Origin of the sequence: Dactylosporangium sp. NPDC051485 (assembly GCF_040682015.1) — a bacterium.
In the GTDB taxonomy this organism is placed as follows: Bacteria; Actinomycetota; Actinomycetes; order Mycobacteriales; family Micromonosporaceae; genus Dactylosporangium.
The window spans coordinates 1-57,671 of record NZ_JBFAZW010000050.1 but is presented as its reverse complement, the minus strand read 5'-3'; the positions used below and the strand labels follow the sequence as shown (position 1 = coordinate 57,671).

Below are 57,671 nucleotides of genomic sequence, written 5' to 3'. Positions count from 1 at the left end.
CAGCGCGGGAGTGAACGTCCGGCAGGCGCCTCAGCGGCACCTACGCCACACTTGAAGCATGCCTCGGTTGCGACTCGCCCTGGCCCAGACCGGGCCCTCGCCCGACGTGGAGACCTGGGCCGCCCGGGCCGCCGCCCAGGGCGCCGAGCTACTCGTCTTTCCCCGGCTCGACCTGGCGATCGACGCGGTCGCCGAACGCCTGGCGGGCCGCGAACCGGCCGTGCTGGTCGGGGACCGGGCGGGGTCGCTCGCCCTGCTGCGCCGCGGCGGCAGGGTGCCGTGCGACGTGGATGGAAGTTTCGCGGCCGTGGCGGACGGGCTGCTCGTGCACGTGGGCGCGGAGCCCTTCGAGGTGCGCGCCGACGACGCCCGCCTCGACCGGCTCTCCCGGGCGGCCGCGGAGTCCGGCGCCGTCGTGGCCGGGGTGAACCTGGTGGGCGGCCGCGACGGGCTGGTCTTCGACGGTGACTCCCTGGTGGTACGGCCCGACGGCGCCCTGATCGCCCGGGCGCCCCAGTTCGTGGAGCGCCTGCTGGTCCTCGACCTGCCCGGCTCCGGGGAGATCGCGCCCCGGCTGTCCGACGAGGCGGCCGCCTGGCAGGCGCTGGAGGTGGGCCTGCGGGACCGGGCCCGGGCCCACGGCAGCGTGGTGCTCCCCCTGACCGGCCGGCTGGACTCGGCCGTGGCCGCCGTCGTGGCCTGCGACGCGCTCGGGCCGGCGAACGTGGTCGGGGTCGCGGCCAGGGCCGGCGACGGGCGGGAGCTGGCGCTGCGCACCGGGCTGGACTTCCGGGTCGAGCGGATCCAGCCGATGCTCGACTCGTTCCTGGCCAACCTGACGCTCGGCGGGGCCGCGCTCGAGCGCCTCCCCGACCGGGTGCGCGGGGTGGTCATGGCGTCGCTGGCCGATCAGGAGGGGCGCCTGAGCGGGCACGACCCGCTCGGCGGCGTGCCGTCCGCCCTGGTGGCCCGCCTGGCCCGCTGGCGCAACGAGGAGGCCGGGCGCCGAGGGGAAGAGGCGCCGATTCCGCCGTACCTCATGTGAAAACCGCATCCGGGTGGCTCCTTTCGCCGCCACCGGTGCGACCATCGGGGAATAGCCCGGGGACCCCGAATGGGGCCTCGAGGAGCCAATGAGGAGGACGCTGATGTCCGAGATCCCGTCCCTGTACGGTGGCGCCGTCAATCGCCGGGTACGCACCAGGGACCTCATCTCCGCCAAGGAGCGCGGCGAGCGCTGGCCGATGCTCACCTCGTACGACCAGTACACCGCCGCGATCTTCGACGAGGCCGGCATCCCCGTCCTGCTGGTGGGCGACTCGGCGGCGAACAACGTGTACGGGTACGAGTCCACCGTCTCCGTCCGCGAGGAGGAGCTCCTGCCCCTCGTGCGCGGCGTGGTCCGCTCCACGAAGCGCGCGCTGGTGGTGGGCGACCTGCCCTTCGGCTCGTACGAGGAGGGCCCCGCCCAGGCGCTGCGCACCGCCGTGCGGTTCATGAAGGATGGCGGCTGTCACGCCGTGAAGCTGGAGGGCGGCCGCCGCGTGGCGCCCCAGATCTCGGCGCTGACCAGCGCGGGCATCCCGGTCATGGCCCACATCGGCTTCACGCCGCAGAGCGAGCACGCGATCGGCGGCTACCGGGTGCAGGGCCGCGGCGACGCCGCCGAGGACGTGGTGGAGGACGCGCACGCGGTGGCCGAGGCGGGCGCGTTCGCGGTGGTCCTGGAGATGGTCCCGGGCGAGGTCGCCAAGCGGATCACGCACGAGCTGCACATCCCGACGATCGGCATCGGGGCGGGCGCGGACACCGACGCGCAGGTGCTGGTGTGGCAGGACATGGCGGGGCTGCGCACGGGGCGGACGCCGCGCTTCGTGAAGCGCTACGCGGATCTCGCCGGGGTGCTGGGCGAGGCCACCCGGGCGTATGCGGAGGAGGTGCGCTCGGGCGTCTTCCCGGCGCAGGAGCACACCTTCGACTGACGCGTTCACGGCGGGGCGGATAAGTCGCGCGCTGGCGCGCGACTTATCCCTTTCGCCGGATTCACGCGGTTTGAACGATGCGCTACACGGACACCTCGAGACCCTGCAGGCCCCGGATGACGTAGTTCGGCTTGTACTGCGGCTCCCGCGCCAGCCGCAGGTTCGGCGCCTTGGCCAGCAGCGCCCCGAAGGACGCGGCGAGCTCGATGCGGGCCAGCGGGGCGCCCAGGCAGTAGTGGATGCCGGCGCCGAAGGAGATGTGCGGGTTGTCCCGGCGGGTCACGTCCAGCCGCTCGGGGTCGGCGAAGGCGCCCGGGTCGTGGTTGGCCGAGCCGAACAGCAGCGCGACCTCGCTGCCCCGCGGGATCGGCACGCCGCGCACCTCGATGTCCTCCAGGACCCACCGCTCGAACATCTGCAGCGGGGTGTCGAAGCGCATCAGCTCCTCGATCGCCGGGCCGAGCAGGTCCGGGTCGGCCCGCACCAGCGCCAGCTGGTCGGGATGCTGCAGCAGGGCGCGCCACCCGTTGCCGGTGACGTTGACCGTCGCCTCGTGCCCGGCGTTGAGCAGCAGCACGCACGTGCCGATGAGCTCGTCCTCGCTGAGGCCCTCGACCGCGGCAAGGGCGCTGACCAGGTCGTCGCGCGGGTCCTGCCGGCGCCGGCGGGCCAGCACCCGCAGATATTCCGAGAACTCCTCCGACGCCCGCACGGCCGCCTCGGCCGTCTCGCGGGAGGGGTTGAGCTCGTACATCCCGCAGATCGCCGCCGACCAGGGCCGCAACAGATGCCGGTCGGCCTCGGGCACGCCGAGCAGCTCGGCGATGACGGTGACCGGCAGCGGCTCGGCGACCCGCGCGATGAGGTCGCCGCCGCCCTCGGCCACGAACGCGTCGACCAGCTCGTTCGCCAGCCGCTCCACCACTGGGCGCAGCGCCTCGACCCGCCGCGGGGTGAACGCCTGCGAGACGAGCCGGCGCAGCCGCGTGTGGTCGGGCGGCTCCCGGTCGAGCATGCCGTTGTCGTTGAGGGTCCAGAAGGGCTCCTGGTACGCCGGCGGAGCCGTCCGGCCCATCTCCTCGTGCGTCGCCACGTGCAGGTAGCTGCGGCCCAGGCGGCGGTCGCGCAGCAGCGCGTTGACGTCCTCGTGGCGGGAGATGAGGTACTGCCGGCTCGGCTCGAACCAGAGCACCGGCGACTCCTCGCGCAGCCGCGCATAGGCCGGGTAGGGCGCCGCGACGAACGCCTCGGACCAGGGATCGAACACTTCGCTCACTGGGCCACGCTCACAGGTCCGTCACCCGGATCCCGGCGTGCGCCTTGTACCGCTTGTTGATGGCGATCAGGTTCGCCGTGAACGCCTCGATCTGCCCCGCGTTGCGCAGCCGCCCCGCGAACACGCCCCGCATCCCGCTGATCCGCGCGGCGAGGGCCTGCACCTGCAGGGCCGCGTCCCGGTCGTCGCCCAGCACGAGCACGTCGAGGTCCACCGCGTCCACCTCGGGATCGGCCAGCAGCACCGCGCTGACGTGATGGAACGCCGCGCACACCCGGGCCTCGGGCAGCAGGGCGGCGGCCTGCTCGGCGGCGCTGCCCTCCGTGACGCGCAGCGGGTAAGGCCCCTGCTTGTCGAAGCCGAGCGGGTTGACGCAGTCCACGACGATCTTGCCCCCGATGAGCAGCGGCGCCAGCTCGGCCACGATCCCCGCGTGCCCCTCCCACGGCACCGCCACGATGACGACGTCGGCCCCGGCCGCGAACGCGTTGTCCCCGCCGTCCACGACGTCCGGCCCGACCCCGGGCATCTCCCGCAGCTCCTGGGCCGCGTGCCGGCCGCGCTCGGTGGACCGGGACCCGACGAGGACCCGCTGGCCGGCCCGGGCGAAACGGTATGCGAGGCCGCGCCCCTGCGGGCCGGTGCCGCCGATGATGCCGACGGACAGGCCCGTGACGTCGGGCAGCGCGCTCTGGTCGTAGGTCATGCCTACTGTTGTACCCCCTGGAACACCACCCGCCGCCTGGCCGGGTCGGCTTCCGTGAGCCGAACCTCGGTCCGCTCACCCAGCGGGAGCCCGTCACCCTCGCAGCGCGCCCGGACCGGCGGGTCGTCGATCGCGATGTCCGCCCGGTGCTTGGCCGGGTCGACGTCGAGCACGGCGGCCTCGAACGTCTCGCCGATCCGGTGCTGCAGCAGGACCGCCTCGACGAAGTCGACCGCGCCCCGCTCGGCCGCGCCCGCCACCCGGCCGGTGCGGGTCATCACCTCGGGCAGCCGGGGCAGCGCGGCCCGCGCCCACGAGGGCACCTCCACGCCGGCGTGCAGGGCCAGGCAGACCTCGGTGACGTACCGGTCGGCCAGGCGGCGCAGCGGGGCGGTGACGTGCGCGTACGGCGCCGCGACGGCGGCGTGCAGCGGCTGCTCGGGCGGGCCGCCGTCGAAGGGCGTGTAGCCGGCCCCCCGCATCATCTCGGCCGCCCGGTCGAGCAACGCCGCCGCCCGCGGCTGGCCGGGGTCGAGCGACGCGATGACCTGCCCCGGCGTGGCATTGTCCGGCCACGGTACGCCGAGAGCCTTCGCCGCCACCCGCAGCGCCGCGACGGTCTCGGGCGCCGGCGGCGGCATCGTGCGCAGCAGCCCGACCCCGCCACCGAGCATGATGCGCGCCGCCGCCATGCCGGTGAGCAGCGAGATCTGCGCGTTGTACTCCTCGACGGCGACCGGCCCGCGCAGGGTGAGCTTCCACTCGTCCCCGTCCGGCTCCACGTCCTGCTCGGGCATCGGCAGGTTCACCGCCCCGCGCGCCAGCCCCAGGTCGACCAGCAGCTTGCCCACCTCGGGCAGCAGCGCGACCGACGGGTGCAGCCTTCCCTGCTCGGCGTCCTGCTGCACCGCCTCGTAGTTGAGCTTGGCCCGGCTGCGCACCAGCGCCCGGCCCACCGCGGCCCCGGTGGTCGCCCCCTGCGCGTCGAGGTCGATCGTCCACAGCACGGCGGGGCGGGTGCGGTCGGGCAGGAGGCTGGCCGCGCCCTCGCTCAGCACCTGGGGGTGCAGCGGCACCTTGCCGTCGGGCAGGTACACCGTCTGCCCCCGCTCCCACGTCGCCTTCTCCAGCGCCCCGCCCGGCACCACGAAGGCCGCGACGTCGGCGATCGCATAGTGGACGCGGTACCCGCCGTCGCGCCGCTGCAGCAACAGCGCCTGGTCGAGGTCCTTGGACGTCGGCGGGTCGATGGTGACGAACTCGAGGTCGGTCCGGTCCTCCCGGTCGCCGAACGAGTTGCCGGCTGCCGCCTCGGCCTCCTTCTGGGCCTCGTCGGGGAACCGGTCGGGCAGTTGGAGCTCGTGGCGCAGCGCACTGAAGTCGATGCGCGGGGCGAGAACACGGCGTGCGGTCACGGCTCAGTCTTACCAGCCCGCCTCACCTTCGCCCTCCGGCGAACGGCCTGTCCTCTCCCCCGAGGGTGGTCGCGCAACGGCCGGCCGCCCCGTTGTGGGACGGCCGGCCGCTGGTTCGCTCGATTCGGTCGGGCTTGCTCGGTGTTACGGACGGGCCAGGGTCGCCCAGTCCTCCGGGGTCATGCTCGCGGCTTCCTCCACGTTGTTGCCGTTCTCGCGGCCCGGGATGGCCTCCGTGGCCTGACCCGACGGGGTGGCGGACGCGGACTCCTCGACCGCCGTGCCGGCGTCCAGGCCGCCCTCGGCGACGACCGCGGCGGGCGTGGCCGGCTCGGCCGACTCCGCCGCCGGCGGGGTCACGGCCGCCGTCTCCACCGTCTCCGGCGTCTGCGCCGTCTCCGGGGTGACGGCCGGGGTCGTGGTCTCGGCGACCGTGGCCTCGGCCGCCGTGGACTTGGCGGCCGTCTTCCTCGCCGCCGTCCTCTTGGCCGCCGTGGACTTCGCGGCGGTGGACTTCGTCGCGGCCTTGGCCGGGGCTGCGGTCTTGGCCGGGGTGACGGCCTTGGTGGCCGTCTTGGCCGGGGCGGACTTGGCCGCGGTCGCCTTCGCGGCGGACTTCGCCGGCGTGGCCTTCGTGGCCGCCGTCTTCGTCGCCGCCGTCTTCGTCGCGGTGGCCTTCGTCGCGGTGGCCGTGGTCGCGGCCGTCTTGGTCGCCGCTGCCTTGGTCGCTGCCTTGGTCGCGGTGGCCTTCGTCGCCGTGGTCTTCGCGGCGGTGGCCTTGGTCGCGGTGGCCTTGGTCGCCGCCGTCCTGGCCGCGGTGGCCCTGGTGCCGGTGGCCTTGGTCGCGGCGGTCTTGGCCGGGGTGGCGGCCTTGGTGGCCGTCTTCGCCGGGGTCGCCTTGGCCGTGGCCTTGGTGGCCGTCTTCGCCGCGGCGGCCTTCGTCGCGGTGGCCTTGGCGGTCTTGGCCGGGGTGGCCTTGGCCGTGGTCGCCGTCTTCTTGGCCGCCGTGGACTTGGCGGCGGTCTTGGCGGGGGCCGCCTTCGCCGCCGTCTTCGCCGCGGTCGCCTTCGTGGCCGCCGCCCTGGTGGCCGTCGCCTTCGCGGCGGCCGCCTTCGTGGCCGTCGCCTTGGTGGCGGTCTTGGCCGGGGCCGCCTTAGCCGCGGCCGTCTTCGCGGCGGCCTTGGTGGCCGTCTTCGCCGGAGCGGACTTCGCGGCGGTCTTGGCGGCGGTAGCCTTGGTGGCGGTGGCCTTCGAGGCGGTGACCTTCGACGGAGCGGCCTTGGCGGTCTTGGCCGCGGTGGCCTTGGTCGTGGTCGTCTTCTTCGCCGCCGTCGCCTTCGCCGCCGTGGACTTGGCAGCCGTCGCCTTGGTGGCCGTGGACTTCGCCGCGGTGGACTTCGCCGCGGTCTTGGCGGGGGCCGCCTTGGTGACCTTGGCCGCCGCCTTCGTGGCGGTCGCCTTGGCCGGGGTGGCCTTGGCCGTCGCGGTCTTCTTGGCCGCCGACGCCTTGGCCGGGGTGGCCTTCGCCGTCGCCGTCTTCTTGGCCGCGGACGCCTTGGCCGGGGTGGCCTTGGCCGTCGCGGTCTTCTTGGCGGCCGCGGTCTTCGTCGCCGGGGTGGCCGCGGTCTTCTTGGCCGCCGCCGTGGTGGTCGACTTCGCCGCGGTGGTCTTCGCGGCGGCGGTCTTCTTCGCCGCCGCCTTGACCGCCGTGCTCTTCGCCGCCGGGGTGCTCTTCGCCGCGGCGGTCTTCTTCGCCGCCGTCGACTTCGCCGCGGTGGACTTCGCCGCAGTCGACTTGGCCGCCGGGGTCGCCGGCTTGGTGGTGGACTTCGCGGCCGGGGTGGCCGCCTTCGTCGCCGCGGCCGTGGTCCGCTTCGCCGCCGGGGTGGCGGTCTTCGCCGCGGCCGCCGTCTTCTTGGCGGCGGGGGTCGCCGTGGTGGCCGACTTCGCCGCCGTCTTACGTGCCGCCGGGCGGGCCGCCTTCGACGCCGTCGTGGTCTCGGCCGCCGCCGGAGTGGCCGACTTCGTCGCCGTCTTGCGGGCCGCCGGGCGGGCCGCCTTCGACGCCGTCGCGGTCTCGGCCGCCGCCGGAGTGGCCGACTTCGCCGCCGTCTTACGCGCGGCCGGGCGGGCCGCCTTCGACGCCGTCGCGGTCTCGGCCGCCGCCGGGGTAGCCGACTTCGCCGCCGTCTTACGCGCCGCCGGACGGGCCGCCTTCGACGCCGTCGCGGTCTCGGCCGCCGCCGGGGTGGCCGCGGCCGTCGCCGTCTTACGGGCGGCGGGGCGGGCCGACTTGGCGGCCGGGGTGGTCTTCGCGGCGGTCGTCTTGCGGGCCGCCGGCTTGGCGGCGGTCGTCTTGCCGGCGGTGTCCGTGGCGGCCGTGGTGTCGGCCGGGGTCACGGTGGCGGTCGCCGTGCGGCGGGGGGTGCCGGCCGCGACCGTCCTGCGGGCCTTGGCGGGGGCCCGGTCGGTCGTCACGGGGGTCGAGACCTCCGCGGTCGTCGCGGCCGCGCGCGCTGCGGCCGATCTCGTGGTGGCCTTCTTAGCTGCGGCCATCGTGGTCCTCCTGGAGGAGTTCTCCCGCATCCTGCGGGATATTCGCGGTTGGGTTGTGCGGGTGGACGGGTTCCGGGCTTTTCGGGCCGGGGCCGGGGCGGTTCGCGGTCGCCCTGGCTCTGGCGTTCTTGCTAGTGCTCGCCTTCCCACCGTTCGTCTTCGGCGTCCCACGCCTCGTTGCGTTCCTGGACTTTGGCTAGTGCCTGCTCGGCTTCCGCCGCCGAATCATAGGGTCCGAGGCGATCTCTCCCCGGGCACATGTTGGCCTCGGACTCGACCCTTTGGTGAGAAAGGCACCAGTAGTACCGCTCAGCACCGCTGCTGCTCATGACATCACTGTGCACCGCAAATGAAACACGCGCCACCGAAACCGGCAAATAGCTGGTCCCGATTCCACAGTAGACGCAATCGGCCGACACCGGTCGCCGACACCCGCCGTCGCCGCTGCGGGGGCGCCCAGTGCCGGTTGGCGGGCGTCGATTCCGTTGTACGGCAAGGCATCGCGCGATCATGGGCGAATCGTCAGTGCCTTGTCCGGGGTGGGAATGTCGTGGCGGCCTGTGGTCACCATCACCCGAGGGTGAGCCGAACGGAGGAAACACATTCGAGTCGTCCGGTCGACCCCACCTCGCCCTCGTTCAGCGGCGAACGAGCATCGTCCACGGTGGACAACTCCGGCCGCCGGAGCCTCGGCCGGACCGGATCCGCGCCCGTCCCGCAGAGCGCCCTCGCGACGCACGCGGGGTTCGCCGGCCCGGGCGACATCGCCGGACACCTGACCGGAGGCCGGCGCACCGAGGTGGCCGCCGGGGAGGTCGCCGGACATCCGCGACGGCACGCACCGGCCCTCGTGCTGGCCGGCCCGTCGTCAACCTCGCCGGGCCGCACGCGCGATCGGTTCACGGCCGCCGCCACGCTGCTCATGTCCCGCCGGACCCGCCCGGCCGCACGCGCGACGGGCTCACGACCGGCCCGTGCCGGGGTGGTCGAGCCCCGGTACGGGACGTGGTTCTGGAAGGTGTGCGGTCAGCCCGCCGCACGAAGTACCGATGGCGGCCCTGCCGAAACGGCGGCGCCGGGCCCTCGTGCGGGGTGGGCGGCGACCCGCGGGACAATTGAACGGTGAGCCTCCATGCCGATGACCTGCCCGACGTCCTCGCCGTCACGCCGCCGGCGATGCCGCCCGATGCCACCCTGCGACCCCCCGGCTCGAAGAGCATCACCAACCGGGCGCTGATCGTCGCCGCCATGGCGCCCGGGCGCAGCACGCTGACGGGCGTGCTGTTCGCCGACGACACCTACGCGATGCTCGACACCGTGCGGGCGCTCGGCGCGACGCTGACGGTCGACGAGGCCGCCCGGACGGTGCTCGTGGACGGCGTCGACCCGCGCACCGCGACCGGCGAGGTGCGCATCGACGCCCGCAAGTCCGGCGCGACGTCGCGGTTCGTGCTCCCGGCGGCGGCGCTGCGCCCGGCCCGGGGCATCGTCGACGGCAGCCCGCAGCTGCGCGCCCGGCCGTTCGGGCCGCTCATCGACGCCGTGCGCGAGCTGGGTGCGGCGGTCGAGGACCTGGGCCAGCCCGGGTACCTGCCGGTGGCCGTGACCGGGCCGGTGGCCGGCGGGAAGGTGGCCCTGCCGGGACACATCTCCAGCCAGTACCTCTCGGGGTTGCTGATGGCCGGGCCGCTGATGGCCGACGGGCTCAGCGTCGAGCTCACCTCGCCACTGGTCTCGGTGCCCTACGTCGAGATGACCGCCGCCGTGATGGCCGCGTTCGGCGTGACCGTCGAGGGCCTGTCGGTGCGGCCGCAGTCGTACCGCGCCACTGCCTACGACATCGAACCCGACGCGAGCGCCGCCTCGTACCCGCTCGCCGCGGCGGCCATCACCGGCGGCCGGGTGACGGTCGAGGGGCTGGGCACCCACAGCCTGCAGGGCGACGTGCGCTTCGCCGACCTGCTGGAGCAGATGGGCGCGCGGGTGGAGCGGACGGCGCAGCGCATCACCGTCACCGGCACCGGCCAGTTGCACGGCATCGACGTCGACATGGCCGACATCTCCGACACCGCGCAGACGCTCGCCGCCGTGGCCGTGTTCGCCGACTCCCCCACCCGGGTCACCGGCATCGGCTTCATCCGCCGCAAGGAGACCGACCGCCTCGCCGCGGTCGTCACCGAGCTGCGCCGGGCCGGCATCGACGCGGTCGAGGACGAGGACGGCTTCACCATCCACCCGGGGACGCCGGCGCCGACGGCGTTCGACACCTACGAGGACCACCGCATGGCGATGAGCCTCGCGCTGCTGGGGCTGCGCGCGCCCGGCATCGAGATCCGCGACCCGGGGTGCGTGGCGAAGACCTACCCGGCGTACTTCGAGGACCTCGCCCGCCTGACCGGGCAGCGGTAGCTCGGCACCGGCGTCTCGGGCGGGCCGCCCACCCGGCCCGCCCAGCACTGCACCGGGGACGCCCGGTCCCGAGCCCGGTGATGTGACCCGCCCGCACGGCCAGCGCGTCCACGACGCCCCTGCGACGGCTCGGCGACGACGTGGACGCAGCCGGCAGGGAGACCCCGTGACCGGCTCCTGGCGCACCGGTGTCGCTCCTGCCCGGCGAATGCCCGCAGCGCGAGGAGCGCCCGGTCCGGCTCGACGATGCTTCGCGCCGATCCCGCTGACGGGAGCAACGGCCGGCGAGGGACGCGAACCTGAGCAACATTCATGAAAAGCCGGAGTCAACTACCGTAACGGCCTGGAGCCGCTCGCCGCTCAGGCTCGAAGTTGATCTATAGAGTAGATCAACTTCACTTTATGAGTAAGTACCCTCGCCATCCTTGAGTACTTCATTCGAATTACTAGGGTCGACCCAGGGCCATCGCGTCGCTACTTTGGGCACCGGCATGAATTCTGCACGTGAAAATTTGCGGTGAAAGAGCCAGTAGTGATGAACCCGACGCAGTCAGGCAGCAGCGCGCCAGGTGGCGCGGCGGCTCGCCGTGGCCATGGGGCCCGCCCCGATGGCGTCGAGCATGAGCGCCTGCACCGCGTAGGGCTCGGCCGGGCGCCAGTTGTGCGCCTCCGGGGGCAGCTCCCACCGTATCCGCCCGCCGAACTGCGGGCTCGGGGGCGCCGCGACCCACGAGTCCTGGCCGTGCAGCAGGACGCCCGGGTGGGCGGCCAGCTCGGGCAGCACGCCGTGGCCGGGCAGCACCAGGAACATCCAGCGCTCGCCGGGGGCCACGGCGACCGGGCCGCGGGCGGCCACGAAGCCGTCGCCGAGCAGCGCGGCGCGGCCCAGGGCGGCGGGGACCTCCAGCACGTCGAAGGCGTAACCCGTGGGCAGCAGGACCGTGTACGGCCGCTCCTGCCATCGCTCGGACGCCGCAGCCTCGGAGAAGGCGATCGGCAGCGGGGCCGGGTGGCACGCCACGGTGCGGCAGCCGGGCGTGCCGCAGTCGAAGCGCCGCAGCCGCGAACGGCGCCCGGCGCGCCCGCCGACCAGGAAGGCGCCCGGCCGCACCGGCCAGCCATGAGCGGCGTATCGGGCCGCCGCCTTGCGGAGTCGCGACCGTTCCCACGAGAGCATGACCGTCTCCTGCCAGGTGAGATCACTCGAAAGTGCGCACGAAACCACGTCGCGTCACCGGACGCGTTGTGCGTCGTTGGCCATGGCGACGGGGGATGCAACTTGCACTTCAGAACGTACGAGCAAGCGACTGGGGTGGACCGCACAAATCGTGCGATTTCTCCCGGTCGGGTGACCTCCGGAGGTGACCGGCGTGGATGAGTTGCCCATCGGCCGGCGGGTGGCGTACTGGCGCAACCGTCGCAAGATGTCGCAGCAGGTGTTCGCTGACCGGCTCGGCAAGTCCAAGAGCTGGGTGGACAAGGTCGAGCGCGGCGTCCGGCGGCTGGACAAGTTCTCCGTCGTGTACGAGATCGCCGACGTGCTGCAGCTCGACGTACAGATCCTGCTCGGCCGCGACCCTGAGCGCCGGCCCGACAGCGTCAACTGCGTCGACCAGGTCGAGGTCGAGGAGATCCGCGCCGCGCTGGAGCGCTACGACCAGATCAGCGCGTTCTTCTACGCCCCGCCGGAGCCGCCGCCGCTGCCGGAGATGCGCAAGGCCGTCACGCACGCATGGCTGAGCTACCAGCACGCGAAGTACGGCATGCTGGCCCGCACGCTGCCCCGCCTGCTGCGCGAGGCCCAGGCCGCCGACACCGCCTACAGCGACGGCCCCCACGCCCAGGAGGCCGCCCACCTGCTCGGGCAGGTCTACCAGATCGCCTCGTCGTCGCTGCGCAAGCTCGGCGAGCACGAGCTGTCCTGGCTCGCCGCCGACCGCTCCATCGCCGTGTCCCAGCGGGCCGGCGACCAGCTGCTGGCCGGCACCGCGACCACCCGGGTGGCCTGCGCCCTGCTCTCGCTCGGGCGGGCCCGGCCGGCGCTGGAGATCAACGTCAACATCGCCAACCGGCTCGCCCCCGGCACCAACGGCAACGACTCCACCCCCGAGCGCCTCTCCGTGTACGGGCAGCTGCTGCTGCAGGGCGCGATGGCCGCGGCTCGCATCGGCGACAGCGCGACCGTGCGCGACCTGCTGGCCGGGGCCGATGAGGCGGCCCAGGGGCTGGACGGCGACGCCAACTACTACTGGTCGTGCTTCGGCCCGACCAACGTGCAGCTGCACCGGGCGGCCGCCGCGGTCGAGCTGGGCGAGGGCCGGCTGGCCGTCGAGATGCACGAGACCCTCGACATGACCGGGTTCCAGGCCCTGCTGCCCGAGCGGCGGGCCCACCACTTCCTCGACCAGGCCCGCGCCCGGGCGCTCATCGGCGACATCGACGGGGCAAGCGACATGCTGCTGGAGGGCGACCGGCTGGCCCCGTCGGAGATTCGCTGCCGGCCGCTGGCCCGCGAGGTGCTCAGCGACGTCCTGCGGCGCACCCGGGGCGCGCCGTCGGCCCCGGTGGTGGAGCTCGCCGAGCACATGAGTGTGGGGGTCTGAATCACCGGGCACATGGCGACAGGACGCGGTGCCACAATGCCCGCATGGCCGGACCTGTCCTCTATGCCCTCGTGTGTGGCTCCCCAGCCACCCAGAGCGTCGGCAAGCTCGTCTCGCTCGCGAAGGAGCGGGGCTGGGACGTCTGCGTGGTCGCCACGCCGGACGCCCTCAAGTGGCTCGACATCCCGACCCTCGTCAAGCAGACGGGTCATCCCGTGCGGCACCGGTACAAGTACCCGGGCGAACCCGACGTGCTGCCCTCCGCCGACGCGATGATCATCGCTCCCGCCACCGTCAACACCGTCAACAAGTGGGCGGCCGGCATCGCCGACACGCTCGCCCTCGGCCTGCTCGTCGAGGGGCTGGGGCTCGGCCTGCCGATCGTGGCGGTGCCGTACACCAATCGCGCGATGGCCGCCCATCCCGCCTTCGGCGAATCGATCGAGAAGCTACGCGGCTGGGGCGTCACCGTCCTCTACGGCGACGACGTCCTCGAGCTGCACCCGCCGGGGGTGGGTGAGACCCGCAGCGAGTTCCCGTGGCACCTTCCGCTGGACGTCCTCGACCAGCACCCGTCCGTGCAGGCCCAGCGCATCGCGGGCGACGGGGCGGTGGACTAACGTTACGCCGTGCGCGTCGCCGAACTCGTGAAGTTGCTGGAGCAGCGGTACCCCCCGGCGTGGGCCGAGGACTGGGACCGCGTCGGGTTCGTCCTCGGCGAGCCGGACGCGGAGGTCGACAAGGTGCTGCTCGCCATCGACTGCGATCCGGCGGTCGTCGACGAGGCGGAGGCGGCCGGCGCCCAGTTCCTCTTCACCCACCACCCGCTGCTGCTGCGCGGGGTGTCCAGCGTCGCGCCCACGACCTACAAGGGCCGGATCGTGCACCGCCTGATCCGGGCCGGGATCGCGCTGTACACCGCGCACACCAACGGCGACGTGGCCAACCCGGGCGTGTCCGACGTCCTGGCCGAGACCCTCGGCCTGCTCGACGTGCGCCCGCTGCAGCCCGACCCGCGCGCCCCGGAGCGCGGGCACGGCCGCATCGGGCGGCTCGCCGAGCCGATGACCCTGGCCGCGTTCGCCGCGCACGCCGCGGACCGGCTGCCCCGCACCGCCACCGGGGTGCGGGCGGCCGGCGACCCGGACGCCCTGGTCGCCACGGTCGCGGTCTCCGGCGGGGCCGGCGACGCGTTCCTGGCCGACGCCACGCGGGCCGGCGTTGACGCATACTTGACCGCGGATCTGCGCCACCATCCGGCGCAGGAGCACCTGGCCGGCGGCGGCCCGGCGCTGGTCGACGTCACGCACTGGGCGTCGGAGCGGCCGTGGCTCGACGACGTGGCGGCGTTCCTGCGCGCCGAGGCCGGCGTGCAGACCATCGTGTCCGATGTGGACACGTCACCCTGGGTTCTGTTGGAGGGTAAGCACTCGTGAAGGCCGATCCGGAAGCTCAGCGCCGGCTGCTCGACCTGCAGGCGATCGACATCGCCCTGACCCAGCTCGCACACAAGCGCAAGGCCCTCCCCGAGCACGCCGAGCTCGACAAGCTGGCCCGGGAGCTCTCCGCGATGGAGGACAACCGGGTCCGGGCCCAGGTGGCGGTGGACGACCTCGACCGCGACATCGAGCGGCTCGAGCGCGACGCCGAGCAGGTCCGCGCCCGCAAGGACAAGGACCAGGCCCGCCTCGACGCCGGCACCGGCCCGTCGCGCGAGCTGGAGGCCCTCCAGCACGAGATCGCCACCCTGACCCGGCGCCAGTCGGAGCTCGAGGACGCCGAGCTGGAGTTCATGGAGCAGCGCGAGACCGCCCAGACCGCCCTCGACGAGGTGGTCACCGCCCTGGAGTCCCGCCGGACCACCCGGGCCGAGGCCGAGCTCCGCCGCGAGGAGGCCCTGGCCGCGATCGCCAAGGACGAGGAGTTCCGCCGGTCCGGCCGCCGTCCCCTCGCCGCCGACCTGCCGGCCGACCTCGTCGGCCTCTACGACAAGATCCGCGAGTCCAGCGGCGGCATCGGCGCGGCCATGCTGCGCCACGGCCGCTGCGAGGGCTGCCGCATCGAGCTGTCCGGCGGCGAGCGGGCCCGGGTCAAGGCGGCCGCCCCGGACGAGGTCGTGCGCTGCGAGGAGTGCCGGCGCATCCTGGTCCGCACCGCCGAGTCGGGGCTGTAGCCGCATGCGGGTGAGCGTCGAGGCCGACGGCGGTTCGCGCGGCAACCCCGGCCCGGCCGGCTACGGCGCCGTCGTGCGCGACGAGGCCGGCGCCGTGCTCGCCGAGCGCCGCGGCGCGCTGGGCGTGACCACCAACAACGTCGCCGAGTACTCGGGGCTCATCGCCGGGCTCAAGGCCGCGGGCGAGCTGGGGGCCGACGAGGTCGAGGTCCGGATGGACTCCAAGCTCGTCGTCGAGCAGATGTCGGGCCGCTGGCAGATCAAGCACCCGGGCCTGCGCCCGCTGGCCGAGGAGGCCCGGGCGCTGGCCAAGGACTTCAACCGGATCCGGTACTCCTGGATCCCCCGCGAGCAGAACAAGCACGCCGACCGGCTGGCCAACGAGGCGATGGACGGCAAGGTCGCCGCCGCCGAGGAGCCCGTGCGTTCGTGGAGCCCGCCGGCCACCGGTTCCCCGCTGCGGATGGTGGTGCTGCGCCACGGCGAGACCCAGTACACGGCGGAGAAGCGCTACTCCGGCCGCGGCGACGTTGCCCTCTCGGCCACCGGGCACGAGCAGGCGGCGCGGGCGGCGCTACGGGTCCGCCAGGTGGCCCCCAAACTGGCCGCCGTCGTCAGCTCCCCGCTGAAGCGCTGCCTGGAGACCGCGGCCGCGCTCGGCGGCAACGTGCCACTGGTCGTTGACGACGACCTCATCGAGTGCGACTTCGGGGACTGGGAGGGCCTCACGTACAGCGAGGTCCGCGAGCGCTACGCCGCCGAGCAGGACCGCTGGCTCGCCTCGACGGCCGTGGCCCCGCCCGGCGGCGAGTCGTTCCAGCAGGTCGCCATGCGGGTGCGGCGGGCCGTGCGGCGCCTGCAGGAGTCGTACGCCGGCCAGGAGATCGCCGTCGTCAGCCACGTGACGCCGATCAAGCTGCTCCTGCGCGATGCGTTGGGGGCGAGCGACTCGTTGCTGTTCCGGCTGTACCTCGACCCCGCCGGCGTTTCCGTGGTGGACTCCTGGCCGGACGGCGGGGTGGCGGTGCGCTCGGTGAACGAGACGGCGCACCTGCTGCCTTAGCTGAAGGCCCGGTACAGCAGGACCAGCCCCACGACGGTGCCGAAGACGACGATGAGCGCCTTGAGCACCGAGCTGGGCAGGCGGCGGGCCAGCCTTGCCCCGACGTACCCACCGACCACCGCCGCCGGCGCCACGATCGCCACGTCGGCCCAGTCGACCGGCCCGAAGATCCCGAACGCCAGCACGCCGACCATGCCGCCGATCGCCGAGATGACGTTCTTGAGCGCGTTGACCCGGGCCATGGAGTGGTCGAGCACCAGCCCGAGCGCCGCGACGAGCATGACGCCGAGGGCGGCGCCGAAGTATCCGCCGTACAGGGATCCGAAGAACACCATCGCGTGCAGGCCGAGCGCCTGCCGCCGGGGCGAGATCTCCCGGGGATTGCCGACGAGGCGCCGCAGCCGGTCCTGGAAGCCCAGCACCGCGGCCGCCCCCAGCACCAGGAACGGCACCACGAAGTCGAACGCCCTGGCCGGCGTGAGCAACAGCAGCGCGCACCCGAGCGCGGCCGCCACGATCGACGTCGGCGCCAGGCTGACCAGCAGGCGCCGCGACCCGTCCCGGGCCAGCTCGGCGAGATCGGTGCGGCTGCCGTAGACGGACGAGGCATACCCGGGGAACACCGCGGTGGTGTTCGTCACGTTGGCCGCCACCGGCGGCAGCCCCGTCGCGATCAGGGCCGGAAACGTGATCAGCGACCCACCCCCGGCGATCGCGTTGACGGTCCCAGCAGCCAGCCCGGCCGTGGTCAGCAGTGCGATGTCGGTGGGGTTCATGGTTTGACTACCATAGTCAGGCGACGGACGAGTCGACCGGGCGGCCGCGTCGGCACCCTGCTGGGTGTCGCCGAGGAACGTCCGGGCTCCACAGGGCAGGGTGGTTGTTAACGGCAACCCGGGGCGACCCGCGGGACAGTGCCACAGAAAGCAGACCGCCCGGGACACACGTCCCGGGTAAGGGTGAAACGGTGGGGTAAGAGCCCACCAGCGCCCCGGGCGACCGGGGCGGCTCGGTAAACCCCACCCGGAGCAAGGTCAAAAGGGTCCGCCTTCGGGCAGACCTGCGCAGGCGATCGAGGGCGGCCCGCCCGATGCCTGCGGGTAGACCGCTAGAGCCTGCCGGCAACGACAGGCCGAGATGGATGGCCGCCCCTTGCCGCAAGGCAGGGACAGAACCCGGCGTACAGGTCGACTCGTCCGTCGTCCGCCTGCCCGGCGTACCGATCATCGTCTCGTCGTGCGTGAGGTCGTCGTCCAGGCGGTACAGCCTTCCCGAACCCTTGACCCCCAACAGCCCGCAGCGCGGGGGCCGATCTCCTCACGCAGCATGCTTCTGTAGACATCCTGAGCAGTCGACACCCGCTGCGCTTTAGGTAAGAAAACGTACCAACGCGGACATGCCATGACGAGCGCGAGGGTTGCCTGAGCTTCCTGGCAACTCCGAGTTGACACGCCGCGCCGGGCAACGAGTCATGCATCCGAACAATGCCCGTGGCACGCAATAGGCCGAGCCCAGCCTTTCCAGATCTCGCCGGCTTGTTCAGCCGGCCGGCGTGGCTGAAGGGCTGGTGATCAGCCCCAGGATGAACAGCGCGATCAGCAGGGCGGCCGGGACGACGACGCCGATGATGGCCCTCGGGCGTGCGAACAGGGGTTTGCCGACATCCATTGATCGGCGCGGTTCAGCACCGGGCGCCGGGCCGGGCGCCGCCAAACCGGTTACCTTGTCCATGCGGATGAGGTTGAGCAGCAGGACGGTCGCTGCAAATGGGGCGAGGATGCCGTACCAGCCCAGGGTCAGGGTCTTCTGCTGGAGGTGGCGGAAGACCGCCGTTCCGCAGTCTCTGCAGAACGGGCCTTGCACGGTGGTGATACGGAACCAGACAGCGACGTTCTGAATGGCCTGGTATCCGGCCTGGACCGCCGGAACGGACGTGCAGAAGCGGCATTGCAGCAGCGGGTGCTGAACGTGAAGGGTCTGGGGTCCGATCGCCTCGGTCATGCGGTTTCCTCGTCCATACGGGCGCGCCGTCATAGCAGGGCGGGAGCATACGGCAACGGCGCAGACACCCACGCATGACACAGCCCCTGGACCGGCCGCGATCGGCAGCCGACCGCATTCGTACCCTGACGGCCCGACACCGGTGTCCTTGTCGATCGAAGCCCACGATCCAGCGACAGCAGCGGCGGATCGGACACACACTCAATTCGGCACGACAGGCTTGCTACTCACAGTAACTAAGGCTGACCGGCCGCCGCGCACCAACGGCGGCATGAGCGTGCACCATTTGACATTGTCGTTACCGTCCGGGGCGGCGATTCTGGGCGGGCGCTGGGATAATCAATCGTATGGGGCAGCTGTCATTCTTTAGTCGCACGGAATTGGCTGCCATGCGTGACCGAACCAGGTCTCGGCGGTATTGTCCGGCAACGGAGCAGTTCCGTCGGGAACATGAGCGGCATCGAGCGTGGGGCCTTGCTCGGAGGCACGCCCAGAAGCTACGCCGCATCCATGGTGGCGCCCCGCCGGTGACCGCGGCCGACGATCAGCGGCCCGACCCGGCCCCCGCGCCGGTCCCGCCGACGCTACCGCCCGAACAGGCCGAACACCCCGCCGACCGGGTCGTCGCCGGCCACGCCGATCCCGCACCGCCGGAGCGGAAGGACGGCGCCGCAGCGTCCGGGCGCGCCCGCACGGGCCGTCGCACACCAACACCACCGCCGCCGTCACGCCAGCCCGCCAGTGCGGCAACGCGTCGCGCAATCGGCCGCCGTCCGCGCTCATCGGCAGCGTATCGCAGCCGGTTCTTGAAGCTGCCACGTCCGGCCGGCGGTCAATTCCGCCGAAGCCCGAGAAAGGTCGCGCACCATCCCAACGCGCCACCGGCGGAGCATTTCAGTGAATACGCGCTCATCGGCATGTGAATGCGCCGGCGCGGGCGCCCAGGCATCAGGATGACCGGCAACCACGGCTGTCGTGCATGTGCCTCGGCGGCCGGAGGGGGCATACGCGGCGCAGCTGGGGTTTGACGAATTGGTCCGCCAGAGCGACGAGGTGCTCGACGGGTTCGAGGCAGATGGTGCCGGGCTGGTGGGGCATCGGTGGGAGCCGTCCGTCGTGGGCCTTTTGTCGTCGGGGGGCGACGCGGGGGCGTCGGGGTTGCTTTCATGGTCGGCATGGCGAAGCCGTTGGTGTGGCGGATCGGCGTTGCGGCGATTGGCCTTGCGGTCGCAGTGGCGGTCGGGTGGCGGCTGTCGTCCGATGTCACGGTGCTCGTCGTGGCCTGCGCGTGGGTGCCGTTGGCCGCGTGGTGCCTGTTTGCGCCGCGCAGCGCGGCGGCGTTGCCGGTCGCGCTCGTCTTGCTCGCCGCGATTGGGACGATCTGGTGGGCGCTGCCCGGGCAGCCGGGTGACCGGACCCTGTCGGTCGCCTGGTCGGTCCTGGTGTGGTACCCCCTGGCCGGCGGGCTGGCGCTGCTGACGGCGACCTGGTGGTCCCGGGGGCGTCGCACCCGCCCGCTGTGGATGGTGATCGGCGGGCCTTCCCGGCCGCCCGGGGACCCGGCGGCCGGGGACGCCCGCCCGCTGTGGCTGCGCCTGACCGCGACCCTGGTCGCCACTGGGGTACTGGTGTTCGGTTGCTGCCTCGGTGGCCTCGGGCCGGGCATGCCGTCGCCGGACGAACTGTTCCCGCTGCCCGTCGGCATGGACGCGACCCGCGACAGCGGCCCGGACGGCCCGGACGGCTGCGATCAGACGGGGCACGCCTGCTGGACGTACTACCGGATCACCGGCGCCGCGGGCGAGTCCGCCGCCGTGCTCACCGAGCGCCTGCGGCGGCACCTGCGCGAGGCCAAGGGGTGGAGCGGGTCCGAGGAGTGCCGGCCGGTGCGCGGGTTCGTCCTGCTGGCCGCGACGGAGCTCTGCATCACGGTGATCAGCGATCCGGCCGACAGCGTCGACCACCCGGCCATTGGCGTGGAGCTGTCCATGTCGGACATCAGGAGCACGGCGTGAAGATGTGCAAAGGGGGGCCGCGGCGCGGCCCCCCTTTGCTTGCGAACAGCTACTACGAGTCGCCGCCGGTCTCGCCGACCGGGGCGGCGTTCACGTCGTCGATGGCGTACTTCTTGAAGGCCTCGGCCGGGGCCGAGGACTGGACCTCGCCGCGGCGGGCGAGCTGGCGCAGCGTGGCCACGACGATCGACTCGGCGTCGACGTGGAAGTGGCGGCGCAGGGCGTGGCGGGTGTCGGAGAGGCCGAAGCCGTCCGTGCCGAGCGAGGTGTAGTCGTTCGGCACCCACTGGGCGATGAGGTCCGGGACCGCCCGCATGAAGTCGCTCACGGCGACGACCGGGCCCGTGGTGTCCTGCAGGGCGCGGGTCACGAACGGGACCTGGGGCTCGTCGGCCGGGTTCAGCAGGTTGTGCTCCTCGCAGCGGACCGCGTCGCGGCGCAGCTCGATCCAGGAGGTGGCCGACCAGACGTCGGCGGCCACGCCCCACTCCTCGGCGAGGAGCTTCTGGGCCTTGAGCGCCCACTGCATGCCCGTGCCCGAGGCCAGGATCTGGGCCTTCGGGCCGTCGGCGATCGGGGCCGGGGAGTACCGGTACAGGCCCCGCAGCAGGCCGTCGACGTCGAGGTTCTCGGGCTCGGCCGGCTGGAAGATCGGCTCGTTGTAGACCGTCAGGTAGTAGATGAGGTCCTCGGGGGCCTCGCCGTACATGCGGTTGACGGCGTTCTCGGTGATGTGCGCGATCTCGAAGGCGAAGGCCGGGTCGTAGGCCACGACGGCCGGGTTGGTCGCGGCGATGAGCAGCGAGTGGCCGTCCTCGTGCTGCAGGCCCTCGCCGTTGAGCGTGGTCCGCCCCGCGGTGGCGCCGAGCAGGAAGCCGCGGGCCATCTGGTCGGCGGCCGCCCAGATGCCGTCGGCCGTGCGCTGGAAGCCGAACATCGAGTAGAAGATGTACACCGGGATGATCGGTTGCCCGTGCGTCGCGTAGCTGGTCGCGGCGGCGGTGAACGACGCGACCGAGCCGGCCTCGTTGATGCCCTCGTGCAGGATCTGGCCCGAGGTCGACTCCCGGTACGACAGGAACAGCTCGCGGTCGACCGGCGTGTAGTTCTGGCCGTGCGGCGAGTAGATCTTCGCCGTCGGGAACAGCGAGTCCATGCCGAAGGTGCGGGCCTCGTCGGGGATGACCGGCACCCAGCGGTTGCCCATGCCCTTGTGCCGCATGAGGTCCTTGAGCATGCGCACGAAGGCCATCGTGGTGGCGACCTTCTGCTTGCCCGAGCCGCGCTTGATGTCGCCGTAGACCGAGCTCTCCGGCAGCTGCAGCGGGATGTGGGTGGTGCGGCGGTTGGGCACCGAGCCGCCGAGGGCGCGCCGGCGCTCGTGCATGTACTCCATCTCCTCGGACTTGTCGTCCGGGCGGTAGTACGGCACCGCGTAGGGGTTGTCGCCGATCGCGCTGTCGGGGATGTCGAGGTACAGCCGGTCCCGGAAGTCCTTGACGTCCTGCAGGGTCAGCTTCTTCATCTGGTGGGTCGCGTTGCGGCCCTCGAAGTGGGAGCCCAGCGTCCAGCCCTTGATGGTCTTGGCCAGGATGACCGTCGGCTGGCCGGTGTGCTCGGTGGCCGCCTTGTAGGCCGCATACAGCTTCCGGTAGTCGTGCCCGCCGCGCTTGAGGTTCCAGATCTCGTCGTCGGAGAGGTGCTCGACCATCTTGCGGGTGCGGGGGTCGCGGCCGAAGAAGTGCTCACGGACGTAGGCGCCGGACTCGGCCTTGTACGTCTGGTAGTCACCGTCGGGCGTGACGTTCATGAGGTTGACCAGCGCGCCGTCGGTGTCGGCGGCCAGCAGCGGGTCCCACTCGCGGCCCCACACGACCTTGATCACGTTCCAGCCGGCGCCCCGGAAGAAGGCCTCCAGCTCCTGCATGACCTTGCCGTTGCCGCGCACCGGGCCGTCGAGGCGCTGCAGGTTGCAGTTGATCACGAAGGTGAGGTTGTCGAGCTCCTCGCGGGCCGCGAGGCCGATGGCGCCGATCGACTCGGGCTCGTCCATCTCGCCGTCGCCGAGGAACGCCCATACGTGCTGGTCGCTGGTGTCCTTGAGGCCCCGGTTGTGCAGGTACCGGTTGAAGCGGGCCTGGTAGATGGCGTTGATGCCGCCGAGGCCCATCGAGACCGTCGGGAACTCCCAGAAGCCGGGCATGAGCCGCGGGTGCGGGTAGCTGGGCAGGCCGCCGCCGAGGCCCCGGTGCGACAGCTCCTGGCGGAAGCCGTCGAGCTGCTGCTCGCTGAGCCGGCCCTCCATGAAGGCGCGGGCGTACATGCCCGGGGAGGCGTGACCCTGGAAGAACACCTGGTCGCCGCCACCGGCGTGGTCCTTGCCCCGGAAGAAGTGGTTGAAGCCGACCTCGTACAGGCTCGCGGCGCTGGCGAAGGTCGAGATGTGGCCGCCGACGCCCACGTCGGGACGCTGCGCGCGCTGCACGAGCATGGCGGCGTTCCACCGGATGTACGCCCGGATCCGCCGCTCGATGTGCTCGTTACCCGGGAACCAGGGCTCGCGCTCCGGCGGGATGGTGTTGATGTAGTCGGTGGTGGTGAGTGGCGGGACCCCGACCTGTCGCTCCCGCGCCCGCTCCAGCAGACGCAGCATGACGTAGCGCGCACGCTTCGCGCCGCGCTCGTCGATCACACCGTCCAGCGACTCGACCCACTCGGTGGTCTCCTCAGGGTCGATGTCGGGCAGCTGGCTCGGTAGGCCGTCGCTGATCACCGGGCGCTTGCGTTCGGTGGACACAGGCGTTCCTTCTGGGTTGCTAGCGACCGGGGGGTGCTCGGCGGAGACGTCGGGCTCGGCGACCGGTCTGGGTGGCCTAGGGTCTGGCTCGATGGTTCATGGCCAATGCTGAGCCAATGTCCATCCTGCCTGGCTTCGGTGCCGTCCGTCACGCCTACGGGACGTCAACTGCGACGCGCGACACGATACCGGCCGGTAACTTCTGTGGCGTTCCGCTATTGACTGACGGCAACACCGCGAGTATCCCAGGCGCGCGGTCGCGTCACGAGCGCGCCTGCGACACTGACCCGATGCGTACCGAGGTGATTACTGTCCGGACCGGCTCGCGGCCGGTTGTGCGCGACATCACCGAGAGGCGGCCCGGTTCGTGGCCGGGCAGGGCGACGGGCTGCTGCACGTCTTCGTCCCGCACGCCACCGCCGGCGTGGCGATCATCGAGACCGGCGCCGGCAGCGACGACGACCTGCTGCGCGCCCTCGACGACGTGCTGCCGGCCGACGACCGCTGGGCCCACCGGCACGGCTCCCCCGGGCACGGCCGCGACCACGTGATGCCGGCCTTCGTGGCGCCCTACGCCACCCTGCCGGTCATCGGCGGCAAGATCGCGCTGGGCACCTGGCAGTCGATCTGCCTGGTCGACCCGAACGGCGACAATTCCACACGCCAGGTCCGGCTGAGTTTCGTCCAGGGGTGAGAAGCTACATGGTGTGAGGTTCGAATCGTGATCGAGCGCCGCGTTGCCGTCGTGTTCCTCGTCGACCCCCAGGGCCGCATCCTGATGCAGCACCGTGACCGGCACGCCAAGGTGTCGCCCAACCAGTGGGCGTTCCCGGGCGGCAAGATCGAGGACGGCGAGTCGCCGCAGGAGGCGGCCCGGCGCGAGGTCCTCGAGGAGACCGGCCTGCACGCCGGGGCGCTGCGGCCGTTCACCGTCGCCACCCGGCAGTCGGTCACCACCGTCGAGGGCGAGGTCGAGATGCACGCCTTCTACGGGCCGACCGACGCCACCCAGGACGACGTGGTGCTCGGCGAGGGGCAGGCCATGGTGTTCCTCACACCGGACGAGGCACTCGCCCGCGACCTGGGGGTGACCGCCGAGCTACTGCTGCCGCGGTTCCTCGGCTCCCCGGAGTACCGTGCCCTGGCCGAACGGTCGAAGCCGTAGCGCCGCCGGGCTCTCGGGTGGCATCACCTGACCGTTTTCGGCCATGCTGTCGAGCGTGACCACTCCTCAGGATCTCGACGAGCGGTTCCGCGCCGAACTCGCCGGGCTCGTGGCCGCGCCGGCCGCGCGGGAGCTCGACGAGCCCGTCCGCGAGGACACCGCGCTCACCGGACAGCAGGCCCGCGCGCTCTACGACGCCCAGTCGACGAGTCGCCACCTGGATCTGGCCGCGCGATGGCTGCGCAGCTTCGACACCGGGTACTACACCATCGGCTCGTCGGGCCACGAGGGGAACGCCGCCGTCGCCGCCGCGCTGCGCCCGACCGACCCGGCCCTGCTGCACTACCGCTCCGGCGGGTTCTACTGCATGCGCGCGGCCCAGGTGGCCGGCAGCGACCCGATCCGCGACGTGCTGCGCGGGGTGGTCGCCTCGGCCCGCGAGCCGATCGCCGGCGGCCGGCACAAGGTCTTCGGCCACGCCGACCTGCACGTGATCCCGACCACCTCGACCATCGCCTCGCACCTGCCCCGGTCCGTCGGGGTCGCCTACGCCCTGGGCCGCGGCAAGCGGCTCAACCCGCCCGGCGGCGGCCACGGCTGGCCCCCGGACGCGCTGGCCGTGTGCTCCTTCGGCGACGCGTCCATCAACCACGCGGCGGCCACCGCCGCCTTCAACACCGCCGGCTGGTGCGACCACATCGGGCTCAAGCTGCCGCTGCTGTTCGTCTGCGAGGACAACGGGCTGGGCATCAGCGTGCGCACGCCCGAGGGCTGGGCCGCGGCCGCCCTGTCGAGCCGGCCGGGCCTGCGCTACTACGCCGCCGACGGCTGCGACGCGGCCGCCACCTACGACCGCGCGGCGGAGGCGGCCGCCTGGGTCCGGCGGTACCGCCGCCCGGCCGTGCTGCACCTGAGCACCGTGCGGCTCATGGGCCACGCCGGCGCGGACGCCGAGATGGCCTACCGCTCGCCCGCCGAGATCGCGAACGACCTGGCCCGCGACCCGTTGGTGCGCACCGCCCGGCTGCTCGTGGAGGCCGGCGTGGCCACCCCGGCCGAGCTCATGACCCGCTACGACGAGATCGGCTGGGAAGTGCGCCGGGTCGCCGAGGAGGTGCTCGGCGAGCCCAAGCTGGCCAGCGCCTCCGAGGTCACCGCGCCGCTCGCCCCGCGCCGGCCGGTGCGGGTGTCCCGGGCCGTCGGGGACGCGGCCGCCCACCTGGCCGAGGACGACCTGGCGCCGGAGCTCGAGGGCGAGCTGGACGACAACCTGGAGTTCACGTCCCAGCAGGAGCCCGAGCCCGCGATCCGGCCAGTCTCCGGCACGCCCCGCAACCACGGCGACGGCGGCCCGGCCAGCCGCGCGGCGGCGTTCAGCGGCAAGCTGCCCGAGCAGGCGGGCCCGCTGACCCTCGCCCAGACCATCAACGCCACGCTGACGGACGCGATGCTGGCGTACCCCCAGATGCTCGTCTTCGGCGAGGACGTCGCGGCGAAGGGCGGCGTCTACGGGGTGACCAAGGGCCTGCGGGACCGCTTCGGCGCCACCCGGGTGTTCGACACCCTCCTCGACGAGACCAGCATCCTCGGCATGGGGCTCGGCGCCGGCCTGGCCGGGATGCTGCCGGTGCCGGAGATCCAGTACCTCGCCTACCTGCACAACGCCGAGGACCAGCTGCGCGGCGAGGCCGCCACCATGCAGTTCTTCTCGCAGGGGGCCTTCCACAACCCGATGGTGGTGCGGGTGGCCGGCCTGGCCTACCAGCTGGGCTTCGGCGGGCACTTCCACAACGACAACGCGCTGGGCGTCCTGCGCGACATCCCGGGCCTGGTGGTGGCCGCCCCGAGCCGGGCCGAGGACGCCGCGCCGATGCTGCGCACGTGCCTGGCCAGCGCGATCGTGGACGGGTCGGTCTGCGTCTTCGTCGAGCCGATCGCGCTGTACCACACCCGCGACCTGCACACCGAGGACGACAACTGGTGGCTGTCGGACTACGCGCCCCCGAGCGAGTGGCCGGCCATCCACGTGCCGATCGGCCGGGCCCGCGCCTACAGCAACGGCCCGAACGACGACCTGACCATCATCACCTTCGGCAACGGGGTGCGGCTGTCGCTGCGCGCGGCCGCCCGCCTGGCCGAGGAGGGCGTGCACTGCCGGGTGGTCGACCTGCGCTGGCTGTCTCCGCTCCCGGTCGGTGACATCATCAAGAACGCCTCGGACACCGGCCGGGTGCTCATCGTCGACGAGACCCGCCGATCGGGTGGCGTCGGCGAGGGGGTGATCGCCGCCCTGGTCGACGCCGGCTACGTCGGCGTCGCCCGCCGGGTGGCCGCCGTGGACTCGTTCGTGCCGCTCGGGCCGGCCGCGAACCACGTTCTCGTCTCCGAGGAGCAGGTCGTTCAGGGGGCACGATCGCTGCTCGCCCGGTAACTTGGAGCGATACTTTTTCGATCGCATCGGTGCGCCACTTGCGTTGACGGCCCGTACTGTGTGGACTACGCGCTAACAGTGGTTGTTGCGACAGGAGGCAGTGGACAGTGAACGCGACCGCGGGTCAGGCCGAGGTGAAGAGCCTGGCGGACCGGTTCGGAGTCGAACCGGGCATGGTCGTTATGGAGATGGGGTACGACGACGACGTCGACCAGGATCTCCGCGACGTCCTGATCGACCGGTGCGGGGACCTGGTTGACGAGGAGACCGACGAGGTCGTCGACGTGGTGCTGCTCTGGTGGCGCGACGAGGACGGCGACCTGGTCGAGACCCTCATCGACGCCCTCGGGCCGCTGGCGGACAACGGCGTGGTGTGGCTGCTGACCCCCAAGGCCGGCCGCCCCGGGCATGTCGAGCCGAGCGAGATCAACGAGTCGGCGCCCACCGCCGGGTTGCAGCAGACCTCGACGGTCAACGCGGGCAAGGACTGGACCGCGGCGCGACTGGTCGCGCCCCGCGCCGCCCGCTCGCGCCGCTAGCTTCTCGTAACGGCCGCGCCCAACGCCTGCGGCGCGGCCAGCACGTCGGGGTTCACGCCGTGGGCAGCGGCGTGGGCTTCTTCGACGTGGGCGCCGCCGACGGGGAGCCCGACCCCCAGCCCGAGCTCGACGAGGTCGTCGGGGTGGGCTTCTTCGTGGTCGTGCTGCCCGCGTTCCCGGGCTGCCAGTCCCCCGGCATGAACAGCCGGACCTGCGTGAAGCTCGCGTCGGCGGTCTGGTCGGTCAGGCTGAACGCACCGAGGTCGACCTTGCCGGTGGGGATGACCGAGTCCTGCACCGGGCCGAGGTGCACGCCGTTGACGTAGACGTCGAGCTGGTCGCCCTGGACCTTGAACGCGACGTACGGATCCCCGCTGGCCTGGATCGTCCAGTCCTTCAGCAGGGAGTCCGGCCCCGGCGCCTTGTTGGCCAGCCGGTAGAGCCGCACGTGGCCGTCGGCGCAGTAGCCCAGCGTGTAGCCCTTGTCCCCGGTGCGCAGCCACAGGCCCGCACAGCCGGTCGCCGCATGGACCTTGGCCTCGATGCTGCCGTCCTGCATGTACACGTCCAGCGGCGGCTTCAGGGTGCAGCCGGTCAGCGCCGGGGCGACGTCGGTGGTGACCCGCAGGCGGCCGTTGTTCGTGTCACAGCGCCCGCCCTCGGACTCGGCCTGCGACTTCCAGAGCTGCTCGACGCCGCCCAGGTCCGGCTGGCGCCAGCCGTTGGGCACCCACGCCGGTTCCTCTTCGCGGTTGTACTGCTGCGGGATGACCTTCGGGCCGTCGCCGGCCGGCGCGCTGGCGGCGCTCGTCGGCTGGTCGAGGGCCTCCTGCCCGCCGTGGTCGCGGTACTGGAACACCACGTAGCCGGCCAGGGCCAGCGCCAGCACCAGGATGCCGATGAGCAGCGGCACGGCGACGTTGCTCCTGCGCGGGGGCTCGGGGGCCTCCTCGCGCGGGGCCGGGGCGTAGACGGTGGGCTGGGCGGCCGGGGAGACGTAGACCGGCTGGGGCGGCGGGGGCGGGACCGTGCGCGGGGTCATGGGGCGGATCGGCTGGGTGACTTCCGCGGGGGTACCTCCCGGGGCCCGACCGGCCTGATAGGTCGACGGGGCCACGGGGCTGACCGGGACGGCGCTGACGGGGCGCTGGGCGCCCGGGGGCGCGCTCACCGGGTACGCGCCCTGCTGGAACGCGGCCGGGCTGACCGGGACCCCGCTGACCGGCGCCTGCGGCCGCTGTTGCTGCTGGGGCTGGTGTTGCTGGGGCTGGTGTTGCTGGGGCTGGTGTTGCTGGGGCTGGTGCTGTTGGGGCTGCGTGGGCTGCGGGTTTTGTGCGGTTGGTGCCGATTGGAAGGCTTGAGGGGCCTGGGCGGCTTGGGGCGGCTGCTGGATCGGGGCCGCGACCTGCTGGGCGTTTTGGGCGTTCTGGGGGGTCACCTGGGGGTTCGGGCGGGTGACGCTCACCCAGGCGCGCAGGCTGCCCTCGGCCACGACGAGCTCGGGCTGCTCGATGATGGTCGGGGCGACGCCGAGCTCCCGCTGCAGCAGCGTGGCCACGAGCGGCACCCGGCTGGACCCGCCGACCAGGAAGAGCCCGGCCAGCTTGTCCTTGTCGAGGCCACCCCAGCGCACGACCGCCGAGGTGGTCCGCACGGTCTGCTCGAGCAGCGGCCGGGCCTTGTCCTCGAACTGCTCCCGCGTGATGCTGACGTCGGCCGCCGCGATCGGCACGTGCAGCGCCGTCGCCGGGGTGCGCGACAGCATCTCCTTGGCGATGCGCGCGTCGTCCCAGAGCATCCGGCGGTGCCGCCGGTCCTCGGTGCTCTGCGGCCCGTCGAGGCGGGCCCAGACCTCCGCGTTGTCGATCTGCGTGCGGGCCTGCTCGACGATCAGCGCGTCGAGGTCGAGGCCGCCGAGGTCGTCGATCCCGTCGACGGCCCGCACGTCGAACCCGTCCCCGGACCGGCTCACCAGGCTGGCGTCGAAGGTGCCGCCGCCGAAGTCGTAGACCAGGAGGCCCTGGTCGGCGGTGAGAGGCTTTTGCAGTACACCCGCGAAATAGTGCGCGGCGGCGACCGGCTCGGGCATGAGCGCCGGCTGCGGCAGCCCCGCCAGTTTGGCCCCCTCTACGAGGGTGAGCTTGCGCGACACTCCCCACGCGGCCGGGTGCGTCAGCGTGAGCTCCGCCACTGGCCCGCCGGCGACCCGCACGGCCTCCCGCGCGACGTGGGTGAGCACGGCCCCGATGAGCGCGGGCACGGTGACCTCGCGGTCGCCGAGCAGCACCGTGCCGTCGTCGATGCGCCGCTTGGGGCTACCCTCGAAGCGCGAGGGGTCGATCCGCGCGGCGTGCACGGCGTCCCGCCCGACCAGCAACGTGCCGTCGGCCTGGGCGAACACGGCCGACGGCAGCAGCGGCGAACCGTCGAACAGCAACGGGCGCACCCTCCCGTCCGGCCACGCCAGAAGCGCAACGGTGTGGGATGTCCCGAAATCGATGCCGAGCCGCGGCCCTGCTGCCATGCGGGCGAGTGTAAAGCCCCGCCGGAACCCCTGGCATATTCGATGCCATGACGTTGGATGTCGGAGATCCGGCACCGGACTTCCTGCTGCGCAACGAGAACAATCAGGAGATATCCCTGTCCTCGTACCGCGGCACGAAGGCCGTCCTGCTGGTGTTCTACCCGCTGGCCTTCACCGGCACCTGCCAGGGCGAGCTGACCGCCCTGCAGCAGTCCCTGCCGGACTTCCAGAACGACCGGGTCCAGGTCCTGACGGTGAGCGTCGACTCGCCGTACGCCCACAAGATCTGGTCCGACCGCGAGTCCTACACCTTCCCCCTTCTGTCGGATTTCTGGCCGCACGGCGCCGTCGCCTCGGCGTACGGCGTCCTGAACGAGGCCAAGGGCTACGCCAACCGCGGCACCTTCCTCATCGACCGCTCCGGCGTGGTTCGCTTCCGCGAGGTGCTGCCGGCCAGCCAATCGCGGGACATCGCCACCTGGCGGGAGGCGATCGCCACCCTGTGACCCGCCCGAATACGGCGACTCGTGAGCGGCCGGGACGGCACAGTCGTCGCGCCCGGCTGGGTCGTGGGGGCGACCTTCGGTACCATCTGGGTACCCGGCCCTCGCGAGAGGGCTCAGGGGCGCGTAGCTCAGCGGAAGAGCACCCGCCTTACAAGCGGGGGGTCGTTGGTTCGAACCCAACCGTGCCCACAGGTTATCGATCTGGTTTTACCCAGCTCAGGGCACGTTTCGGCGTTCCCCTTGCTCGGGTCGGTCCTGCGCCGTTGACGCCCCTCGTTGACCGTGGTCGACCGTGCCTTGGGGCACGCGAGGGGCACGCAATATCACATCCTTGTTGTGTCGTAGCTACGCTGCGCTGGTGCGGTACCTGACGCGGTCGTTCGCCCTCGGCGCCCTTCGGCGCGGGAACACAATCGAGCAGTTCCTCGGCCCGGTGGAGGTCAATGGCATGGCCGGTGTCCGCTGGGTCGCGGTGAACCCGTCGGCCGGAAGTACAGCGTCACGGTGCACACGGTCCAGGACCTGGATGACGACGAGTTCCTCGACATGGCCAACTTCCCGTCGCTAGACCCCCCCAGGAGTACGCCGGCCAGGGTCGAGAACTTGGCCGCCATGAAGACCCGGATGCGGCGGTCCAACTCGCGGAGCGCCTCACCGGCGCCGTCCCGGAACGGTGGGTCAACTTCGGCCTGGTGGGCGAGGAGTACGCGGACTTCGTACGGTCCAGGCGCCAGCAGCCTTGAGCCGACGCCGCGCCGGCCGATGCCGGCGCTTGCGCCGCCAGCAGGCCGAGCGCGAGCGCCGTAAGAATGGGGAACGCCCACTCCCCCAGTCCCGTAGCGGAGTCTCCCCGTATGCCGTCGGCCACCCCACGGGGAGCTGGGCGGCGCCGGCCGCGCCAGGCTCGCCGAAGGCGACCGCGAAGCGGCTTGGCCTGGCGCGGGCGGTGCCGGTCTGCTCGGCTCGACCTGGCCGACGGTGCGGGGAGCGGAGCGACCTCCCCGTAGCCTGAGGTCCCGCCGGAGGCTAAGAGCGCGACTACACGCGGAGGGCGAGGCTGCGGGAGCTGCGGTCCGGACCAAGACGGACATCGCGGTAGCCCAAAGAATCCACCGCGTACCACGGCAAGGCGACCAGCCGGCCAACGAAGCGGGCCAGCGGCGCGCGCAGCGCGCGCCCGGGGCGCGCTAGCTCAGGCTGGACACGCCGAAGGCCGGACGCGCGCGTTGGAAGCACCGTGGGCACATGCGGTCACACCACGGCGGCTAACGAGCTGTGTGTGAAGATTCAGTGCACGCCCTCGATCCGAGCCTGATCGGGTCGGCAGGATGTCACCATGTCGGACACCGCAACAAGCGACGACGCTGCGCCGAACGCTGGGCCTGACCGGCGGCGGATCTGGGCATTCCACCTGGTCGTTGTTGCGGTGGCAGGCGGCACGTTATGGTCCGTGAGCTACCCGGGCAGCCACTTCTCCCTGTTCGCAGCCAGCGGCTGTGCGTCCATACTCGTTGGCTGTTTCTGGCTCGGTTGGACCATCTACGTCGCCAGGACCACCGGCGGGTGGAGGAGATGGTTCCTAATCGGACCAGTCATCGGCGTCCTCACCTTGGTTCTGCTCTGCACCGGCGCGCCGTTCAAGATGCGGTGGGCGGCCAGCCAGGGCGCGTTCGCCGCCGTCGTCGCTGGACACCCAATTCCACCACCTGGCAGCGCGTGGGAAAGCTTCACCGTGCCCCGCCGGTTGGGCCTCTACAGCATCACAAGAGCCGGTTGGATGCCCGGTGGTGCGGTCTTTTACGAAGCTCACGGCGACGTTTTCTACGACGCCGGCTTCGCCTATCTCCCCGGCGGGCCGACTGCGGTCGACACCGCCTTGTTCGAGTCGTCACAGTTCCGACACATCGGCGGCAACTGGTACCGCTGGACCGGCACGTCATAGCGGACACTCGACTCTTTCCGGACTCCGAGATCTTCAGCCTGGGCGCGTGCTGTGGCGCCTCGCCGTCGACAGTCCGGCGATCCGGGTCGTGCTGCGACTCAAAGCGCCCTTGACCCCCAGGACGGCTGGTGACGCGTTTCTACACGTCAATCGCGATGCGGCTGGAGGGGGCAGGTGTCTAGGAGCGGCCGATGTGCATGGGCGCGCAGTACGTGTGGTCCCAGTCTGGTCCCATGGTCGTCCGCTGACGGGTAGGCATGTATGCCTGTCTCCGGATGCCATACTCCGCCACGTGGACGACAATCGACGGCTCGACCCTCCGACACGACCACTGGTGGCTGGCGTCACCGTACTCCGCTACGCCCTTCTGTCCCTGGTTGCTGTTGCCCTCTGCTGCGGGCCACCTACTGGCTAATTCTCAAGTTGTTCGCGCGACTCGATGGCGACTGAACCGCGTCGGCCAGCGACATCGCGCAGCTCTGCGCGGTCGGCGTGCGGCACTGTATGCATATCGCCTCCGGAGGGCGCATAGCTCTCGTGCGGCCGCGGTGCTGTGACCTGCGCGAACGTGACGGCCGGGTGCAGTCGGGCAGGAACTTCGGCGCCCATTCGGCGTCGCTACGGCGCTGGGCCTCGATCCGTTGATGCGAACTACCCGCCGTACAGACCAGAGCGGCCCGGTCGTCTTCCTATACGTTGTCCTCAGATTGCGCGGCTGCGGCCGTGCGGGAGGGACGATAGGGGAAACAGCTTTGTAGCGCTGGTAAGTAGCCTGTCGGTATACGATCTTCGAACCCACTTCTTGGCATATACGGAGTTCCGAAGGCTTCTTGCGGGAAGCGGCATCGACATCTTCAATAAGGAGAGTCTCGATGCGGCCAAGATTCTCGTTCCGTTTGACTTATACAAGTCTGTGATGGACTTCTCCGAGGACGAGGAATGTAATGTAATCTTCGGAAGTTGCGCGTACTCCCTGAAGAAGGAAGAACTCCTCGATTGGTGGTGGGCCGCCGAAGAGGAAGATTATGTTTTGAAGAAGACCGGCCGCCTGGTGCGCGGCGGGGCAATGCTGATTTGGCCTACTGTTATAGGTATTCAGTTGTATATGTGGACTATGGGACGCGGTCGCGACAATGCCGAGACATTTCTAGACGTTGATCTATATCCGTTCCGCATCGAAGGCATGGACGTACCACCTCTATCGATTACTTGGAGCGGCTTCCAGGCGTTGCCGACCGACGATGAGCGGTACCCGGTAGTCTCCTCGGCTTCGTAGCGAGTCCAGTGCCAACGTCACCTTGACGGCGTCCGCCGAGGGGCGCGGTGCGGCGGCGCGCGCGAACTCGTCGGGCAGGCCACCGGCCTGCCCGCGCCTCCAACCTGACAGGGCTGCAGAGGCTCCGAGGTCAAGGGCGGCCCGCAGGGCCGTCGCTTGCGACGCGAAGCGCCCTTGACCTCGGAGGAGCGGCCCGCCACACTCGCGCGCCGCCGCGCCCGCCACCGTCGTATTTGGCGGCCCGATGAACCGCGATCCGCGCCAGCAGCCGGGCGTGGGCCTGGTCGCCGGCGGCGAGCTTCAGCCGCCGGTCGGCCAGGCGCCCAGGCGGCGGCGCGTGCGGCCCGTTTCGGACCGCCTTGAAGATGCACAGAAACTCTTCTGGCAACGTCATTGGTAGGTAACTGCCGTCAGAGCACCAGAGGCCAACTTCGTCCGGTGATGACCACCGATGTCTGAGATAGTTGGTAGATGGTGTCGTTCGGGAATGGCACGCGGCGGCGCTGCGCGGTACCGGCGGTCGGACGTCGATCGCCCAGTCGTACCGCTTCCTCCGAGCGGTGATGAACGCGGCGGTCCGGGGAGGGCGCGGTCCCTCGCAACCCCTGCCAGATCCCGGGCGCCGGCTCGGACCGGGCGAAGGAGCGTCCGGTCGCGTCGCCGGCGGAGGTGGCCGCGCTCGTCGACGCCATCACGCCCCGATACCGTGCGGCGGTCCTCCTGGCGGCTTGGTGCGGTCTACGCCGCGGCGAGCTGGTCGGCCTGCGCGTCGAGGATGTCGACCTGTCGGCGGCAACGGTGAGGGTCCGACGGAACCGCGTCGAGCTCGACGGCGGTGAGGCGTTCGACGCGGACACGAAGACGGATGCCGGCAAGCGCACGGTCGCCGTGCCCCCGCACGTGTTGCCGTTCCTCAAGGAGCACGTCACCGACTGGGCCGGCCAGAACCGCCTGTTCGTCGGCCGGACGGGCGCCCCTATGCGCGGCAACTCGGTGAGCAAAGCGTTCGGCAGAGCGCGGGCGAAGGTCGGCATGGAGCACTTCACCTTCCACGACATGCGCCACACCGGTCAGACCTTGGCTGCGGCGACCGGCGCGACGCTTAAGGACCTGACGAAGCGCATGGGCCACGCCTCGACGGTCGCGGCGTACCGCTACATGCACGCCGTCGACGGCCGCGATACCGAGATCGCTACCGCCCTGTCCGAGATCGCGAGACACGGGTCCTCGGCACGACTGCCCAGACGCATCCTGACCTAGACATTCGTCCCGCGGCGACGACGTCCCAGAGTCGTGACGTCGCAAGCAGGAGATTCGGCGAGTGGCCATCAGGTGGTGCCATTGAGGTATGAACACCGATTGGCTTGGCCCGGCTGCTACCGCCATCGCCGGGCTCGCTGGCATGACGGGCGTGATGATCACAGGCTTCAAAGCGCACAAGGTCCAGCTACGAACCGTCCGACGACACTGCGAACGTTCAGCTCAAAAATGCTCTGCTGCTGGAGAAACGCATGATCTATTCCAAGGCGGTCCGGTTGTGTCATGAGGCGCTGCTGGCTGCTGATGCCGCACGGCGGGCGCGGGTAGCAGCGAGCGACAAGTCATCCGACAGGGGCATCGCCGTCGCACGCATGTCGGAGGCATTGGCATCGGCAAGACGATCCCACGAGGCGCTCAACGAAGCGGCCAGCGAGGTGTCGATCATCGGAAGCCCTGAGTTCGGAGCCATCCTGCTCCGTTTCGCATCGACCTGTTCAGCGTATACAACCGGCGTTCACGACCGGATGCCAGCGGCGCGACTTCCGAGCGAGCTAACTAACTTGCTGTACACGGACGTACGCAAAGAGTTCGCCTGGGACGACTCGGCGGAGATGTTGAGGTTGCGTGCCATTGAGATCCTCGACCAACATGATCCCGATGCGTCGACCGACGAGACTCACTCGGACTAAAGCAAGCTCCAGCCGAAAGGAACCGCCCCCGCATGCTGGGGCACGCTTGGGGCATGCGCGGCGGATACACCGGCTCTGAGCTGGGAAAATCCAACCGCCTTACAAGCGGGGGGGTCGCAGGTTCGAAACCTGCCGTGCCATGTGGAATGCTGGTGAGGTCAACCGGGATCCTGGCGACCATATTGAAACCCTCAGTGACGGCTGGACCTTCCTCTATGAAGGTAACGATGGCCGCGAGCAGTGGGGCATCATCGAGGAGCTCTCTTTCCAATACCTGGTTAGACAGCAGGCATGGCTCGGGCAGTACCGACCGCAGGATTGTAGAGGATTGATCGATCATCTTGAGGGTGAGATCTTCGTTCCAAGCTATATCAGCTTTGAGGATTTGCCGATCAAGCGGGACGAATCGTGTGTGGCTATCTCGGATCCCGAACGCGTCATCCTTGACGCGAAGGGGCTCTTTATAACAGCGGAGAATTTCAACGTAGATGCAGGCACGTATCTAAGTGCAACCGTTAGTGACGAAGGTCCAGTTGCCAAATGGCCGCTGGCGCCCGCCTGAACGTGATCCGAGAGGAATGTGGCGGGTTGCGCCATTGGCTTGATGCAAGCAAGTACGCGTCTGCGGGCCCGGTGGAGCGGGCCCGCAGCCGAGCCCGCCGAGCCGAGGCCGAGGTCATCGATGTGACCTCCCGGCTACTCGCCGACGTTGCCCGCCGTGACCCGCAACTGCTACGAGAGGTACTGCCGAACGCGTTGCCGTGGGCCGAAGCGGAGGCCGAGGTGATCGATGTGACCTCACGGCTGCTTGCGGGGGTCGCGCACCGCGACCCGGATCTCCTCCGCGAGGTACTCCCGGACGCGCTGCCCTGGGTTCGCTTCCTGCCTGCGACCGACATCGACGCCATGGCGGCCGAACTCGTTTCGACCACAGAGGCAGCTGCGGCAATCGGCAACACCGCGGCAGTGTCGCAGTGTCTCGTCGAGTGGCGACACACGGCCGAAATTCATGCCGACCCTGACCTGTACCAAGCGCTGACGACACAGCCACTCGACGACTTCGGACCGGTGACCCGACCGGAGGAGCAGTGAGCGCCAAACGCGGCGACCGAGCAGCTCCGCCACCACGCCCTGAAGGCTACGCCCTCATCAGCACAAACACGCCCCACGTGAGCTGGCCCTTACGGCAACCGTACGACAACGACTTGACTCAGCCGGCGCGGGTCGGGTGCGTCCGGTTAGGGCCGGCACCGGGGTGGCGCCGATAGGATGGCCGCCATGAGCGCAGGAAGCGTCGGTCGGCACATGCCCTCCGTCATCACGCTCGACGACCTTGCCGCGATGATCGCCGAGGACCCGCACGGGCATCGGTATGAGATCAGCCCCGAGGGAGCGCTGTCGGTCATGCCGCCGCCCGACTCTGAGCACGCCGCGATCGCCAGCCGTTTGCTGGTCTGGCTCGCCGTCGCTGGTTGGCCTGCCGAGCAGGTCCTTCAGGCGGCCGGCATCCGCATCAGCGGGCCCACCGGCGAAGGCGCCCGCATTCCGGACCTGACCCTCTGGTCGAAGCCGCAACCGCGCAGCGTCTGGCTTACCCTCACCGATCTGTTGCTGGTCGTCGAGATCGTGTCTCCGGGCTCGGAGGCGATGGACGAGATGGTCAAACGGCACGAGTACGCGGCGGCCGGCATCCCTCGGTACTGGGTAGTCGATCGGGATGCCGCGCTGACCGTCACGCTGCACCAGCTCGGCCGGTCAGGCGAGTACGAGGTGGCCACCAAGATGCCGCTGGCCTGGCTGCTGAACACGGCACCGGCGGATCACCTGGGCTGAATCCGCCCACGTCGCCGCGACCAAGTCCGCCCGACACCGGCAACACGTCGACTGCCTCCACATCCTCCGCTAGTACGGCAACCGCCGCGACCTGCCGAGGACGGCCCAGACCACCGACGAATCGTCTCCGCACATGACGGACCCGAACGGACCGCGACGGACGGAACGGGCAGAACTTACCAGCGGGGGGTCGTTGGTTCGAACCCAACCGTGCCCACAGGTTCATTGCGGCCTCGCCGCGGCGGGGGGTTCCCACCCCGCACCCCCCATGGCCGCTGCGCGACCACTGACCAGCGCTGCGCGCGGTCAGCTCACCAGGTCCTCAACCGGCATCGCCGTGCTCTGCGCCGAGGCTGGACGGACCACTACCTCGCCGTCCGCACGGGCCTCGCCCCGGTCCGCCGTGGTCGATCCCCCGCCGCGGCTCGACGTGTGGCCGTTCGGATGGGCCCCGGGAAGGCCACCTCAGCCCCCGAGTTCGCCACCGCGCCGGCAGCTGCTCGTACTCGGCGATGAGTTCGTCGCGACTGCGCCCGCCTCCGTAGGCCGATCCGGGTACCAGATCTTGGAAGCGAAGGAAGTCCCGATCCATCGAAAGCGCACCACCGCGCTCAAGGATGAGCATCGGTACGGACGACCCTCGCGGTATCGGCGACGTGATTACCGACGCAGCAGGATTCCGATCTTCGTTGAGGTTGCCGCGCACGTCGAAGCAGCCGTTCGCGCCCTGTATGAGAAGCAGGTGACGTCTGACAGGTGAGGCGGACGGCAACAGCAATACCGCCTCACCGGCCAAACGCGACACCAACCCCCGGGCATTTTCCGTGCAGTACCTTGTCCGTGGGCCCGTTCCCTAAGACGAGGAGAGCGCCAGCGCCGGGCCTGTCAATCGGTCAATCGGCTACCGAGCGCACTTCAGTGCACGCGTAGGGCGCGCCTCGTTGCGCGCTATTGCGTGCTGCTCTCGTTTCCTGCATCCCCCGCCACGAAGGTGGGTCGATCCCGCCTGCTCAGTTTTCTTCCGCATGTCTCGAAACAGACCCGCCACAAGAGCTCGACACACAGGGAGGCCGACATGAAAAAGTACATCAAACGCGCTGCCATCGTCCTCGGCACCGCAGGAATGATCATCGCGGTCGGCGGGGCGGCGGCCATCGCCACCGGCGCCAAACACACCAGGATCCACTTTCAAATGGTCCGGTCCGCGAACTCGGTGAATACGGGCTGCCTGCCCAAGGCCAAGGCCGAGGTCACCGTACAGTCGAGAGGGCAGGTCGAGGTGATGACGATCGCAGCGAGCGGCTTGCCGAAGAACACCGACTTCGATCTGTTCGTCATCCAGGTGCCGAACGCGCCGTTCGGCTTGTCCTGGTACCAGGGCGACCTCAACACGAACCAATGGGGCGTAGCCGCCGGCACGTTCGTCGGCCGGTTCAGCATCGAGACGTTCAGCGTGGCACCTGGCACCGCCCCGGCACCGGTGGTACACACCTCGCCGATCGCGGACGCCTCGTCGAACCCGACGACGGCCCCAGTCCACCAGTACCACCTCGGGCTGTGGTTCAACTCGCCGGAGGATGCGGTCGCCGCCGGCTGCTCGAAAGACCCGAAGGCTGTGACGCCGTTCAACGGCGACCACACCGCGGGCCCGCAGGTGTTGAGCACAAGGAACTTCTCAGACGCTGAGGGCCCGCTGCGCAGCCTGCAGCCGTAACCCACGGCAGACGGCGAACGGCGGTCCAGGCGCGGCGACATGATCCCCGCCTGGCCGCCGTCGCGACAGGTCGAACGCCGGCACGAACGGGCCGAGCGGAGTCGGCCTTGCGGCGGCCGTACGGCAGCGGCGTGCATTCCGGCACCGGCGGCAAGGCCGGGGCGGCGGCTCCTGTGCAGAAGTCGGCGGTCCCCGGCCTCGCCGAGCGGGTTGAAGATCTAGCGGCTCCTACTGTGGCCGGACGTTGTGGTTGCCGGCGAACAGGTTTTCGGGGTCGTACTGGCGCTTGAGCGCCGCCAGACGCTGGTACGTTGCCGGTGGATAGATGGCGGCGACGTCCTGTTCGGTGGCCGAGGCGAGGAAGTTCGCGTAGGCGCCGCTGACGTGCGGCGCGAGCCGCGCCCAGATCGCCTCCAGGGCCGGGCCGGCCGCCTCGACGACCGCCTCCGGGCCCCCGGTGGTGGTCACGATCATCAGCTCCGCCTGCCGGTGCGCGTAGGCGGTGGCGTCCGCGGGCACCCGGGCCACCGCGCCGCCGACCCCGCGGACGGAGATGAGCGGCGAGCGCGGCGATGCCCCGACCTCGGCCAGGATCCGCAGGACTTCGGCCACCGACTCCCTGTCCACGAACGCGCCTCGGGTCACCAGTCGCATGCCCGGTGGCGGGGTCAGGCCCTCGACGAGGATGTCCGCGTAGGGCAGCCGCGCGACGTCGTCCCCGATCACCGTGCCGAGCGCCCGGATCGGGTCGATCGCCCGTGCGGCAGCCGCCGGGTCGTCGCCGTCGAAGGCGACCTGGATCTCGACCGGCGCCTCGGGCCCACCGGCGAACGGGTTGGCGAAGTTCACGATGGACGTGAGTTCCTCGGGCGCGGTGCGCAGGTAGTCCGCCCACCCCTGCAGCACGGCGCCCGCCGCTGCCGCGGGGAAGCTGACCTTGCCGAAGTACACGTCGGTCGTCTTGTGGGCCGCGAACTCGAACGCCGTCACGATCCCGAAGTTGCCGCCTCCACCGCGGATCGCCCAGAACAGCTCCGGGTTCTCCTCGGCGCTGGCCCGCACGACCGCCCCGCCGGCCGTGACCACCTCGGCGGCGACCACGCTGTCCAGCGCCAAACCGTACTTGCGCACCTTCCAGCCCATGCCACCGGTCAACGTCAGCCCGCCGACGCCGACGCTTCTGGTGTCGCCCGAGGAGATGGCCAGGCCGTATGGCGCCAGCGCGTCCGCGACCGCGCCCCAGGAGGCGCCGCCGCCGATCCGCACGATGTGCCGCTCGCCGTCGAAGACCTCCACGTCCGCGAGCCCGCCGAGGTCGATCACGACGCCGCCGTCGTTGGTGCCGAATCCCGCAAACCCGTGCCCGCCGCCACGCACGGCCAGCGCAAGCCGCGACGCGGCCGCGAACCGGACGCCGGCGCTGACGTCCCCGACGGCTTTGGGCCGCAGCACGTACGCCGGACTGCCCGACACCAGCACCGAGCGGCGGGCCGATTCGTAGTCCGTCCCGCCCGGCTCGACGATGTCACCCCCGAACTCCCGCCGAAGCCCTTCCAGCGCTGCGCTCATGTCGCTACCCCCTCCGCATAGCCACCCTTGATCCGTACGAAGGTCCGACGAACACCGCGGCAAGGTTGTGAGACCCCACAGGTATGACCTGCGTCTCCCACCCGGGGCGGCGGCGGACGACCGGGCCGGGCAGCGGCCTTCACGGAATGCGGGGTGATGGCCGTCGAGGAGTGCCCGCAAGGGCCCAGCAGGGCTCGCTCGAGCCCGTGCTGGGTCATGGTGCCGGTGGTGGGTCAGGCCGTGGGCAGCTTGGCGAGGATCGCCTTGACCTCGTCGACCGCCTTCGGCTTGAGTTGGTCCTTGGGCACGAAGCTGGTCCCGAAGGTCACCAGGCTCACGGAGAGATAGAGATTGCTGTCGAGCACCCGGATCGTGTAGTCGCTGGTCTTCGAGCCGATGTCCCAGTCCCGGTTGGTGCCGTACGCCCGCTCGCCCATACCGCTGAGTTCGCCGTCGAAGAACCGCTTCTTGTCCATCTCGTAGCCGGAGTCGTAGTACTCCTTCGCGTCCTTTGCGGACGGGTACACCTGCGTCTTGATGCCGAAGGTCACCTTCATCCCGGAGGACGTGCGCAGATCGAGGTCGCAGTCGGAGCGGGCGACATCGCCGGTCTTGCGCACGTTCGGCGTGGACTTTTCCTTCTTGGCGGCGTAGGGGCCGAGCGCGCTCAGGTCGATCGAGCAGAGGTCACCGGGGGCGGTGTACTTCGCCGGGGCCGCGGCCTGGGAGCTCGACTTCAACGGATGGTCGGTCGGCAGGCCGGGAGCGGTGGGCACGCCCGCGGTCACGGCCGGCTGACCGCCCGCGTCCGGTGTGGACGGATCGCTGTTGCCGACCAGTTTGGAGACCACGAACGCACCCCCGGCCACGGCGAGGACCAGGATCCCCGCGATCACGCCGATCGGCACCCAGGGCATCGAACTGCGGGGGGCGGCGGGCGGGGGTCCGGCCGGCGGCTGCCAGGCCTGGGTCGTCGGGGCCTGCTGCCAGCCCTGGGTCGCCGGAGCCTGAGGCGCCGGAGCCTGCTGCCAGCCCTGGGTCGCCGGGGCCTGGGTTGCCGGAGCCTGCTGCCAGGCCTGGGTGGGCGGCGGCTGCGGCGGGTAGCCGGCGGGCTGCTGCGGCGGATATTGCGGCGCCGCGTACTGCGGCGGATAACCAGGGGCGGCCGGCTGGCCCTGGCCGGGCTGAGCCGGGAAAGCGCCGGTCGGTGATGGCCCAGACGGCGCAGGATAGCCGCCGAAGTATTGACTCTCGTTGGGTTCACCGGTCGGTGGATATGTCACGGGCTCCGACCCTAGTCGACGCTTGCGGCTCATAGGGCCCCGTCAAGGGCACGCGACGGTAACGGGCCGGGACGGCGACGGTGCGTACAGCAGGCCCGGGAAGGAATTCTGGTGGGCGATCAGCGCCCGTTTGCGCCGCGCCTGCGAGCGTGGCCGAGGCACGCTGGGCATATGTCCCACGAGGCCGGTACGGCGGCTTATGAGCATTTGCGCGCGGCGCACTTGAGTGCGGTACGGGCCTCGCTCGAGGACCATGTGGCGCGGCTGGACTGGCCGCGGCCTCGCATCGAGCGCTACCGGACCGAACGGCTGCGCTCGCTGCTCGCCTACGCTCGCGCGCGCTCGCCGTTTCATGCGGCCCGGATGGCCGGCGTCGACCCGGCCACGGCGACCGTCGAAGACCTTGTGCGGCTGCCGCCCATGGTGAAGCGGGAGGCCCAGGACGAGTGGGACGCGATCGTCACCACGCCCGGCATCGACCGGGCCGGCGCCGAGCGGGTGCTGGCTCAGCAGCGCTGGTTCTCCTACACGCCCGCGGGGCACCAGGTGTTCAGCTCGGGCGGCTCGAGTGGCGTGCGCGGCGTGTACGTCTGGGATTGGGAGCAGTTCGTGACCCTCGCCTGTCTGGCCTGGCGGTGGCAGGCGCGTGCCGAGCGTGCTGCCGGGCCGGGCATCCGCGGGGCCCGGCTGGCCGTGCTGGAGGCCGGCGAGCCGCCGCACGCCAGCACGCCGTTGTTCGACGTCGCGACGGGGCCGCTGATGGAGACCATCGTGATCCCGGCGGCGGCGCCGTTCGACCAGGTGCTGCGGGCGGTGTCGGACGCTCGGCCGACCCATCTCGTGGGCTATGCCTCGGTGATCGGGCGCCTCGCCCGCGCCGCGGTCGCGGGTGAGCTCGACATCCGGCCGGTTCGGGTGAGTACGAACTCCGAGCCGCTCGGCGCGGAGGACCGCGACGCGATCGGCGCCGCCTGGGGCGCGCCGGTCCACAACCTCTGGGGCTCGACCGAGATCGGCGTCCAGGCGGTCGGCTGCGGCCACGGCGACGGGCTTCACCTCTGCGAGGACGAGGTGATCGTCGAGCGGGTCGATTCCTCCGGGCGCCCGGTACGTCCCGATGAGCCGGCCGCGCGCACGCTCGCCACCGGGCTGGCCGGCCGCACGTTCCCGTTCATCCGCTACGACCTCGGCGACGAGGTGACGGTGCTGCCCGGGGAGTGCGCTTGTGGGAGCTCGATGCTGCGCGTCGCCGACATCGCCGGGCGGCGCGACGACGACTTCCGCTACGGCGGGCGAACGGTCCCGGCAAGCGCGTTCCGGCACGTGCTGGGCACCGATCCGCTGATCTCGGAGTACCAGGTGCATCAGACTGCGGGCGGAGCGGACGTGCTGGTGGTCGGGTCGCCCGACGTCTCCGCGGTGGCGGCGGCGCTGGTCGCCTCGCTGTCGCCGTACGGCCTGGCCGATCCCGAGATCAGCGTCCGCACCGTCGAACGGCTCCCGCGTCACGCCTCGACCGGCAAGCTCACGCGGTTCATCCCGCTGCTGTGACGAGGCGGCGCGGCACGGACATCGGCCGATGCAGGAATTGGCCGGAAGATGAAAACTGTGCGGCTTCGCGGGAGGCGCCGGGTGAACGCCGCGGATAGTGTCACGGCATGGATCGATGGGTGGCCTGGCATGAGGCGTATGACGTGGCGGGGTCGGCGCTCGGGATGCGGCTGTCCCTGGTGGCCGGTCACATCCGGCGGGCCGTCGAGGCGCTCCCCCCGGGAGAGGTACGGCTGGTCAGCCTCTGCGCCGGGCAGGGGCACGACGTGGTCCGGGCGCTGGCCGGACATCCGCGGCGGGGTGACGTGCGCGGCGGGCTGGTCGAGCTGAACCCCACGAATGCCGGGATCGCCCGGGAGCGGGTCGCGGGGGCGGGGCTCGACGGGCTGCGCGTGGTCGAGGCGGACGCCGGGGACACCGGCAGCTTCGTCGAGTTCGTGCCGGCCGACGTCGTGCTCGTCTGCGGGGTGTTCGGCAACATCGGCGACGAGGACATCCGGCGCACCGTGCTGGCGCTGCCCGAGCTGGCCGCGCCGGGCGGGACCGTCGTCTGGACCCGGCATCGGCGGGAGCCCGATGTCCCGGAGCGGATCCGCGGGTGGTTCGCCGAGGGTGGGTTCCGGGAGGTGGCGTTCGACGCTCCCCCGGAGCTCGGGATCGGGGTGGGCGTACACCAGCTGGTGGGGGCGCCCCGGCCGCTCACCACTCGGCGGTTGTTCAGCTTCAAGCAGTGAAGCGCCACCGGGACGACAACATGTCAGGGCTTGTGCGGGCAGCGGTGGACGGGCCGGCGGGGGATCCGGGCCGGCCGGCGGATGGAGACCAGGCGGGACGGGCGGACCGCCGGCTGCTTGGCCGACGCCGGGGCCATCGAGGAGCCCGTGGCGGCGGCCACCGCGGCGAAGTGTGACGAGAGGGCGGCGTGCAGCAGGGTCGGCGACGGCGGCTGCGGCGCGGCCGTCAACGGGTTGGCCCGGCGGTTCAGCGGCTGGTAGGTCCGCTGCTGGGGGATGAACCTCGGGGCGGCGGGCAGCGCGCGGCGCTCCGGGAGCCCGGGCGGCACGGTGGGAGTGGCCGCCTCCGGCTCCTGGTCCTGCTCGGGGCGGGTCACGATGAAGGCGACCACCGCGGCCACCACGACCGGGACCAGGTAGAGGAGGGCTTCCGCGTATTGCTCGGTCACGACGACGAACTCCCAACGGCTGCGCACGACTGACCTGCGCAACGCTACGGATTCCGCCGCACTCACCGTGTCATCCGGTCGGGTCGCCCTGCAAGTCCGGGCGGGGTGCAGCTGCGGTGCAAAGCTCCCGGTACCACTCGAAGGAGCGGCGCGGGGTGCGCTGCTGGGTGTCGAAGTCGACGTGGACGAGGCCGAAGCGCTGCTCGTAGCCCTCGGCCCACTCGAAGTTGTCCAGCAGCGACCACGTGCAGTAGCCGTGCACCTCCACGCCGGCGTCCATCGCGGCGCGGACCGCCTGCAGGTCGCCGGCGATGTAGTCGATGCGGAACTGGTCGTCCAGGCCGGGGTAGGAGCAGCCGCTCTCGGTGATCCAGATCGGGGGCAGGCGGTCCGCGTAGCGCTCCTTGAGGGCAACCAGCTGCGCGCGCAGGCCGTCGGGGATCACCGGCCAGCCGAAGGCGGTCTTGGGGTACCCCTCGATGTCCAGGCGGACGAAGGGCAGCGGGTCGCCCTCGGGCGGGGCCGCGATCAGGCTCGGGTTGTAGTAGTTCACGCCCAGGGCCTGGATCGGCTGGGAGATGACCTCCAGGTCGCCCTCCATGACGATCGAGTCGACGTCGGCACTGGTCAGAAACTCGTAGCCGGGCGGGTACTCGCCGAGCAGGATCGGGTCGGTGAACAGGTGGTTCTGCACCATGTCGTACATCGCGGCGGCCAGCTGGTCCTCGTCCGACTCCGACTTCGGCCACACCGGGGAGTAGTTGTTGGCCAGCGTCACCGGGGCGCCCGACGCGCGGCGCAGCGCCGAGACGCCGAGGCCATGGGCCAGGAGCAGGTGGTGTACCACGGGCAGCTGGTCGTTGAGCATGGTCAGGCCGGGGGCGTGCACACCCTGGACGTGACCCAGCGCGAAGTGGATGTACGGCTCGTTCAGGGTGATCCACAGCTTGACCCGGTCGCCCAGGCGCTCGGCGACCAGCTCCGCGTATTCGCCGAACCGCATCGCGGTGTCGCGGTTGGCCCAGCCGCCCTCGTCCTGCAGGGCCTGCGGCAGGTCCCAGTGGAACAGGGTGACCAGCGGGTCGATGCCGCGGGCGGCCAGGCCGTCAACCAGGCGGTCGTAGAAGTCCAGGCCGGCCGGGTTGGCCGGGCCGCTGCCGGTGGGCTGGATGCGGGGCCACGCGATGGAGAACCGGTAGGCGCCGGCGCCCAGCCGGGCCATCAGGTCCAGGTCGGACTCCCAGCGGTGGTAGTGGTCGCAGGCCACGTCGCCGGTGTCGCCGCCCCGGGTGCGGCCCGGCGTGTGGGCGAAGGTGTCCCAGATGGATGGCCCGCGGCCGCCCTCGGCGACGGCGCCCTCGATCTGGTACGCGGCGGTGGACACGCCGAAGCGGAAGCCCGGCGGGAACTGGAGGTCCGGCATGAACGCACGCTACCGCCTCGGGGCAACATCGGGCACCGCGAGGCGCGTAGGCTCGTGACGTACGAGTGCCGGGTCTTGTTTTTCATCCACAGTGGACCGCGGAGGCTTTCGGGCACTATTGGGGCATGGCACTTGAGATTCCAGCCGTCGAGCTGGCGCCGGGCGTGAGCCTGCCGACCATCGGGTTCGGCACGTGGCAGATCACGGGCCGGTCGGCCTACGAGTCGACCCGGGCCGCGCTGGACGCCGGCTACCGGCACATCGACACGGCCACCATGTATGGCAACGAGGAGGAGATCGGCCGGGCGCTGCGCGACAGCGGGCTGGACCGCTCCGAGGTCTTCATCACCACCAAACTGCCGCCGTCGCACGCGGGGCGGGAGCGCCAGACGCTCGAGGCCAGCCTGAAGGCGCTCGGCGTGGACTTCGTCGACCTGTGGCTCATCCACTGGCCGCCGGCCCGCGGCAAGTCGCTGCCGACCTGGATCGCCCTGCTCGAGCAGCGCGACGCCGGGCGGATTCGCAGCGCCGGGGTGAGCAACTACGACACCCAGCTCGTCGACGAGCTGGTCCGCGAGACGGGCGAGACGCCGGTCGTCAACCAGGTCGCCTGGAGCCCGGCCGAGCACGACCCGAAGTTCCTGGCCGACATGCGGGACCGGCGGGTGGTCGTGGAGGGCTACAGCTCACTGAAGAACACTCCCCTGGACGACCCGCGACTGCTCGCGATCGCGTCCTCGCACGGGGTGACGGTGCCCCAGGTCGTACTGCGCTGGCAGCTGCATCACGACATCGTCATCATCCCGAAGTCGACGCGTCCCGAGCGGATGCGGGAGAACCTCTCGGTGCTCGGCTTCTCGCTGTCGGACGACGAGATCGAGACCGTCAACTCCGTCTGACCGACCGGTCGATCCGGGCCCGCCAGCCCCGCTCCCGGGGCTTGCGGCGCAGCCGGGCCAGCGCGGCCACCGCGCCGGCGGTGAGCTCCTCGAAGTCGAACTCCGTGCGGTGCGTACCCTTCTGGATCACGAACGCGAGGCCGGCCGAGTTGCTCACCGCCCAGCCCCGGCGGGTGCCGACGCGGTGGGCGGCGTTGGCGCCGTAGGCGGTGACGAGCTGGATGTCGAACGGGTACCGCACCTCGCCGCCCTCCCGGGTCACCACGATCCGGGCCTGGGCGAGCTTGTCGTCCCGGTTGAACAGCGCCTTCCACCACTTGGTCCGCGGCGCCTCGACGACCACCTCGACCCCGTGCCCGTGCTCGCCCGGATCGCGCGCCTCGGCCACCCGCCGGACCAGGTCGACGACCCGGTCCGGCCTCGATCGGCGGAACGACACCCACTTCTCCACGGCGACATCCTTGCGCACCGTTTTCCTCATCCGTGGCGCCCACCGGCCGTTTGGATTGCCAGAAGCGTCCGAACGGAGCAATTCATGCGCCGCTGGCTGGGTTCCCGCCGCGTGTCCACCAAGATCCTTATCGTCGCCGCCGTCGCCATCGCCGGCACCGCCGCCACCGGCATCCTCGCGCTGGCCGGCATCGCCGACCTGAACAGCACGCGCGACACCGAGGTCGGCAGAGCGGTGCCGTACATCGCGGCGCTGAACCGGGCGGCCCTGGCCGCCAGGGCGGCGGCCAACGATGAGCGCGGTTACCTGGTCGGCGGCGACACACGGTTCCGCGACGAGGCGCTGGGCCGGCAGGCGGCCGTGAGCGCGGCGATGCAGGATGCGGCGAAGACCGCCGGCGCGGCCGAAAAGGCCAGCCTCGCCAAGATCCAATCCGGGGTGGACGCCTGGTTCGACGCGCTCAGGGCCGAGTTCGCGACATACCCGACGGACAAAGCCAAGGCCACCGCCGACGCGTTCGGGACCAACCGCGACCTGCGCAAGGCGTACGAGGACCTGATCGACGCCGAGATCACCCGGGCCGACAAGGCACTGGTGGCCGGGCAGTCGTTCGACGACACGGTGTACTCGACGCGGCTGACCGTGATCGTGCTGCTGTGCGCGGCGATGGTGCTGGCCGTGGCGCTGTCGCTGTACATCGGGCGGATGATCGTGCAGCCGCTCGGCCGGGTGTCCCGGGTCCTGCGGGCGGTGGCCGACGGGGACCTCACCCAGGACGCCGGCGTGGACCGGGGCGACGAGGTCGGGCAGATGGCCGGGGCGCTGCGGCAGGCGACCTCGCAATTGCGCGGCACCGTCGCCACGCTCGCCGAGCACGCGACGGTCCTCGCCGCCGCGTCGGAGGAGCTGGCGTTGACCAGCAGGCAGAGCGCGGCCGGAGCGGAGGCGGGCGCCCACCAGGCCGGCGCGGTGGCCGGGCTGGCCGAGCAGATGTCCACCACGATCGCCACGGTGGCGGCGGGGGCGACCGAGATGGGCGCCTCGATCCGGGAGATCTCGCAGAGCGCCGCCCAGGCCGTCACGGTCGCCGGCCGGGCGGTCGAGGTGGCCGGCCGCGGCGGCACGGTCATGGGCCAGCTCGGCGAGTCCTCCGCCGAGATCGGCAACGTGATCAAGCTGATCACATCGATCGCCGAGCAGACCAACCTCCTCGCGCTCAACGCCACCATCGAGGCGGCCCGGGCCGGGGACGCGGGCAAGGGCTTCGCCGTGGTGGCCAACGAGGTCAAGGAGCTCGCGCAGGAGACCGCACGGGCCACCGACGACATCGGGCGGCGGGTGGCCGCCATCCAGTCCGACACCTCCGAGGCGGTCGCCGCGATCGAGGAGATCGGCGAGATCATCGAGCGGATCAACGAGTACCAGACGACGATCGCCTCGGCCGTCGAGGAGCAGTCGGCCACCACCGAGGAGATGAGCCGCAGCGTGGAGGAGGTCTCGGCCGCCGGGCGCCAGGTGGCCGAGACGATCGGGTCGGTCGCCTCGTCGGTGCAGCTCACGACGACGGGCATCGGCGAGGCGAACCGGGCGGCCGGCAGCCTGGCCGAGCTGTCCGGTTCGCTCCGGTCGATCGTGCAGACGTTCCGGTACTGACCACTCGGCGACGGTCGCGCTCCGCGGCAACGCCGGAGACTTCCACCTCAGCCGAACTCCCGCGCCCACACCTCCAGCCACGACAGGAAGTCGAGCGGGGTCGCGCCCCGGGTCGCCGAGTAGAGCTCCCGGGTCTCCGGCACGTCGACCTCGCCGGTGCGCCACACCCACCCGGCCTGCTCGCCGGTGACCACGAGCACCGAGAAGTCGTTGCCGCCGTGGTTGGCGATGGTCAGGCAGCCGTCCGGGTCGCCGCTCTTCTGCAGCGCGGTCAGGCGCTCGTCGTCCAGGACGCCCTCCCCCTCGGGGAGCTCGGCGATGGCCGCGAGCATCGCGGACGTTTCGGCGTCGCCGTACCGGAACGGCCGGGCCGGATCGCCCTCGCCGTTGTCGGCCTCGAGCGCCACGTCCTCGAGTCCGTAGAGCCAGGGCTCGTCGTCCGTCCAGATCCCGTCGGCCACCTCGAGCACGAACGTGCGGTACGACTCGGGCAGCCGGGCCCCGACCCGCTGCTCGAACGCGGCCACCGCCGCCTCCGTCGCCGGGGGACGAAGCTCGAGATCCTCGCACTCGCGTAAGGCGGAGCGCACGCGGGACACTGCGCGGCCGATCGGGTTGGTGGACATGGACTCGCCCCCAGGGTCGGTCGTGTGGCTTCGGCCGATGGCTTTCGCCCGGTGGCACGGAAGATATGCGAGCCGCGCCACCGTCGGTCCACGATCCGACCCGGGAGCGCTAGCGGAAGCGGGCGCCCTCGTCGCGGCGGAAGGCCCAGGCGGCGACCGCGGCCATGGCCACGGTCCAGGCGGCCAGGGCGACCATCGACGTCGCGGAGACGTGGAAGTCGCCGACCGAGGCCCAGATGAGCTCGACCGCGCCGCGAGTCGGCAGGTACGGGGCGATGGTCTCCACGAACCCGGGGGCCTGGTTCGGCGCCGACAGCAGGCCGCCGCCGAAGGCCAGCGGGAAGAAGATGATCTGGGCCACCGCCAGGGCCGCCTTCATCGGGAGGGCGTAACCGATGGCCAGGCCCATGAAGGTGAACGGCAGGGCGCCCAGGATCACGGCGCCGACCGCCAGCAGCAGGCCCGTCCACGTCGCGGTGGCGGCGGTGAAGAAGGCGCCGATCAGGACCACGGGCAGCAGGGACAGGGTCGTGAAGGCCAGGCCGGACAGGATGCGGCCGGCGAAGGAGGCGCCGGGGCCGGCCGGGAGGGTCCGGGTATACGGGTCCCAGGGCTGGGCCCGGTCCTCGGACACGCCCACACCATAGGTGAACAGCGAGCTCGTCATCACCGCGAACATGACCATCGACGCGGTGGCGAAGGTGGCGGCGGTCGCGTTGTCGCCGGCGAAGGGGACCACGAAGAAGAGCATCGACGCGGCCGGGAAGAAGGCGCCGCCGACCACCGCAATGGGGATGCGGATGGTCTCCAGGATGCGGAAGCGGGCGTGGGTCAGGGCCAGGCTGGACACGGGGTCACCTTCCGGTCAGGGTCAGGAAGGCCTCTTCCAGCGTGGTGGGCTGGACCTGCAGGCCATGGAACGGTACGCCGGAGTTGACCAGGTCGCGCACGAGCTGGTCGGCATCCGGGGTGAGCAGGGAGGTGCGGCCGTCGGCGCGCTCGACGCCGACCACCCCCGGCAGGTCGGGCAGGTCCGCCGTGCCGGCCAGGCTGACACGGTGGATGCCGACCATGGCGCGGATCGCGTCAACGGTGTCGTCGGCGAGGATGCGGCCCTGGCCGATGACCACCACGCGGTCGGCGAGCGCCTCGATCTCCTCCAGGTAGTGGCTGGTGAGCACGACCGTGCCGCCGTCGTCGGCGAAGGAGCGGATGGCGTCCCACAGGGCGCGGCGGGCCTGGACGTCCAGCCCCGTCGTGGGCTCGTCCAGGAAGACCAGGCGCGGTCGGCCCACGAAGGCCAGCGCCACGGCGAGGCGGCGCTTCTGGCCGCCGGACAGGCCCCCGGTCTGCCGGCGAGCCACCTCCGTCAGGCCGAAGCGGGTGAGGGTCTCCTCGTGCGGTACCGCATCCGGAAAATGCCTGGCGACGAACTCCAGGCACTCGCGGACGCGCAGGGTGGACGGCAGGCCGGTCTCCTGCGGCGTGACGCCGATCTGGCGGCGGCTGGCCGGGTCGCGGGGGTCGCCGCCGAAGAGCTCCACGGTGCCGGAGGTCGGGCGGCGCAGCCCCACGAGCAGGTTGAGCAGCGTCGACTTGCCGGCGCCGTTGGGGCCCAGCAGGCCGAGCACCCCGCCGGGCGGGATGTCCAGCGAGACTTGGTCCAGGGCCACGGTGTCGCCGTAGCGGCGGGTCACGGCCACGGTGCGGGCGAGCATGTCACGACTCCTTCGGGGGGTCGAGCAGGGCACGGAGTTGGGCGGTGTAGTCGTCGAAGGCGACCCGGCCGCGGTTGGTGAGGCCGGCCGAGGTGGTCGGGGTGCGGCCGCGGAAGGACTTGACGACCTCGACGTAGCCGGCCTGCTCGAGCTTGGTGAGGTGGACCGACAAATTGCCGGCGGTCATGTCGAGCAGTTGCTGGAGCTTGGGGAACGTCATGCGGTCGCCGGGGCCGAGGCTCGACAGGGCGGCCATGATGCGCAGGCGGGCCTGGGCGTGGATCACGGGATCGAGGTCGCTCATCGGCGGGCGCGCACTTGCAGGAGCAGGCCGAGCAGGATCAGGCCGCCGCCACCGCCGAGCGAGATGAGCAGCGAGTGCCAGCCGGGCCCCGCGGCCACGCCGGCGATGTTGATGACGGTGAGCCACGCGCCGAAGATGAACATGTCGCGGGACATCCAGACGGCGGCGCCGGCCATGTACATGGTGGCGACGAGCCCCACGGAGACGCAGGCCCACAGCAGGCCGCGCTCATTCTCCGGCAGCAGCCTCGCGAAGTGGTTCGTCGTGGTGCCGACGCCGGCGTAGGCGAAGAACCAGGCGAACCCGTAGGCGGTGCCCTGCCACGAGGAGCGCCCGGCCAGGCCCCGGCCGCGCACGGCGGAGACGCCCACGGTGGCCATCATGGCCAGGGCCATCAGGGCGAACAGGCTCGCCAGCGGCAGCCAGTCGGGGAGATCGACGAAGACCCTTCCATTCGGACCGTACCGCAGGAACAGCAGCCCGAAGCCGATGAGCCACGCCCCGCCCCACGGCACGTAGTAGAGCAGCGGGTTGAGCTGGAGGGTGCGGGCCGCGGCGGCGCGCTCTTTGCGGATCAGCTCCAGTGACTCGGCGGCCGAGGCCGGAGGGGCATCGTCATCGACGGGCGTCATGCAAACTACTTTACGCGGCAAACCTGTTTACGCAACCCGCCCCGAGAGCGCGCGGAGGCGCGGAGGCGCGGAGGCGCGGAGGCGCGGAGGCGCGGAGGCGCGGAGGCGCGGAGGCGCGGAGGCGCGGAGGCGCGGAGGCGCGGAGGCGCGGCAAGCCCCGCGCGGTGGTGAGACCCGACAGCGGCCCACGAGCAAGGCCGGCCGCCCCAGGACCCGACGGCGGCCCACGAAAAGGGCCGGCCGCCCCCAGGACAGGAGCGGCCGGCCGTCAGTTGGTGCGGTAGGAGTGACTACGCGGTAGGCGCAGGCTCCAGCGGGTCGACGCGGTGCCGCCCGTCCGCCTCCCCGCCCGGCACCTCGTGCGCCGTCACCGGCGAGGCGTGCTTGCCCTCGCGGCGCTGGCGGCGACGCTCCTTCGTCGACTCGACCATCGTGTAGAGGGTCGGGACGAGCACGAGCGTGAGCAGGGTCGAGGAGATGAGGCCGCCGATCACCACGACGGCGAGCGGCTGGGAGATGAAGCCACCCTCGCCGGTCAGGCCGATCGCCATGGGCAGCAGGGCGCAGATCGTCGCCACCGCCGTCATGAGGATCGGGCGGAGGCGGCGCCGGCCGCCCTCGACCACGGCCTCGCGGACCGGCATGCCGGACTCGCGGTACTGGTTGATGAGGTCCATCAGCACGATCGCGTTGGTGACCACGATGCCGATGAGCATGAGCACGCCGATCATGGCGGGCAGGCCCAGCGGGGTGCCGGTGGTCAGCAGCAGGATGATCGCGCCGGTGGCCGCGAACGGGATCGAGACCAGCAGGATCAGCGGCTGGGCCACGCTCTTGAAGGTCGCCACCATGATGATGAAGACGATCGCGATGGCGGCCAGCATGGCCAGGCCGAGCTGGCCGAAGGTCTCTGCCTGCTGCTGGCTGACGCCGCCCAGGGAGACCGTCGCGCCGGACGGCAGCTGCAGGGCGTCGAGCTTCTTCTTCAGGTCGGTGGAGACGGCGCCGAGGTTGTCGCCGGTCGCGCGGCCGGTCACCGTGGCGCTGCGGTTGCCGTTGATGCGCGTGATGGCGACCGGACCGGTGTCCTGCTTGACGTCGGCGACCTGGTCCAGGCGCACGAAGGGCGGGGTGCCCGCCACCGGGATCTGCAGCGCCTTGAGCTGGTCCAGCGAGGCCGGGGCCGGGCCGGAGCGCAGCACCAGGTCGCGCTGGGAGCCGTCGACGGTGAGCTGGGTGAGGGTCTGGCCGCGGTAGGCCGCGGAGACGATCCCGCCGATCGCCGCGTCCGACAGGCCGTACTTCGCCGCCACGTCCCGCTTGACGTGCACGTCGACGCGCGGGTTGCTGGACGCGAGGTTGCTCTCCACGTCGGCGATGCCGGACAGGCCCTTCATGGCCTCCTCGACCTGGCCGGAGGCCTTGGCGAGGTCGCCGGGGTTGGGGGCCTTGACGATGACCTGGAGCTGGTCGGCGGCGCCGCCGCCACCGCCGCCCGCGGTGACCTTGACCTTGCCGACGCTGTCGCCGGCCGCGGCGATCTGCGTGCGCAGGTCGTCGACGGCCTTCTCGACGTCGGTGCCCTCCTTCGCGGTGACCGAGAAGTTGGCCGTGTTGCCCGACTGCGCGCCGGCGAAGCCGAAGCCGGCCGAGGCGCCGATGGTGGCCTGGTACGCCTCGATGTCACCGCGCTTGGCGAGGATGTCCTCGATCTTCTTGGCCGCGGCGTCGGTGGTGGCGAGGCTGGAGCCGAGCGGCAGCTCCTGGGAGATGGAGAACTCGGTCTGGCCGGAGCCGTCGATGAAGTTGGTCTTGAGGGCGCTGGCGAGGCCCATGGTCACGATGAAGACCACGATGCTGGCCGCGACCGTGGCCCAGCGGGTCCCGCGGCTGCGGGTCACCCAGCTCACGATCGGCACGTAGGTGCGCTGCAGCGCGCTGCGGCGCTCCTTCTCCAGGGCCTTGGCCTCGACCGCCTCGCGCTCCTCGGCGGCCAGCGCCTTCGGGCGGCGCAGGAACCAGTAGGCCAGGACCGGCACCACGGTGAGCGAGACGAACAGCGAGGCGATCAGCGCGACCGCGATGGTGATGGCGAAGGGCCGGAAGAGCTCGCCGGCCAGGCCGCCGACCAGGCCGATCGGCAGGAACACGGCGACCGTGGTCAGGGTCGAGGCGACGACCGCGCCGGTGACCTCGCGCACGCCGGTGAGAATGGCGTGGACCTTTTCTTCGCCGTACTCCAGGTGCCGTTTGATGTTCTCCAGCACCACGATCGAGTCGTCCACGACCCGCCCGACGGCGATGGTGAGCGCGCCGAGGGTGAGCAGGTTAAGCGAGTAGTCGCCGACCCACAGCCCGATCAGCGCGACGACCACGGACAGCGGGATCGACACCGCGGTGACCAGGGTGGAGCGCAGCGAGAACAGGAAGACCAGGATCACGATCACGGCGAAGAGCAGGCCGAGCGCGCCCTCGGTGGAGAGGCTCTTGATGGACTTCTCGACGAACGGCGCCTGGTCGAAGACCGTCGTGAGCTTCGTGTCGCCGCCGAGCTGCTTCTGCAGGTCGTCGAGCTTGTCGCGGACCGCGTGGCTGATCTTCACGGCGTTGCCGTCGGGCGACGCGGTGACCGAGATGCCGAGGCTGGGCTTGCCGTTGGTGCGGGTGATCGCGGTGGCCTCGACCGTCTTGAGCTCGACGGTGGCGACGTCACCGAGCTTGGCCGTCGGGGTGACGTTGAGGCCCTTGAGCTCGTCGAGGGTGGCGAGGGTGCCGCCGACCTGGACCGACAGCGACTTGTCGCCCTCGGTCAGGGTGCCGGCCGGGAAGGACACGCCGTTGGCCTTGAGCGCGGCGGTCAGCGTCTGCCCGTTGACCCCGGCCGGGAATGCCTTCTGCGGGTCGAGCGTGATGAGGACATTCTGCTTCTCGGCGCCGGTCACCTCGACCTGGCGCACGCCCTCGATGCCCTGCAGCGCCGGCACCACGATCTGGTTGAGCTGCTGGGCGAAGGCGATCTGGTCGCCGGACTTGGACGCGGCGAGCACCACGGCCGGCAGGTCGTCGGTGGAACCGGCGATGACCTGCGGGTCGACGGTCGACGGCAGCTGCGACTTGATGCGCGTGATGGCCGTGTTCATCTTGTTGGTGATGTCGTCGATCGAGGAGCCGTACTCGAACGAGACCTGCACCGTCGCCACGCCCTCACGGCTGGTCGACGTGATGTCCTTCAGCGCGGGCACGCCCTGCAGCGCGCCCTCGATCGGCTTGGTCACCTGCTCCTCGACGATGTCCGGCGACACGCCCGGGTAGGGCGCGACCACGAAGGCGGCCGGAAAGTCGATCGAGGGGATGAGCTGTTGCTTCAGTGAAGGGATGGCAATGGCGCCGAAGCCCAGGACGACGATCGCGATGATCGCGACCAGCCCCCGGTTCGCCAAACTGAGCCGGGCGAGGAACGACATGTCTGGAGTCTTCTTCCGGTCGGCTAAGACAGACGTTAGTTCGTGCGATGCTAACCGTTTGTCTAGCGCGAAATTTGTCCAGGGGGTAAAACATTGCTGTGAAGACCCACAGGGAAGCGCTCCTGCACCGCGTCACGATGGCCGAGGAGCGGATGCGCGTCCTGCTCGCCTACGACCGAGCCAATCCCCTGTTCTCAGTAAACCTCACGATGCAGCAGCTCAAGGTGCTATTGCTGCTGTCTCGTCACGACGGGATCCCCTCCCAGGAGCTGACCCGGCACCTCGGCGTGACCCTGGCCACACTGTCGGGCATCGTCGATCGGTTGGTGGCGCAGGGTTACGTGACGCGCACGGAGGACGCCCACGACCGGCGCATCCGGCGCATCCACCTCTCCCCCACCGGCTGGGAGACGCTGAACGAGATCACCGACGGCGGCACCCGCGCGTCCCGGCGCCTGCTCAGCCGCCTCGACGACGAAACCCTCGACATGTTGGGCACCGTGCTGGAGCGCATCGCCGAGGCGGCCTCCGCCGAGGCCACCGAGCAGGATATGCAGATGCCTCAGGGCGCGCCCGACGCTCGCCATCCCGTGCCGTTGCCGTGATCCACCGGCCCGCCTTGCGCGGGCGAACGCCCAGTTTCACCCGGTAAGCCGGATATGCGGCCCCGGCGCCGGGTAGCCGCCACCGCCATGCGGAGCGTGCTGGTCCTTGCCATGCTCGCGGCGGCCGTCCTGCTGCTGCCCGAGCCCGCCCCCGCTGCGCCCCCGGGGCCGTCCGCCGCCGCGGACCACGCCATCCGGGTGCGCGACGGGCGGCTGGTCGAGGCCAACGGCAGCGACCTCGTGCTGCGCGGCGTCAACCACGACTTCATCTGGTACCCGGACAAGAACGGCTCGTTCGCCGCCATCAAGGCGGCCGGGGCCAACGCCGTGCGGGTGCCGCTGGGCATCGGCCACATGTTCCGCAAGACGAAGCCGGAGGAGGTCAGCACGATCGTCGCGCTGTGCCGGCAGAACCGGCTGGTCTGCATCCTCGACGCCCACGACACCTCCGGCTGGGGCCAGGACAAGCACGCCACCACCATCGCCGACGCGGTGCGCTTCTGGATCGGGCTGAAGGCGCAGCTGGCCGGCCAGGAGGACCACATCATCATCAACGTCGCCAACGAGCCCTTCGGCGTCGGCGCGGACTGGCCGTGGGTGCAGCAGACCAGCGACGCGGTGCGGGCCCTGCGCGCGGCCGGCTTCAAGCACACGCTGCTGGTCGACGCCCCCGGGTGGGGCCAGGACGAGGCGTTCCTCATGCGCGACAACGCGCCGAAGGTCGAGGCGGCCGACCCGACCGGCAACACCGTCTTCGACGTCCACATGTACGGCGAGTTCAACAACGCCGCCAAGGTCAACTCGTACCTGACCGCGTTCGGCCGCAACCGGCTGCCGATCATCATCGGCGAGTTCTCCGGCCAGCACGAGTGGGGCAACCCCGACGAGGACGCCATCATGGCCTACGCCGAGGCCCACGACGTCGGCTACTTCGGCTGGTCGTGGAGCGGCAACGAGAAGGAGTTCAACTACCTCGACCTGGTCAACGACTTCGACCCGGCCAACCGCACGGCCTGGGGCCGCCGCCTGCTCACCGGGCCCAACGGCATCTCCACGGACACCCGGGAGGCCACGATCTATCGCAACGGTACGGCGGCCGCTCCCACCGCCCCGCGCGGCGCCCCGGCCCGGCTCGAGGTCACCGACGTGACCCCGCACAGCGTCCGGCTGGCCTGGAAGCGGGGCGGCAGCGGTACGACATATCAGGTCGTGGCGGTGAACGGAGCAACGGAGACCCTCATCCTGACGACCAACCGGCCCGAGGTGACCCTCACCGGGCTGCACGGCGCGAAGGAGTACACCTTCGCGGTCTATGCCCGCGGCCTGCTGGGCACCCGCTCGCCCCGCTCGGCCCCCGTCTACGCGGTGACCCCGCCGGGCTGACGGCGCCGGCGACTGCGCGCGGGGCCGCCGACCTTCACCTGGGCTTTGATGA

The 57,671-nt window shown here is 71.3% G+C and carries 47 protein-coding genes, 1 tRNA gene, 1 other RNA gene and 1 pseudogene; 30 read left to right on the top strand and 20 right to left on the bottom strand.

Going from position 1 to position 57,671, the window contains the following annotated elements; all coding sequences use genetic code 11:
• Positions 1–58 precede the first annotated feature (58 nt).
• Positions 59–1,045: a hypothetical protein gene (locus AB0M46_RS26695; protein WP_363340137.1), complete on the top strand. Its 987-nt coding sequence runs from the start codon at positions 59–61 to the stop codon at positions 1,043–1,045.
• Between the two features lie 103 nt (positions 1,046–1,148).
• Positions 1,149–1,982, top strand: a complete 834-nt coding sequence (gene panB, locus AB0M46_RS26690; RefSeq protein WP_363340135.1) for a 3-methyl-2-oxobutanoate hydroxymethyltransferase — start codon at positions 1,149–1,151, stop codon at positions 1,980–1,982.
• 82 nt (positions 1,983–2,064) lie between these two features.
• Here the strand turns inward: panB and AB0M46_RS26685 are convergent, their stop codons facing one another.
• The 4 genes from AB0M46_RS26685 to AB0M46_RS26670 all read right to left on the bottom strand — a co-directional run bounded on the left by AB0M46_RS26685 (position 2,065) and on the right by AB0M46_RS26670 (position 7,935).
• Complete coding sequence (locus tag AB0M46_RS26685; RefSeq protein ID WP_363340133.1) at positions 2,065–3,258, bottom strand: cytochrome P450; 1,194 nt, start codon at positions 3,256–3,258, stop codon at positions 2,065–2,067.
• Between the two features lie 10 nt (positions 3,259–3,268).
• Positions 3,269–3,964 carry an NADPH-dependent F420 reductase gene (npdG, locus tag AB0M46_RS26680; RefSeq protein ID WP_363340131.1) on the bottom strand — a complete coding sequence of 232 codons (696 nt, stop codon included), beginning with the start codon at positions 3,962–3,964 and terminating at the stop codon, positions 3,269–3,271.
• A gap of 2 nt (positions 3,965–3,966) precedes the next feature.
• Positions 3,967–5,379, bottom strand: a complete 1,413-nt coding sequence (locus AB0M46_RS26675; protein ID WP_363340129.1) for an RNB domain-containing ribonuclease — start codon at positions 5,377–5,379, stop codon at positions 3,967–3,969.
• A gap of 144 nt (positions 5,380–5,523) precedes the next feature.
• Positions 5,524–7,935, bottom strand: coding sequence for a hypothetical protein (locus AB0M46_RS26670; RefSeq protein WP_363340127.1), 2,412 nt, complete (start codon positions 7,933–7,935; stop codon positions 5,524–5,526).
• A 1,122-nt stretch (positions 7,936–9,057) separates the two neighbouring features.
• Here AB0M46_RS26670 and aroA point away from each other — a divergent pair.
• Positions 9,058–10,344 (top strand): 3-phosphoshikimate 1-carboxyvinyltransferase, encoded by a 1,287-nt coding sequence (aroA, locus tag AB0M46_RS26665; protein WP_363340125.1) that lies wholly within the window; start codon positions 9,058–9,060, stop codon positions 10,342–10,344.
• Positions 10,345–10,894: 550 nt separating this feature from the next.
• Here aroA and AB0M46_RS26660 read toward each other — a convergent pair.
• Positions 10,895–11,521 (bottom strand): bifunctional DNA primase/polymerase, encoded by a 627-nt coding sequence (locus AB0M46_RS26660; RefSeq protein WP_363340123.1) that lies wholly within the window; start codon positions 11,519–11,521, stop codon positions 10,895–10,897.
• Positions 11,522–11,714: 193 nt separating this feature from the next.
• On the opposite strand from AB0M46_RS26660, the gene AB0M46_RS26655 reads away from it, so the two are divergent.
• From AB0M46_RS26655 to AB0M46_RS26635, 5 genes are read left to right on the top strand one after another with little or no spacing between them, the layout of a single operon-like run.
• Positions 11,715–12,947, top strand: coding sequence for a helix-turn-helix domain-containing protein (locus AB0M46_RS26655; RefSeq protein ID WP_363340121.1), 1,233 nt, complete (start codon positions 11,715–11,717; stop codon positions 12,945–12,947).
• Positions 12,948–12,991: 44 nt separating this feature from the next.
• Positions 12,992–13,567: a flavoprotein gene (locus tag AB0M46_RS26650; RefSeq protein ID WP_363340119.1), complete on the top strand. Its 576-nt coding sequence runs from the start codon at positions 12,992–12,994 to the stop codon at positions 13,565–13,567.
• A gap of 9 nt (positions 13,568–13,576) precedes the next feature.
• Positions 13,577–14,383, top strand: coding sequence for a Nif3-like dinuclear metal center hexameric protein (locus AB0M46_RS26645; protein ID WP_363340117.1), 807 nt, complete (start codon positions 13,577–13,579; stop codon positions 14,381–14,383).
• Complete coding sequence (locus AB0M46_RS26640; protein ID WP_363340115.1) at positions 14,380–15,120, top strand: C4-type zinc ribbon domain-containing protein; 741 nt, start codon at positions 14,380–14,382, stop codon at positions 15,118–15,120. Before AB0M46_RS26645 ends, AB0M46_RS26640 begins: the two co-directional genes overlap by 4 nt.
• A gap of 4 nt (positions 15,121–15,124) precedes the next feature.
• Positions 15,125–16,183 (top strand): histidine phosphatase family protein, encoded by a 1,059-nt coding sequence (locus AB0M46_RS26635; RefSeq protein WP_363340113.1) that lies wholly within the window; start codon positions 15,125–15,127, stop codon positions 16,181–16,183.
• Here AB0M46_RS26635 and AB0M46_RS26630 read toward each other — a convergent pair.
• Entirely contained in the window at positions 16,180–16,959 is a 780-nt protein-coding gene (locus AB0M46_RS26630; RefSeq protein ID WP_363340111.1) for a sulfite exporter TauE/SafE family protein, read from the bottom strand. The genes AB0M46_RS26635 and AB0M46_RS26630 overlap by 4 nt on opposite strands.
• Positions 16,960–16,987: 28 nt before the next feature.
• Here AB0M46_RS26630 and rnpB point away from each other — a divergent pair.
• An RNA gene (gene rnpB, locus AB0M46_RS26625) (RNase P RNA component class A) lies at positions 16,988–17,382 on the top strand.
• A 340-nt stretch (positions 17,383–17,722) separates the two neighbouring features.
• On the opposite strand, the gene AB0M46_RS26620 is transcribed toward rnpB, so the two are convergent.
• Positions 17,723–18,184 (bottom strand): hypothetical protein, encoded by a 462-nt coding sequence (locus tag AB0M46_RS26620; RefSeq protein WP_363340109.1) that lies wholly within the window; start codon positions 18,182–18,184, stop codon positions 17,723–17,725.
• A gap of 1,175 nt (positions 18,185–19,359) precedes the next feature.
• Between AB0M46_RS26620 and AB0M46_RS26615 the strand changes: the two genes are divergently transcribed.
• Positions 19,360–20,199, top strand: coding sequence for a hypothetical protein (locus AB0M46_RS26615; RefSeq protein WP_363340107.1), 840 nt, complete (start codon positions 19,360–19,362; stop codon positions 20,197–20,199).
• Positions 20,200–20,251: 52 nt separating this feature from the next.
• Here the strand turns inward: AB0M46_RS26615 and aceE are convergent, their stop codons facing one another.
• Positions 20,252–22,996 (bottom strand): pyruvate dehydrogenase (acetyl-transferring), homodimeric type, encoded by a 2,745-nt coding sequence (gene aceE, locus AB0M46_RS26610; protein ID WP_363340105.1) that lies wholly within the window; start codon positions 22,994–22,996, stop codon positions 20,252–20,254.
• Positions 22,997–23,286: 290 nt separating this feature from the next.
• On the opposite strand from aceE, the pseudogene AB0M46_RS26605 reads away from it, so the two are divergent.
• The 4 genes and pseudogenes from AB0M46_RS26605 (at position 23,287) to AB0M46_RS26590 (ending at position 27,131) form a co-directional block, all read left to right on the top strand.
• A pseudogene (locus AB0M46_RS26605) lies at positions 23,287–23,690 on the top strand (YjbQ family protein).
• Between the two features lie 27 nt (positions 23,691–23,717).
• Positions 23,718–24,161, top strand: coding sequence for an NUDIX hydrolase (locus AB0M46_RS26600; RefSeq protein WP_363340103.1), 444 nt, complete (start codon positions 23,718–23,720; stop codon positions 24,159–24,161).
• 43 nt (positions 24,162–24,204) lie between these two features.
• On the top strand, positions 24,205–26,592 hold the full coding sequence (locus AB0M46_RS26595; RefSeq protein WP_363340101.1) for a thiamine pyrophosphate-dependent enzyme: 2,388 nt from the start codon (positions 24,205–24,207) through the stop codon (positions 26,590–26,592).
• Positions 26,593–26,699: 107 nt separating this feature from the next.
• Complete coding sequence (locus AB0M46_RS26590; RefSeq protein WP_190257925.1) at positions 26,700–27,131, top strand: DUF3052 domain-containing protein; 432 nt, start codon at positions 26,700–26,702, stop codon at positions 27,129–27,131.
• Positions 27,132–27,183: 52 nt separating this feature from the next.
• Here AB0M46_RS26590 and AB0M46_RS26585 read toward each other — a convergent pair whose 3' ends face one another.
• Positions 27,184–29,655, bottom strand: coding sequence for an Hsp70 family protein (locus AB0M46_RS26585; protein WP_363340099.1), 2,472 nt, complete (start codon positions 29,653–29,655; stop codon positions 27,184–27,186).
• 47 nt (positions 29,656–29,702) lie between these two features.
• Between AB0M46_RS26585 and AB0M46_RS26580 the strand changes: the two genes are divergently transcribed.
• The 10 genes from AB0M46_RS26580 (at position 29,703) to AB0M46_RS26535 (ending at position 38,875) form a co-directional block, all read left to right on the top strand.
• Positions 29,703–30,161 carry a peroxiredoxin gene (locus tag AB0M46_RS26580; RefSeq protein ID WP_363340097.1) on the top strand — a complete coding sequence of 153 codons (459 nt, stop codon included), beginning with the start codon at positions 29,703–29,705 and terminating at the stop codon, positions 30,159–30,161.
• A gap of 117 nt (positions 30,162–30,278) precedes the next feature.
• Positions 30,279–30,350: transfer RNA gene (locus AB0M46_RS26575), tRNA-Val, on the top strand.
• A 1,147-nt stretch (positions 30,351–31,497) separates the two neighbouring features.
• Entirely contained in the window at positions 31,498–32,103 is a 606-nt protein-coding gene (locus AB0M46_RS26570) for a hypothetical protein (protein ID WP_363340095.1), read from the top strand.
• Between the two features lie 802 nt (positions 32,104–32,905).
• Positions 32,906–33,379: a hypothetical protein gene (locus AB0M46_RS26565; RefSeq protein WP_363340093.1), complete on the top strand. Its 474-nt coding sequence runs from the start codon at positions 32,906–32,908 to the stop codon at positions 33,377–33,379.
• Positions 33,380–34,048: 669 nt separating this feature from the next.
• Positions 34,049–34,639: a site-specific integrase gene (locus tag AB0M46_RS26560; protein ID WP_363340091.1), complete on the top strand. Its 591-nt coding sequence runs from the start codon at positions 34,049–34,051 to the stop codon at positions 34,637–34,639.
• 251 nt (positions 34,640–34,890) lie between these two features.
• Positions 34,891–35,328 carry a hypothetical protein gene (locus AB0M46_RS26555; protein ID WP_363340089.1) on the top strand — a complete coding sequence of 146 codons (438 nt, stop codon included), beginning with the start codon at positions 34,891–34,893 and terminating at the stop codon, positions 35,326–35,328.
• Between the two features lie 139 nt (positions 35,329–35,467).
• On the top strand, positions 35,468–35,890 hold the full coding sequence (locus tag AB0M46_RS26550; protein WP_363340087.1) for a hypothetical protein: 423 nt from the start codon (positions 35,468–35,470) through the stop codon (positions 35,888–35,890).
• Complete coding sequence (locus AB0M46_RS26545) at positions 35,869–36,420, top strand: hypothetical protein (RefSeq protein ID WP_363340085.1); 552 nt, start codon at positions 35,869–35,871, stop codon at positions 36,418–36,420. Before AB0M46_RS26550 ends, AB0M46_RS26545 begins: the two co-directional genes overlap by 22 nt.
• A gap of 177 nt (positions 36,421–36,597) precedes the next feature.
• Positions 36,598–37,161 (top strand): Uma2 family endonuclease, encoded by a 564-nt coding sequence (locus AB0M46_RS26540; RefSeq protein WP_363340083.1) that lies wholly within the window; start codon positions 36,598–36,600, stop codon positions 37,159–37,161.
• Positions 37,162–38,116: 955 nt separating this feature from the next.
• Positions 38,117–38,875 (top strand): hypothetical protein, encoded by a 759-nt coding sequence (locus AB0M46_RS26535; RefSeq protein ID WP_363340081.1) that lies wholly within the window; start codon positions 38,117–38,119, stop codon positions 38,873–38,875.
• A gap of 228 nt (positions 38,876–39,103) precedes the next feature.
• Here the strand turns inward: AB0M46_RS26535 and AB0M46_RS26530 are convergent, their stop codons facing one another.
• Both AB0M46_RS26530 and AB0M46_RS26525 read right to left on the bottom strand, forming a co-directional pair.
• Positions 39,104–40,444: an FAD-binding oxidoreductase gene (locus AB0M46_RS26530; RefSeq protein WP_363340079.1), complete on the bottom strand. Its 1,341-nt coding sequence runs from the start codon at positions 40,442–40,444 to the stop codon at positions 39,104–39,106.
• A 233-nt stretch (positions 40,445–40,677) separates the two neighbouring features.
• Positions 40,678–41,727 carry a hypothetical protein gene (locus tag AB0M46_RS26525; RefSeq protein ID WP_363340076.1) on the bottom strand — a complete coding sequence of 350 codons (1,050 nt, stop codon included), beginning with the start codon at positions 41,725–41,727 and terminating at the stop codon, positions 40,678–40,680.
• A 171-nt stretch (positions 41,728–41,898) separates the two neighbouring features.
• On the opposite strand from AB0M46_RS26525, the gene AB0M46_RS26520 reads away from it, so the two are divergent.
• Positions 41,899–43,278: a hypothetical protein gene (locus tag AB0M46_RS26520; RefSeq protein WP_363340074.1), complete on the top strand. Its 1,380-nt coding sequence runs from the start codon at positions 41,899–41,901 to the stop codon at positions 43,276–43,278.
• 107 nt (positions 43,279–43,385) lie between these two features.
• On the top strand, positions 43,386–44,012 hold the full coding sequence (locus AB0M46_RS26515) for a class I SAM-dependent methyltransferase (protein ID WP_363340072.1): 627 nt from the start codon (positions 43,386–43,388) through the stop codon (positions 44,010–44,012).
• 23 nt (positions 44,013–44,035) lie between these two features.
• Here AB0M46_RS26515 and AB0M46_RS26510 read toward each other — a convergent pair whose 3' ends face one another.
• Together AB0M46_RS26510 and AB0M46_RS26505 are read right to left on the bottom strand one after the other, a co-directional pair.
• Entirely contained in the window at positions 44,036–44,461 is a 426-nt protein-coding gene (locus AB0M46_RS26510) for a hypothetical protein (RefSeq protein WP_363340070.1), read from the bottom strand.
• A 70-nt stretch (positions 44,462–44,531) separates the two neighbouring features.
• The gene (locus tag AB0M46_RS26505) at positions 44,532–45,884 is read right to left on the bottom strand and encodes a GH1 family beta-glucosidase (RefSeq protein ID WP_363340068.1); all 1,353 of its coding nucleotides are present in this window, start codon (positions 45,882–45,884) and stop codon (positions 44,532–44,534) included.
• Positions 45,885–46,009: 125 nt separating this feature from the next.
• Here AB0M46_RS26505 and AB0M46_RS26500 point away from each other — a divergent pair, with 125 nt between their 5' ends.
• On the top strand, positions 46,010–46,783 hold the full coding sequence (locus AB0M46_RS26500) for an aldo/keto reductase (protein ID WP_363340065.1): 774 nt from the start codon (positions 46,010–46,012) through the stop codon (positions 46,781–46,783).
• Here AB0M46_RS26500 and AB0M46_RS26495 read toward each other — a convergent pair.
• Complete coding sequence (locus AB0M46_RS26495) at positions 46,770–47,234, bottom strand: hypothetical protein (RefSeq protein WP_363340063.1); 465 nt, start codon at positions 47,232–47,234, stop codon at positions 46,770–46,772. The genes AB0M46_RS26500 and AB0M46_RS26495 overlap by 14 nt on opposite strands.
• Before the next feature lie 84 nt (positions 47,235–47,318).
• Here AB0M46_RS26495 and AB0M46_RS26490 point away from each other — a divergent pair, with 84 nt between their 5' ends.
• A complete protein-coding gene (locus AB0M46_RS26490; protein ID WP_363340061.1) occupies positions 47,319–48,887 on the top strand; it encodes a methyl-accepting chemotaxis protein in 1,569 nt (522 codons plus the stop codon).
• A 47-nt stretch (positions 48,888–48,934) separates the two neighbouring features.
• Here AB0M46_RS26490 and AB0M46_RS26485 read toward each other — a convergent pair whose 3' ends face one another.
• The 6 genes from AB0M46_RS26485 to AB0M46_RS26460 all read right to left on the bottom strand — a co-directional run bounded on the left by AB0M46_RS26485 (position 48,935) and on the right by AB0M46_RS26460 (position 55,631).
• Positions 48,935–49,513 (bottom strand): SMI1/KNR4 family protein, encoded by a 579-nt coding sequence (locus AB0M46_RS26485; RefSeq protein WP_363340059.1) that lies wholly within the window; start codon positions 49,511–49,513, stop codon positions 48,935–48,937.
• 109 nt (positions 49,514–49,622) lie between these two features.
• Positions 49,623–50,363: an ABC transporter permease gene (locus AB0M46_RS26480; protein WP_363340057.1), complete on the bottom strand. Its 741-nt coding sequence runs from the start codon at positions 50,361–50,363 to the stop codon at positions 49,623–49,625.
• A 4-nt stretch (positions 50,364–50,367) separates the two neighbouring features.
• Positions 50,368–51,231 carry an ABC transporter ATP-binding protein gene (locus AB0M46_RS26475; protein ID WP_363340055.1) on the bottom strand — a complete coding sequence of 288 codons (864 nt, stop codon included), beginning with the start codon at positions 51,229–51,231 and terminating at the stop codon, positions 50,368–50,370.
• A gap of 1 nt (position 51,232) precedes the next feature.
• Positions 51,233–51,535, bottom strand: coding sequence for a transcriptional regulator (locus tag AB0M46_RS26470; protein ID WP_363340053.1), 303 nt, complete (start codon positions 51,533–51,535; stop codon positions 51,233–51,235).
• Positions 51,532–52,167, bottom strand: a complete 636-nt coding sequence (locus tag AB0M46_RS26465) for a transporter (protein ID WP_363340051.1) — start codon at positions 52,165–52,167, stop codon at positions 51,532–51,534. Before AB0M46_RS26465 ends, AB0M46_RS26470 begins: the two co-directional genes overlap by 4 nt.
• 290 nt (positions 52,168–52,457) lie before the next feature.
• A complete protein-coding gene (locus AB0M46_RS26460) occupies positions 52,458–55,631 on the bottom strand; it encodes an efflux RND transporter permease subunit (protein WP_363340049.1) in 3,174 nt (1,057 codons plus the stop codon).
• Between the two features lie 98 nt (positions 55,632–55,729).
• On the opposite strand from AB0M46_RS26460, the gene AB0M46_RS26455 reads away from it, so the two are divergent.
• Both AB0M46_RS26455 and AB0M46_RS26450 read left to right on the top strand, forming a co-directional pair.
• A complete protein-coding gene (locus AB0M46_RS26455) occupies positions 55,730–56,236 on the top strand; it encodes a MarR family transcriptional regulator (RefSeq protein WP_363340047.1) in 507 nt (168 codons plus the stop codon).
• An 87-nt stretch (positions 56,237–56,323) separates the two neighbouring features.
• Entirely contained in the window at positions 56,324–57,619 is a 1,296-nt protein-coding gene (locus AB0M46_RS26450) for a cellulase family glycosylhydrolase (RefSeq protein ID WP_363340045.1), read from the top strand.
• Positions 57,620–57,671 lie beyond the last annotated feature (52 nt).

What these genes read in the sequence shown, in the direction of transcription:
- AB0M46_RS26695 (WP_363340137.1), top strand. Translation starts at nt 59, where the DNA reads ATGCCTCGGTTGCGACTCGCCCTGGCCCAGACCGGGCCCTCGCCCGAC.
- panB (WP_363340135.1), top strand. Translation starts at nt 1,149, where the DNA reads ATGTCCGAGATCCCGTCCCTGTACGGTGGCGCCGTCAATCGCCGGGTA.
- npdG (WP_363340131.1), bottom strand. Translation starts at nt 3,964, where the DNA reads ATGACCTACGACCAGAGCGCGCTGCCCGACGTCACGGGCCTGTCCGTC.
- AB0M46_RS26670 (WP_363340127.1), bottom strand. Translation starts at nt 7,935, where the DNA reads ATGGCCGCAGCTAAGAAGGCCACCACGAGATCGGCCGCAGCGCGCGCG.
- AB0M46_RS26660 (WP_363340123.1), bottom strand. Translation starts at nt 11,521, where the DNA reads ATGCTCTCGTGGGAACGGTCGCGACTCCGCAAGGCGGCGGCCCGATAC.
- AB0M46_RS26650 (WP_363340119.1), top strand. Translation starts at nt 12,992, where the DNA reads ATGGCCGGACCTGTCCTCTATGCCCTCGTGTGTGGCTCCCCAGCCACC.
- AB0M46_RS26635 (WP_363340113.1), top strand. Translation starts at nt 15,125, where the DNA reads ATGCGGGTGAGCGTCGAGGCCGACGGCGGTTCGCGCGGCAACCCCGGC.
- AB0M46_RS26630 (WP_363340111.1), bottom strand. Translation starts at nt 16,959, where the DNA reads ATGAACCCCACCGACATCGCACTGCTGACCACGGCCGGGCTGGCTGCT.
- AB0M46_RS26620 (WP_363340109.1), bottom strand. Translation starts at nt 18,184, where the DNA reads ATGACCGAGGCGATCGGACCCCAGACCCTTCACGTTCAGCACCCGCTG.
- AB0M46_RS26615 (WP_363340107.1), top strand. Translation starts at nt 19,360, where the DNA reads ATGGCGAAGCCGTTGGTGTGGCGGATCGGCGTTGCGGCGATTGGCCTT.
- AB0M46_RS26595 (WP_363340101.1), top strand. Translation starts at nt 24,205, where the DNA reads ATGCTGTCGAGCGTGACCACTCCTCAGGATCTCGACGAGCGGTTCCGC.
- AB0M46_RS26585 (WP_363340099.1), bottom strand. Translation starts at nt 29,655, where the DNA reads ATGGCAGCAGGGCCGCGGCTCGGCATCGATTTCGGGACATCCCACACC.
- AB0M46_RS26580 (WP_363340097.1), top strand. Translation starts at nt 29,703, where the DNA reads ATGACGTTGGATGTCGGAGATCCGGCACCGGACTTCCTGCTGCGCAAC.
- AB0M46_RS26570 (WP_363340095.1), top strand. Translation starts at nt 31,498, where the DNA reads ATGTCGGACACCGCAACAAGCGACGACGCTGCGCCGAACGCTGGGCCT.
- AB0M46_RS26555 (WP_363340089.1), top strand. Translation starts at nt 34,891, where the DNA reads ATGATCTATTCCAAGGCGGTCCGGTTGTGTCATGAGGCGCTGCTGGCT.
- AB0M46_RS26550 (WP_363340087.1), top strand. Translation starts at nt 35,468, where the DNA reads ATGTGGAATGCTGGTGAGGTCAACCGGGATCCTGGCGACCATATTGAA.
- AB0M46_RS26545 (WP_363340085.1), top strand. Translation starts at nt 35,869, where the DNA reads ATGGCCGCTGGCGCCCGCCTGAACGTGATCCGAGAGGAATGTGGCGGG.
- AB0M46_RS26540 (WP_363340083.1), top strand. Translation starts at nt 36,598, where the DNA reads ATGGCCGCCATGAGCGCAGGAAGCGTCGGTCGGCACATGCCCTCCGTC.
- AB0M46_RS26530 (WP_363340079.1), bottom strand. Translation starts at nt 40,444, where the DNA reads ATGAGCGCAGCGCTGGAAGGGCTTCGGCGGGAGTTCGGGGGTGACATC.
- AB0M46_RS26520 (WP_363340074.1), top strand. Translation starts at nt 41,899, where the DNA reads ATGTCCCACGAGGCCGGTACGGCGGCTTATGAGCATTTGCGCGCGGCG.
- AB0M46_RS26515 (WP_363340072.1), top strand. Translation starts at nt 43,386, where the DNA reads ATGGATCGATGGGTGGCCTGGCATGAGGCGTATGACGTGGCGGGGTCG.
- AB0M46_RS26505 (WP_363340068.1), bottom strand. Translation starts at nt 45,884, where the DNA reads ATGCCGGACCTCCAGTTCCCGCCGGGCTTCCGCTTCGGCGTGTCCACC.
- AB0M46_RS26500 (WP_363340065.1), top strand. Translation starts at nt 46,010, where the DNA reads ATGGCACTTGAGATTCCAGCCGTCGAGCTGGCGCCGGGCGTGAGCCTG.
- AB0M46_RS26490 (WP_363340061.1), top strand. Translation starts at nt 47,319, where the DNA reads ATGCGCCGCTGGCTGGGTTCCCGCCGCGTGTCCACCAAGATCCTTATC.
- AB0M46_RS26485 (WP_363340059.1), bottom strand. Translation starts at nt 49,513, where the DNA reads ATGTCCACCAACCCGATCGGCCGCGCAGTGTCCCGCGTGCGCTCCGCC.
- AB0M46_RS26475 (WP_363340055.1), bottom strand. Translation starts at nt 51,231, where the DNA reads ATGCTCGCCCGCACCGTGGCCGTGACCCGCCGCTACGGCGACACCGTG.
- AB0M46_RS26470 (WP_363340053.1), bottom strand. Translation starts at nt 51,535, where the DNA reads ATGAGCGACCTCGATCCCGTGATCCACGCCCAGGCCCGCCTGCGCATC.
- AB0M46_RS26465 (WP_363340051.1), bottom strand. Translation starts at nt 52,167, where the DNA reads ATGACGCCCGTCGATGACGATGCCCCTCCGGCCTCGGCCGCCGAGTCA.
- AB0M46_RS26460 (WP_363340049.1), bottom strand. Translation starts at nt 55,631, where the DNA reads ATGTCGTTCCTCGCCCGGCTCAGTTTGGCGAACCGGGGGCTGGTCGCG.
- AB0M46_RS26450 (WP_363340045.1), top strand. Translation starts at nt 56,324, where the DNA reads ATGCGGAGCGTGCTGGTCCTTGCCATGCTCGCGGCGGCCGTCCTGCTG.